General features: G+C 72.4%; 50 protein-coding genes and 4 pseudogenes (1 of these 54 cut by a window edge). 35 read left to right on the forward strand and 19 right to left on the reverse strand.

The window, feature by feature from the left end:
* Positions 1-366: 366 nt before the first annotated feature.
* Positions 367-630, forward strand: a pseudogene (locus AB0J04_RS23065) (Tn3 family transposase); the annotation flags it as partial.
* 237 nt (positions 631-867) lie between these two features.
* On the opposite strand, the gene AB0J04_RS23070 reads toward AB0J04_RS23065, so the two are convergent.
* Together AB0J04_RS23070 and AB0J04_RS23075 are read right to left on the reverse strand one after the other, a co-directional pair.
* Entirely contained in the window at positions 868-1,467 is a 600-nt protein-coding gene (locus tag AB0J04_RS23070) for a cysteine hydrolase (protein WP_363170426.1), read from the reverse strand.
* 98 nt (positions 1,468-1,565) lie between these two features.
* On the reverse strand, positions 1,566-2,810 hold the full coding sequence (locus tag AB0J04_RS23075) for an MFS transporter (RefSeq protein WP_363170427.1): 1,245 nt from the start codon (positions 2,808-2,810) through the stop codon (positions 1,566-1,568).
* 140 nt (positions 2,811-2,950) lie between these two features.
* On the opposite strand from AB0J04_RS23075, the gene AB0J04_RS23080 reads away from it, so the two are divergent.
* Positions 2,951-3,886 carry a LysR family transcriptional regulator gene (locus tag AB0J04_RS23080; protein ID WP_363170428.1) on the forward strand — a complete coding sequence of 312 codons (936 nt, stop codon included), beginning with the start codon at positions 2,951-2,953 and terminating at the stop codon, positions 3,884-3,886.
* A 43-nt stretch (positions 3,887-3,929) separates the two neighbouring features.
* Here AB0J04_RS23080 and AB0J04_RS23085 read toward each other — a convergent pair.
* The 3 genes and pseudogenes from AB0J04_RS23085 to fabG form a co-directional block, all read right to left on the reverse strand.
* Positions 3,930-4,181, reverse strand: a pseudogene (locus AB0J04_RS23085) (site-specific integrase); the annotation flags it as partial.
* A 26-nt stretch (positions 4,182-4,207) separates the two neighbouring features.
* On the reverse strand, positions 4,208-4,450 hold the full coding sequence (locus tag AB0J04_RS23090; RefSeq protein WP_363170429.1) for a hypothetical protein: 243 nt from the start codon (positions 4,448-4,450) through the stop codon (positions 4,208-4,210).
* A 68-nt stretch (positions 4,451-4,518) separates the two neighbouring features.
* The gene (gene fabG / locus AB0J04_RS23095) at positions 4,519-5,265 is read right to left on the reverse strand and encodes a 3-oxoacyl-ACP reductase FabG (RefSeq protein WP_363170430.1); all 747 of its coding nucleotides are present in this window, start codon (positions 5,263-5,265) and stop codon (positions 4,519-4,521) included.
* Positions 5,266-5,345: 80 nt separating this feature from the next.
* Between fabG and AB0J04_RS23100 the strand changes: the two genes are divergently transcribed.
* From AB0J04_RS23100 to AB0J04_RS23110, 3 genes are all read left to right on the forward strand, one after another.
* The gene (locus AB0J04_RS23100; RefSeq protein WP_363170431.1) at positions 5,346-6,494 is read left to right on the forward strand and encodes an acyl-CoA dehydrogenase family protein; all 1,149 of its coding nucleotides are present in this window, start codon (positions 5,346-5,348) and stop codon (positions 6,492-6,494) included.
* Positions 6,495-6,708: 214 nt separating this feature from the next.
* The gene (locus tag AB0J04_RS23105; protein WP_363170477.1) at positions 6,709-6,957 is read left to right on the forward strand and encodes a hypothetical protein; all 249 of its coding nucleotides are present in this window, start codon (positions 6,709-6,711) and stop codon (positions 6,955-6,957) included.
* 13 nt (positions 6,958-6,970) lie between these two features.
* Positions 6,971-8,158: an SPFH domain-containing protein gene (locus tag AB0J04_RS23110; RefSeq protein ID WP_363170432.1), complete on the forward strand. Its 1,188-nt coding sequence runs from the start codon at positions 6,971-6,973 to the stop codon at positions 8,156-8,158.
* 16 nt (positions 8,159-8,174) lie between these two features.
* Here the strand turns inward: AB0J04_RS23110 and AB0J04_RS23115 are convergent, their stop codons facing one another.
* The 3 genes from AB0J04_RS23115 to AB0J04_RS23125 all read right to left on the reverse strand — a co-directional run bounded on the left by AB0J04_RS23115 (position 8,175) and on the right by AB0J04_RS23125 (position 10,279).
* Positions 8,175-8,954 (reverse strand): carbohydrate ABC transporter permease, encoded by a 780-nt coding sequence (locus tag AB0J04_RS23115; RefSeq protein ID WP_363170478.1) that lies wholly within the window; start codon positions 8,952-8,954, stop codon positions 8,175-8,177.
* Positions 8,955-9,004: 50 nt separating this feature from the next.
* Positions 9,005-9,820, reverse strand: a complete 816-nt coding sequence (locus AB0J04_RS23120; protein ID WP_363170433.1) for a sugar ABC transporter permease — start codon at positions 9,818-9,820, stop codon at positions 9,005-9,007.
* A 243-nt stretch (positions 9,821-10,063) separates the two neighbouring features.
* Positions 10,064-10,279 carry a hypothetical protein gene (locus AB0J04_RS23125; RefSeq protein ID WP_363170434.1) on the reverse strand — a complete coding sequence of 72 codons (216 nt, stop codon included), beginning with the start codon at positions 10,277-10,279 and terminating at the stop codon, positions 10,064-10,066.
* Between AB0J04_RS23125 and AB0J04_RS23130 the strand changes: the two are divergent.
* Positions 10,260-10,571: pseudogene (locus AB0J04_RS23130) on the forward strand (ArsR family transcriptional regulator); the annotation flags it as partial. The gene AB0J04_RS23125 and the pseudogene AB0J04_RS23130 overlap by 20 nt on opposite strands.
* Positions 10,568-11,920, forward strand: a complete 1,353-nt coding sequence (locus tag AB0J04_RS23135) for a 6-phospho-beta-glucosidase (RefSeq protein WP_363170435.1) — start codon at positions 10,568-10,570, stop codon at positions 11,918-11,920. The pseudogene AB0J04_RS23130 and the gene AB0J04_RS23135, both read left to right, overlap by 4 nt.
* Here AB0J04_RS23135 and AB0J04_RS23140 read toward each other — a convergent pair.
* The gene (locus tag AB0J04_RS23140; RefSeq protein WP_363170436.1) at positions 11,905-12,420 is read right to left on the reverse strand and encodes a DUF2889 domain-containing protein; all 516 of its coding nucleotides are present in this window, start codon (positions 12,418-12,420) and stop codon (positions 11,905-11,907) included. The two genes, AB0J04_RS23135 and AB0J04_RS23140, sit on opposite strands and share 16 nt — an antisense overlap.
* A gap of 286 nt (positions 12,421-12,706) precedes the next feature.
* Between AB0J04_RS23140 and AB0J04_RS23145 the strand changes: the two genes are divergently transcribed.
* Positions 12,707-13,510 (forward strand): FCD domain-containing protein, encoded by an 804-nt coding sequence (locus AB0J04_RS23145; protein ID WP_363170437.1) that lies wholly within the window; start codon positions 12,707-12,709, stop codon positions 13,508-13,510.
* 144 nt (positions 13,511-13,654) lie between these two features.
* Positions 13,655-13,996: a hypothetical protein gene (locus AB0J04_RS23150; protein ID WP_363170438.1), complete on the forward strand. Its 342-nt coding sequence runs from the start codon at positions 13,655-13,657 to the stop codon at positions 13,994-13,996.
* A gap of 372 nt (positions 13,997-14,368) precedes the next feature.
* Here AB0J04_RS23150 and AB0J04_RS23155 read toward each other — a convergent pair whose 3' ends face one another.
* Positions 14,369-14,953: an acyl-CoA dehydrogenase family protein gene (locus tag AB0J04_RS23155; RefSeq protein ID WP_363170439.1), complete on the reverse strand. Its 585-nt coding sequence runs from the start codon at positions 14,951-14,953 to the stop codon at positions 14,369-14,371.
* Between the two features lie 145 nt (positions 14,954-15,098).
* Here AB0J04_RS23155 and AB0J04_RS23160 point away from each other — a divergent pair, with 145 nt between their 5' ends.
* Together AB0J04_RS23160 and AB0J04_RS23165 are read left to right on the forward strand one after the other, a co-directional pair.
* Entirely contained in the window at positions 15,099-17,477 is a 2,379-nt protein-coding gene (locus AB0J04_RS23160; protein ID WP_363170440.1) for a SpoIIE family protein phosphatase, read from the forward strand.
* Positions 17,478-17,547: 70 nt separating this feature from the next.
* Entirely contained in the window at positions 17,548-18,033 is a 486-nt protein-coding gene (locus AB0J04_RS23165) for an SRPBCC domain-containing protein (protein ID WP_363170441.1), read from the forward strand.
* A 121-nt stretch (positions 18,034-18,154) separates the two neighbouring features.
* On the opposite strand, the pseudogene AB0J04_RS23170 reads toward AB0J04_RS23165, so the two are convergent.
* Positions 18,155-18,508: pseudogene (locus AB0J04_RS23170) on the reverse strand (PAS domain-containing protein); the annotation flags it as partial.
* A 139-nt stretch (positions 18,509-18,647) separates the two neighbouring features.
* Here AB0J04_RS23170 and AB0J04_RS23175 point away from each other — a divergent pair.
* The 18 genes from AB0J04_RS23175 (at position 18,648) to AB0J04_RS23260 (ending at position 42,232) form a co-directional block, all read left to right on the forward strand.
* Positions 18,648-20,729 carry a SpoIIE family protein phosphatase gene (locus tag AB0J04_RS23175; RefSeq protein WP_363170442.1) on the forward strand — a complete coding sequence of 694 codons (2,082 nt, stop codon included), beginning with the start codon at positions 18,648-18,650 and terminating at the stop codon, positions 20,727-20,729.
* 222 nt (positions 20,730-20,951) lie between these two features.
* Positions 20,952-22,055, forward strand: coding sequence for a hypothetical protein (locus AB0J04_RS23180; protein ID WP_363170479.1), 1,104 nt, complete (start codon positions 20,952-20,954; stop codon positions 22,053-22,055).
* Between the two features lie 140 nt (positions 22,056-22,195).
* Complete coding sequence (locus AB0J04_RS23185) at positions 22,196-24,040, forward strand: phage tail sheath C-terminal domain-containing protein (protein ID WP_363170443.1); 1,845 nt, start codon at positions 22,196-22,198, stop codon at positions 24,038-24,040.
* Positions 24,041-24,051: 11 nt separating this feature from the next.
* A complete protein-coding gene (locus tag AB0J04_RS23190) occupies positions 24,052-24,573 on the forward strand; it encodes a phage tail protein (protein ID WP_319345079.1) in 522 nt (173 codons plus the stop codon).
* Positions 24,574-24,577: 4 nt separating this feature from the next.
* Entirely contained in the window at positions 24,578-25,285 is a 708-nt protein-coding gene (locus AB0J04_RS23195; protein ID WP_363170444.1) for a hypothetical protein, read from the forward strand.
* Positions 25,282-27,768, forward strand: coding sequence for a hypothetical protein (locus tag AB0J04_RS23200; protein ID WP_363170445.1), 2,487 nt, complete (start codon positions 25,282-25,284; stop codon positions 27,766-27,768). Before AB0J04_RS23195 ends, AB0J04_RS23200 begins: the two co-directional genes overlap by 4 nt.
* Positions 27,765-28,955 (forward strand): DUF4255 domain-containing protein, encoded by a 1,191-nt coding sequence (locus tag AB0J04_RS23205; RefSeq protein ID WP_363170446.1) that lies wholly within the window; start codon positions 27,765-27,767, stop codon positions 28,953-28,955. Before AB0J04_RS23200 ends, AB0J04_RS23205 begins: the two co-directional genes overlap by 4 nt.
* Positions 28,952-29,197 (forward strand): hypothetical protein, encoded by a 246-nt coding sequence (locus tag AB0J04_RS23210; protein WP_363170447.1) that lies wholly within the window; start codon positions 28,952-28,954, stop codon positions 29,195-29,197. Before AB0J04_RS23205 ends, AB0J04_RS23210 begins: the two co-directional genes overlap by 4 nt.
* Positions 29,194-29,838 carry a hypothetical protein gene (locus tag AB0J04_RS23215; protein ID WP_363170448.1) on the forward strand — a complete coding sequence of 215 codons (645 nt, stop codon included), beginning with the start codon at positions 29,194-29,196 and terminating at the stop codon, positions 29,836-29,838. The genes AB0J04_RS23210 and AB0J04_RS23215 overlap by 4 nt, the downstream gene beginning before the upstream one ends.
* Before the next feature lie 68 nt (positions 29,839-29,906).
* Positions 29,907-30,230, forward strand: a complete 324-nt coding sequence (locus AB0J04_RS23220) for a LysM domain-containing protein (protein WP_363170449.1) — start codon at positions 29,907-29,909, stop codon at positions 30,228-30,230.
* Positions 30,230-31,348 carry a hypothetical protein gene (locus AB0J04_RS23225; RefSeq protein ID WP_363170450.1) on the forward strand — a complete coding sequence of 373 codons (1,119 nt, stop codon included), beginning with the start codon at positions 30,230-30,232 and terminating at the stop codon, positions 31,346-31,348. The genes AB0J04_RS23220 and AB0J04_RS23225 overlap by 1 nt, the downstream gene beginning before the upstream one ends.
* Positions 31,345-31,908: a phage baseplate assembly protein V gene (locus AB0J04_RS23230; RefSeq protein ID WP_363170451.1), complete on the forward strand. Its 564-nt coding sequence runs from the start codon at positions 31,345-31,347 to the stop codon at positions 31,906-31,908. The genes AB0J04_RS23225 and AB0J04_RS23230 overlap by 4 nt, the downstream gene beginning before the upstream one ends.
* Before the next feature lie 19 nt (positions 31,909-31,927).
* A complete protein-coding gene (locus AB0J04_RS23235) occupies positions 31,928-32,278 on the forward strand; it encodes a hypothetical protein (RefSeq protein ID WP_363170452.1) in 351 nt (116 codons plus the stop codon).
* 5 nt (positions 32,279-32,283) lie between these two features.
* Positions 32,284-32,649 (forward strand): GPW/gp25 family protein, encoded by a 366-nt coding sequence (locus AB0J04_RS23240; RefSeq protein ID WP_363170453.1) that lies wholly within the window; start codon positions 32,284-32,286, stop codon positions 32,647-32,649.
* The gene (locus tag AB0J04_RS23245) at positions 32,646-35,459 is read left to right on the forward strand and encodes a putative baseplate assembly protein (protein WP_363170454.1); all 2,814 of its coding nucleotides are present in this window, start codon (positions 32,646-32,648) and stop codon (positions 35,457-35,459) included. The genes AB0J04_RS23240 and AB0J04_RS23245 overlap by 4 nt, the downstream gene beginning before the upstream one ends.
* Entirely contained in the window at positions 35,456-38,689 is a 3,234-nt protein-coding gene (locus AB0J04_RS23250) for a putative baseplate assembly protein (protein ID WP_363170455.1), read from the forward strand. Before AB0J04_RS23245 ends, AB0J04_RS23250 begins: the two co-directional genes overlap by 4 nt.
* Complete coding sequence (locus tag AB0J04_RS23255; RefSeq protein WP_363170456.1) at positions 38,686-40,827, forward strand: hypothetical protein; 2,142 nt, start codon at positions 38,686-38,688, stop codon at positions 40,825-40,827. Before AB0J04_RS23250 ends, AB0J04_RS23255 begins: the two co-directional genes overlap by 4 nt.
* A gap of 55 nt (positions 40,828-40,882) precedes the next feature.
* Positions 40,883-42,232, forward strand: coding sequence for a DUF6519 domain-containing protein (locus AB0J04_RS23260; RefSeq protein ID WP_363170457.1), 1,350 nt, complete (start codon positions 40,883-40,885; stop codon positions 42,230-42,232).
* A gap of 13 nt (positions 42,233-42,245) precedes the next feature.
* On the opposite strand, the gene AB0J04_RS23265 is transcribed toward AB0J04_RS23260, so the two are convergent.
* From AB0J04_RS23265 to AB0J04_RS23275, 3 genes are read right to left on the reverse strand one after another with little or no spacing between them, the layout of a single operon-like run.
* Complete coding sequence (locus tag AB0J04_RS23265; protein ID WP_363170458.1) at positions 42,246-42,896, reverse strand: hypothetical protein; 651 nt, start codon at positions 42,894-42,896, stop codon at positions 42,246-42,248.
* 3 nt (positions 42,897-42,899) lie between these two features.
* A complete protein-coding gene (locus AB0J04_RS23270) occupies positions 42,900-43,373 on the reverse strand; it encodes a hypothetical protein (RefSeq protein ID WP_363170459.1) in 474 nt (157 codons plus the stop codon).
* A gap of 21 nt (positions 43,374-43,394) precedes the next feature.
* On the reverse strand, positions 43,395-44,147 hold the full coding sequence (locus AB0J04_RS23275; protein WP_363170460.1) for a peptidoglycan-binding protein: 753 nt from the start codon (positions 44,145-44,147) through the stop codon (positions 43,395-43,397).
* Positions 44,148-44,337: 190 nt separating this feature from the next.
* Here AB0J04_RS23275 and AB0J04_RS23280 point away from each other — a divergent pair, with 190 nt between their 5' ends.
* Positions 44,338-44,859: a peptidoglycan DD-metalloendopeptidase family protein gene (locus AB0J04_RS23280; protein ID WP_363170461.1), complete on the forward strand. Its 522-nt coding sequence runs from the start codon at positions 44,338-44,340 to the stop codon at positions 44,857-44,859.
* Here the strand turns inward: AB0J04_RS23280 and AB0J04_RS23285 are convergent.
* Together AB0J04_RS23285 and AB0J04_RS23290 are read right to left on the reverse strand one after the other, a co-directional pair.
* Positions 44,828-45,478: a TetR/AcrR family transcriptional regulator gene (locus tag AB0J04_RS23285; RefSeq protein WP_363170462.1), complete on the reverse strand. Its 651-nt coding sequence runs from the start codon at positions 45,476-45,478 to the stop codon at positions 44,828-44,830. The two genes, AB0J04_RS23280 and AB0J04_RS23285, sit on opposite strands and share 32 nt — an antisense overlap.
* Before the next feature lie 34 nt (positions 45,479-45,512).
* Positions 45,513-47,564 carry a discoidin domain-containing protein gene (locus tag AB0J04_RS23290; protein ID WP_363170463.1) on the reverse strand — a complete coding sequence of 684 codons (2,052 nt, stop codon included), beginning with the start codon at positions 47,562-47,564 and terminating at the stop codon, positions 45,513-45,515.
* A gap of 280 nt (positions 47,565-47,844) precedes the next feature.
* Here AB0J04_RS23290 and AB0J04_RS23295 point away from each other — a divergent pair, with 280 nt between their 5' ends.
* Together AB0J04_RS23295 and AB0J04_RS23300 are read left to right on the forward strand one after the other, a co-directional pair.
* A complete protein-coding gene (locus AB0J04_RS23295) occupies positions 47,845-49,845 on the forward strand; it encodes an FAD-dependent oxidoreductase (RefSeq protein WP_363170464.1) in 2,001 nt (666 codons plus the stop codon).
* Positions 49,846-49,939: 94 nt separating this feature from the next.
* Positions 49,940-50,902: a TIGR01777 family oxidoreductase gene (locus AB0J04_RS23300; RefSeq protein WP_363170465.1), complete on the forward strand. Its 963-nt coding sequence runs from the start codon at positions 49,940-49,942 to the stop codon at positions 50,900-50,902.
* Between the two features lie 276 nt (positions 50,903-51,178).
* Here the strand turns inward: AB0J04_RS23300 and AB0J04_RS23305 are convergent, their stop codons facing one another.
* Entirely contained in the window at positions 51,179-51,895 is a 717-nt protein-coding gene (locus tag AB0J04_RS23305; protein WP_363170466.1) for an alpha/beta hydrolase, read from the reverse strand.
* Between the two features lie 36 nt (positions 51,896-51,931).
* Complete coding sequence (locus AB0J04_RS23310) at positions 51,932-52,900, reverse strand: alpha/beta hydrolase (RefSeq protein ID WP_363170467.1); 969 nt, start codon at positions 52,898-52,900, stop codon at positions 51,932-51,934.
* A gap of 161 nt (positions 52,901-53,061) precedes the next feature.
* Between AB0J04_RS23310 and AB0J04_RS23315 the strand changes: the two genes are divergently transcribed.
* Positions 53,062-53,955: an alpha/beta hydrolase gene (locus tag AB0J04_RS23315; protein WP_363170468.1), complete on the forward strand. Its 894-nt coding sequence runs from the start codon at positions 53,062-53,064 to the stop codon at positions 53,953-53,955.
* Positions 53,956-54,014: 59 nt separating this feature from the next.
* On the opposite strand, the gene AB0J04_RS23320 is transcribed toward AB0J04_RS23315, so the two are convergent.
* Positions 54,015-54,308: a DUF6355 family natural product biosynthesis protein gene (locus AB0J04_RS23320; protein ID WP_363170469.1), complete on the reverse strand. Its 294-nt coding sequence runs from the start codon at positions 54,306-54,308 to the stop codon at positions 54,015-54,017.
* A gap of 297 nt (positions 54,309-54,605) precedes the next feature.
* On the opposite strand from AB0J04_RS23320, the gene AB0J04_RS23325 reads away from it, so the two are divergent.
* Together AB0J04_RS23325 and AB0J04_RS23330 are read left to right on the forward strand one after the other, a co-directional pair.
* Positions 54,606-55,136, forward strand: a complete 531-nt coding sequence (locus tag AB0J04_RS23325; RefSeq protein ID WP_363170470.1) for a hypothetical protein — start codon at positions 54,606-54,608, stop codon at positions 55,134-55,136.
* A gap of 212 nt (positions 55,137-55,348) precedes the next feature.
* Positions 55,349-56,551 carry the 5' portion of a hypothetical protein gene (locus tag AB0J04_RS23330; RefSeq protein ID WP_363170471.1) on the forward strand. It continues 369 nt past the right edge of the window, so the window shows 1,203 of its 1,572 coding nt (coding positions 1-1,203); it begins with the start codon at positions 55,349-55,351; the stop codon falls past the right edge of the window.

Here is a 56,551-nt window from a genome sequence, read left to right on the forward strand (position 1 = left end):
CGGTGTGCCGGCCGGAAGTCCTCGTACTGGACGTACTTGGGCTTTCGGCCGGTGCGGCGAGAGTGCGTGCCGGGCGTCGCGACGGGGCGAACGTTACCTGCCGCGGCACTAGCTCGGCGCGGAGCTGGGGGACGAGCATGAAGCGCGGGGTGTGGTACTTCGGCGCGACTTGCCGCCGCGGGTGCGGCAGGTGCTTCCGGCGGGCACCACAGTTATTCGCCCTGCCCGGCCATTGGACGGTGGATGACTTAAGTGCTGTCCGCCTGCTGGAGCCCTCCCCCACATCTCCGCCCCCACCATTCAGTGGACGGGGGGGATCGCGGCATGCGGCCACCCTTCGTCACGCAACCAGCTGGTTCAGGTCACCGCTACCAGGACGGCATGGAGGATCAGCTCGGCGCGCCGGGCCTGGTCCTCAACGCCGTCGTCCTGTTCAACACCAGGTACATGGACACTGCGGTAAACCAGCTGCGGGCGGACGGCTTCGATGTCCGCGACGAGGACGTCGCCCGGCTTTCCCCGTTCGTGCGGCAGCACATCGACATGCTGGGCCGGTATTCGTTCAAGTTGCCCGACCTGCCCGGCGGGATGCGCCCGCTGCGCAACCCGCACGCGGCCGAAGAGGCGTGAACCCGGTGAGGGTGACATTCACCGCCGGGGCTATCCCGGCGGTGACGTTTGCACTGGTCACCGGCTCGTAGGGTGCCAGGAGCCGTAACGCAGCCTGAGGTCGCGGCGGCTATGGGTTGCGGCGGGTGCGGTAGGCGGCGGTGAAGCTCCAGGCTGCCGGGTCGGCACTGGGGGTGTGGGCGGCCGCCACACCGGGTGGGTGCGGCGGCCGTGGGTGGGATCGGCTTCTGGTTCGAGTCAGTCAGCCCGGAGCAAGGTGTGCAGCTCGGTGGTGTCAATGATGTGGGCCCGTGAGGGAAAGACATGGTGGAGCAGGACGTTGTGGACTTCGGTGTCTGGGTCGGCGACGCCGTCGGACAGGACGTAGAGCTGGTAGTCGCGGTCGGCCGCGTCGATGACGGTGGACAGGACGACTCCGCTGGTACTGATGCCGGAGACGACCAGAGTGGTGATGCCGCGCTCGCGTAGCTGCTGGTCGAGGTCGGTGGTGGACATGCCGCCGTAGCGGACCTTGCGCACGATGATGTCGCCGTCCTGGGGAGCCAGGCGCTCGTGGACGGCAGTGGCAAGGTCCTCGTGGTGCATGACGTGGTGTTGGGCCAGCGGGGCGAAGGACTTGTTGGAGGCCGGCATCGCGTCCCAGTCGGCCTCGGTGAAGCCGACGCGTACGTAGGCGATGGTGCCGCCATGTGCGCGAACGTCGGCGATGGCCCCTTCCACGCGACCGAGCAGGGCGTTGCGCTCCTCGCCTTCGGGCACAAGGGCCAGAATCGCGGGCTGGTAGTCCATGACGAGAAGCGCGGTGTGCGTGGGGTCAAGTGCGGGCGCGGTGCTCACGCGAGTGTTCTCCTTGCTGGTGGTGTACCTGGTCGACGCGGACGCGCACCGGCGGACCGGCTGCGGCCTGCGGGTTTCAGTCGGCGAGTTGCGGTGCCTCATGAGTGGCTGCGGGCCACTTCCGGCTCGTGCTGCGACGTCTGGTCCTGTCGGGGAAGCAGCAGCGGGGTGGTCAGGATGAGCAGTCCTGCGACCGTGAGAGCGGTGCGCGGGCTGGTGACGTCGGCGAGCAGCCCGGCGAGCGCGGTGAGGACGGCGATGGACGCCTGCTGCCCAATCGACCAGGCCGACAGGGTGCGGGCGACGAGATGCTTGGGGGTGTGTTCGAGCCGGTAGGTGGCGAGCACCGGGCTGTACAGGCTCATGTTGATGATGATTGCCAGCTCGACGGCCATCACGGTGACGAGGCCGACGATGCCGGGACTGACAAAGGCCAGGCCGATCAGCCAGATGGCGCGCAGGGTGCCGACGGTCCGGAAGACCCGGTGCCGGCCGTAGCGGGCCACGACACGGCGGGCCAGCCGGGAGCCGATGAGTCCGCCGAGACAGGGGGCGGCGAAGGCGAGGGCGTACTGCCAGGGTGGAAACCCGAGTTGGCGAAGCAGGAGCACAGCCAGCAGCGGCTCGGTGGCCATGATCAGACCGGCGACGAGCATTTGGTTGAGGTAGAGAGGCCGCAGACCGGGGTGGCCCATGATGTGTCGCCAGCCGTCAAGCAGTGCGCCCGCCCGGAGCGGGCTCTTGTCGGTCGTTCGCGGTGCTTCTTCCTGGTCGCGGATCGCGGTGATGCCCAGCGCGGAGAGCAGGTAGCTGAGCGCGTCGGCCACCACGGTGGTGACCGGCCCGAACAGGCCGATCGCCGCCCCGCCGAGCGGTGGTCCGACCGCGATGGAGCTCCAGTTCGTGGACTCGAACCGCGCGTTGGCGACGAGCAGGTCGTCCGGCCGCACGAGGGCCTTGAGGTAAGCGCCGCTGGCCGCGTTGAAGGCGATCTTGGCTGCGGCGACCACGGCCGAGACCACGAGCAGTTGGACGAAACTGAGCCGTCCGAAGGCGTAGGCGACGGGGATCGTCGCCATGGCCGCAAACCGGGCCAGGTCCATCATGATCATGACCGGGCGCTTGCGCCGGAACTCCACCCACGGCGCGAGCGGCACCGCGATCAGCGCGCCCATCGCAGGCCCCACTGCGGACAGCGCGGACACCTCGGCGGGTCCGGCATGCAACACCAGCACGGCGATCAGCGGCAACGCCCCGAACCCCAGCCCGGACCCGTACGCGCTCACTGCGTATGACGCCCACAGCCAGCCGAACCGCCGACCCAACCGTCTCCTGCCCACCATGCTCAGCGCACTCCCCTTGAAATCCCATCTGAACAAACTGACGTTGACTGATGAGAGGTAAGCGGGCAGGACAATGGCAGGTCAAACAACTGACCTGCCAGTAATCCACAACCAGTAGTTGTTCACTAAGGTGGGTCGGCGTGGACCTCGAAGCAGTACGTACCTTTGTCGCCGTCGCGGAAGCGGGCCAGTTCCAGAAAGCCGCCACCGACCTGTCGATCACCCAGCAGGCCGTCTCCAAACGCATCGCCACACTGGAGCACAACCTCGGTGTGCGGTTGTTCACCCGTGCCCCACGCGGCGCCGAGCTCACCATCGACGGGCAGGCGTTCCTGCCCCACGCGCGCGAGTTGCTGCGCGTCGCCGAGCGCGCGGGTGCGTCCGTGCGCCCGGGCCGCCGTCCGCTGCGCGTCGACGTGATCGCCTCGCGCAGCGCTCAGTCGGGCCTGATGCGCGACTTCCACCGCGTACACCCCGACATCGAGCTCGACGTGATGATGCTGTTCGACATCGAGACGGCCGTCACCGCCATTCGCTCCGGTGCGATCGACGCGTCCTTCCGCGCCGTCGCTGCGCCCGGCCGGCCCCTTCCCGAGGACATCGCCTCCGTCCGGGTGCTCGACGAGCCGCTCCAGTTCCTCACCGGCCCCGCCCACGCGCTGGCGGGCGCCCGGTCGGTGACCGTCGCCCGGCTCACCGGGCACCGTATCTGGATGCCCGGCATCGCCCCCGGTACCGAGTGGGGTGCCTACTACGACGACCTCGTCGCCGAGTTCGGCCTCACCATCGAAGTGACCGGCCCCAACTTCGGCTCCGACGCACTCCTCGACACCATCGCCGACACCCCAGCCCTGGCCACTTTCATGGGCGAACACACCCGCCTCATCTGGCCCACCGATCACGGTCTGCGCCGGATCCCGGTGACCGACCCGACGCCCGTCTACCCGCACTCACTCCTCTGGCACCGCGACAACCCCCACCCAGCGCTGGCCGCCCTCCGCACCCACCTCGCCACCACGACGGCCGGCCCCGACGCCGCCGGGACCTGGACACCGAGCTGGGCGATTCCTCGCTGAACGGCTCCCCGCCCGTGCGGCCAGCCCCGCCCAGCGCAGGCGGTTAACGGCGGGCGTCGCCGGGGGCGAGCAGGCTGGTCAGCTCGGCGATCGCCTCCGGGGAGGGCTTGAAGTAGCGGCGGACGTTCTCCGGCTTCTTGTGCCGGGACTTCGCCATCAGCATCAACAGCGAGGCACCCTGCTCGCCGAGATGGGTCAGGGCGGAGTGGCGGTACTCGTGCAGGTCCCAGCCCGTACCCGGCCCGCGCAGGGCAGTGTGCTCGTCGAGCAGGGCGCGGGCCTGCCGGTCTCCGTACCCGGGCAGTTGGCCGACCGGCCCTCTCACTGGTCGCGCCGTTGTGCGCTGGTGACGGCGAACACGGCTGCGGTGAGCGCCCACACCGCGCCATTGGGGTAGCACTGGCCGAGGAGCACGTCGTCGACGGCGGTCGGCGGGATGCCGGTGCGGTCCAGGACCGCGCGGACGACGGTGGCCGCGAGCCGGGCGGCCGTGACGTCCCGGAAGACTCCGCCGTAGCCTCCGACCGGGGTACGTATCGGTTCGCAGATGACCGCGTCACGCATCCGTCATGCCTTTCGTCAGCGAGTACAGGGGACGGGAGGAGCCGGGAGGCGGGAGAAGGGGCGGGGGCTCACATGTACCGGCCGCCGGTCACCTCGACGACGGCTCCGGTGATGTAGCTCGCCAGGTCGGAGGCGAGGAAGAGGACCGCCTGGGCGACCTCGGCGGGTTCGCCCGCGCGGCCCATGGGGATCTCGGCGAGCTTGGCGTCCCAGGCGGCCTGCGGCATGGCCTCGGTCATCGCGGTGCGGATCAGGCCGGGCTGCACGGCGTTGACGCGGACGCCCGCCTTCGCGAGCTCCTTGGCGGACGCCTTGGGCAGGCCGACGAGTCCGGCCTTGGCCGCGCTGTAGTTCGTCTGCCCGAAGTTGCCGACCTTGCCGGCGATCGAGGAGATGTTGACGATGCTGCCGCCGCGGCCGTGCTCGCGCATCGCCTCGGCGGCGTGCCGGGTGCCGTTCCAGGCGCCGGTCAGGTGGACGTCGACCACCGCGCGGAAGTCGTCCAGGGCCATCTTGCGCAGGGTCGCGTCCCTGGTGATCCCGGCGCTGTTGACCATGACCCCGACCGGTCCGAAGGCGTCGGCGCAGTGGGCGACGCGGGCGGCGACCTGGTCGCCGTCGGTGACGTCGCAGTGCAGCGAGGTGGCGGGCGTGCCGTTTCCGGTGAGCCGGGCGGCCGCCTCGGCCGCGGCGTCCTCGTCGACGTCGCCGATGACGACGCGGGCGCCCTCGCCGCCGAGCACGGCGGCGATCTCGTAGCCGATGCCTCGTGCGGCGCCGGTGATCACCGCGTTCCGACCGTCCAGCAGTCCCATGTCAGCCCGCCCTGGCTCGACGCCATTCCTCTTAAATAGATAACCTATTATGCTGAAACAATCAATACAGCGATCCTGCTGTGCGAGCGGGACCGGACGAGGAGTGGGCGCAGGTGGACATCAGCCATCCCCCAAAGACCGAGGCGTTCCGCACCGAGGTCAAGGAGTTCCTCGCCGAGGCGCTGCCGCCGGACCGGCCGGGCATCGGCGCCCTCGACGAGGAGGCGGCCTGGGCGTTCGCCCGGGACTGGCCCCGCCGGCTCGCCGAGCGCCGCTACCTCTCCCTCGCCTGGCCCGAGGAGTACGGCGGCCGCGGACTGTCCAAGCTGCACCAGGTCGTGCTGATGGAGGAGCTCGCGCTGGCCGGGGTGCCGTTCGGGCTGCCGCAGGACACCTTCGGCGTGAAGATGCTGGCGAACACGCTGCTGCGCTGGGGCACGGAGGAGCAGAAGCGCCGCTTCCTGCCCCGCATCCTCAGCGGCGAGGACACCTGGCGCCAGGGATACTCGGAGCCGGACGCGGGCTCGGACCTGGCCTCCCTGAAGACCCGCGCCGCCCTGGACGGCGAGGAGTGGGTGATCGACGGACAGAAGGTGTGGACCTCCGGCGCCCACCACAGCGACTGGATCTTCGTCCTCGCCCGCACGAACCGCGAGGCGGCCGGGCACCGCGGCATCTCCTTCCTCCTCGTCCCGCTCGACCAGCCCGGGGTGGATGTGCGGCCGTTCCGCATGATGAGCGGGCAACTGCACTTCAACGAGGTGTTCTTCGACGGCGCCCGCACCCGCGCCGAGCTCGTCGTAGGCGGCGTCGACAACGGCTGGACGGTCGCTCAGAGCCTGCTCGGCGTGGAGCGCGGGGAGGAGGCGGCGACCAACCCGATCCTGTTCCGGGCCGAGGTCGAGCGGCTCGTCGAACTGGCCCGCCGGTACGGCAAGGACCGGGATCCGGTCGTGCGGCAGCGGATCGCCTGGTGCTGGTCCAAGGTCGAGATCATGCGCTATCTCGGCTACCGGACCCTCACCGGCTGGCTCAAGGGCGCCGACCCCGGCCCCGAGTCCTCGATCGCCAAGCTGTACTGGAGCGAGTACCACACCGAGGTCACCGACCTGGCGATGGACATCATGGGCCTGCACAGCCAGGTGCCGGCCGGCCGCAGCTGCGGACCTACCGCACCGACGACCCCGGCGCCGCCAACTCCTCCGCGTCCTGGTCGACGACCTACCTGATCGCCCTCCCGGCACGCTCTACGCGGGGACCTCCCAGATACAGCGGAACATCCTCGCGGAGAAGGTGCTGGGGCTGCCGCGCGAGCCGCGGGCGACGGCGGATTAGCAACGGTCCGACCTGTGCCGTTCCAAGGAATGGCCAAGCCCCTGGGCCCCAGCCCCGGGCAGGTCTATCGTCGGCGCCGTGTGCCAGAGCGCGGGAGAGCGGCCGATGATGCCGCAGGACGAGGCCGTGATCGGCTGCACGGGGACGGTACTCGTCGGAACCCGCGGCGCCGCGGGCCCCGGCGAGATCCTGGTGCGGGTCCGGGGCGGCTCCGAGACCTTTCTCGCCTGGTCGGAGGATCCGCTGCCGACGGGGACGACGGTGCTGGTGATCGCGTCGCGCGGCTGTCGCGCGGTCGACGTCGTCGAGTGGGCGGATCCGTTGGACGCGCTCGGCGACCTCGCCGACGCAGACTGAGGAGTACAGAGAGATGTTCGGTTACCGCGTTCCCGCTCCCGACGAGGCGATGCTGATCTCGGGAGGCAGGCGGGGACTGGGGGGCGCGCCGTTCCGAGTGGTCACGGGGCACGGAAAGTTCGTGCTCCCGATCTTCCGAAAGACCCGTTTCCTGACCCTGTCGATGTGCGAGTCCGAGGTCACCGAGACCTGTGTGACCCGGCAGGGCATCGCGCTGCACGTCCGCGCCGTCATCGCCTTCAAGGTCGGCAACGACCACGAGAGCATCATCAACGCGGGCCAGCGCTTCCTCTCCGACCAGGACCAGATGGCGGTGCTGACCGGCCGGATCTTCGCGGGCCACCTGCGGTCGATCATCGGCTCCATGACGGTCGAGGAGATCGTCACCGAGCGGCAGAAGCTCGCCGCGGAGGTCCTGGACACCTCCAAGACCGAGATGGCGAAGATCGGCCTGATCGTGGACTCACTCCAGATCCAGTCGATCGACGACGGCGACACCGGCTACATCGACGCGATGTCGGCGCCGCACAAGGCGGCCATCCAGCGACAGGCCCAGATCGCCCAGGCACAGGCCACCCAGGCGGCGGCGGAGGCGCAGCAGGAGGCGGACCGCAAGCAGGCCGAGTACGCCCGGCAGACCGCGATCGTCAAGGCGGAGTACTCGGCCGAGGTGAACCGCGCCGAGGCCCAGGCCGCGCAGGCCGGACCGCTGGCCCAGGCGCACGCCCAGCAGGAGGTGCTCGCCGCCCAGACCGAACTGGCGCTGCGCCAGGCCAAGCTGCGTCAGCAGCAGCTGGTCGCCGAGATCGTGAAGCCCGCGGAGGCCGAGGCCGAGCGGATCAGGGTGCTCGCCGCCGCCGACGCCCAGCGCATGAAGATCCAGGCCGAGGCGGCAGCCTCCTACGACCGGGTCGCGCTCGACCGGATGCTGATCGACCAGCTCCCGCAGATCGTGAAGGAGGCCGCCGGCGGCCTCGCCGGGGCCAACGTCAATGTCCTCAACGGCGCGGACGGTCTCGGCGAGATAGCCGCCGGTCTGGTGTCCCAGGGCCTGACGATCCTCGACTCGGTCCGCCAGAACCTGAACGGCGACTCCACCGACGGCCGCGGCCGCCTTGAGGAGAACGGCGGCAGCGGCGTGCTCGAACTGCGCCCGGGCCGCGAGAAGAAGTCCGACGACGGCCCCGTGGACGTCGACTAGCCGGCCGGTCAGCCGGTCAGCGCAGGGCTCCCTTCGTGGCGTCGGCGATGAACCCGCGGGCGAAGAAGGTGAACACCAGCACCAGCGGGATGACCGACAGGAGCACACCGGCCATCACCATGCTGTAGTCGGTGGAGTGACCGGCGTACAGCTGGGCCAGGGCGACCTGGAGGGTGAGCCGGTCGGGGTTGACCAGCATCACCAGCGGCAGGATGTAGTCGTTCCAGGCGGCGATGAAGGTGTAGATGCCGAGGAACGCCAGCGCCGGGCGGACGCACGGCAGCACCACGTGCCAGTACAGGCGGAAGAACCCGGCGCCCTCGATCCGGGCCGCGTCCAGCAGCTCGTCGGGGACGCTGGTGGTGGTGTACTGGCGCATCCAGAAGATGCCGAAGGCATTGGCCGCGGCGGGCACGTTCAGCGCCTTGAGCGTGCCCAGCCAGCCCAGTTGGACCATGATCTCGTACTGCGGGATGATCGCCAGCTGGGTCGGCAGGATGTACATCGACAGCAGGACGCCGAACAGGATCTTCTTGCCGGGGAAGTCGTACTTGGCGAAGGCGAAGGCGGCCAGGGAGTCGAAGAACAGCACGAGCAGGGTCGTGCAGACCGCCACGATCACCGTGTTGAACAGCGACCCGAAGAAATCCATCTTGTCGAACAGGTGCTGGACGTTGGTGACCAGGTTGTCGCCGAACCACAGCTTCGGCGGGTAGCTGTAGATGTCCTGCGAGGTGTTCGTCGCCATGACGACGATCCAGTAGAACGGGAACACCGAGATGACGACGCCGGTCATCAGGACGATATGGACGCTGAGACCCCGGGCGCGCTTGCGGTTGAGGCTGTTCACGACCGTCGCTCCTTACGCTGCACCAGGCGCCAGTTGACGACGACGATGAGCAGGATCAGCAGGAAGAAGGCCCAGACGATCGCGGCCCCGTAGCCGAAGTCGTTGTTGTCGAAGGCCTGGTGGTAGAAGTACAGCAACGTGGTCAGACCGGCCTGGCCGGGACCGCCGGAGTTGGGGTTGGTGGAGGCGTCGCTGCCGAACAGCACCTGCGGTTCGGTGAAGCTCTGCAGGCCGGTGACGGTGGAGATCACCACGGTGAACAGGATGATGGGCCGCAGCAGCGGGATCGTGATGGAGAAGAAGATCCGGACGGGGCCGGCGCCGTCCATCCGGGCGGCCTCGTAGAGCTCCGAGGGGATCGCCTGGAGCCCGGCCAGGTAGATGATCGCGTTGTAGCCGGTCCACTGCCAGGTCATCAGCGCGGCGATCACCAGCTTGATCGTCCACTCGTTGCTCATCCACGGCACCGCCGAGAGGTGCATCGACCTCAGGATGGCGTTGATCAGGCCGAAGTTGTTGCTGAAGATCGCGCCGAAGAAGATCGCGATGGCCACCAGCGAGGTGATGCTGGGGATGAACAGGGCCACCCGGTAGAAGGCCGTGAGCCGCTTGGTGGAGTTCACCAGCACCGCGAGCACCAGCGCCAGGACGAGCATCGGCACCGTGGACAGCACCCAGATGACGAGGGTGTTGCGGATGGACAGCCAGAACACCGGGTCGTCCCAGAGGAAGCGGAACTGCTGGAACCCGACGAACTGCATGTCCCCGATGCCGTCCCACTTCTGGAACGCCAGGTACACGGTGTAGAGCACCGGGAACAGCATGAAGACCGAGAAGAGCACGTAGTAGGGCGAGATGGCCAGGTACTGCGGCCAGTACCTGGTGGCGCGCCGCCGTGGCCCGGCCGGGCCCCGGCCGACACCGGCCGGATCCGGCGACCGGGCCGGCCCGAACCGCCGCGAGGGCGGTCCGGGGCCGGTCGGCCGACGGGTCCGGGGTCGGATCCGGAGGACGGTCCGGTGGCGGCCGGGCCGGCTACCGGGCTTGACGACATGTCACTTCACTCCCTGCCGCTGGGCGATCTGCTTGGCCTGGCTGACGGCGTCCTTCCAGGCCGTGTCGGGGTCCTTGCCCTTGGCCTCGATGCTGGTGAGCTCGCTGTAGAAGGGAGCCGAGACCGCCGCGTCGGCCGGGGCCTCGTAGTCGGTGGGGATCTTCTCGGCGGCCGGGCCGAAGATCTCGATGGTCTTCTCGCTGGTCGGCTTCCTCACCGAGGACAACCTGCGGCAGATCCACGCCGACCGGCTGTTCCTCGGCACCAGCGGGGTCCGCCCCGACGGGCAGGTGCTGGACACCACCGCCGTCGAGGTGCCCGTCAAGCGGGCGATGATCGCCGCGAGCGCCCAGGTGGTGCTGGTGGCGGACACCGGCAAGTTCCCGGGCACCGGCATGGCCCGGGTGTGCGGTCCGGAGGAGCTGGACGTCGTGGTGACCAACGCCCCCGGGGACGCGAAGACCTGTGATCGACTGCGCGAGGCGGGAGTTGAGGTGGTCGAAGTATGAGACTCACGATCCTGGGCGGCGGCGGCTTCCGGGTCCCGCTGGTCTACCGGGCGCTGCTGGGCGACCGCGGCGCGGGCCGCGTCACCGAGGTGACCCTGTACGACCTCGACGCCTCCCGGCTGACGACCATCCACAAGGTCCTCGCCGACCAGGCCGCCGGGCACCCCGACGCCCCCGCCGTCACCGTGACCACGGACCTGGACGAGGCGGTCACCGGCGCCGACTTCGTGTTCTCCGCCATCCGCGTCGGCGGGCTCGGCGGACGCGCCGCCGACGAACGGATCGCCCTGGAGGAAGGCGTCCTGGGCCAGGAGACGGTCGGCGCGGGCGGCATCTCCTACGGGCTGCGCACGGTCCCGGTGGCGGTGGAGATCGCCCGCCGGGTCGCCGCCCTGGCGCCCGACGCCTGGGTCATCAACTTCACCAACCCCGCCGGCATGGTCACCCAGGCGATGACGGCCCACCTCGGCGACCGCGTGATCGGCATCTGCGACTCCCCGGTGGGTCTCGGCCGCCGGGCGGCCGGCGCGATCGGCGCCGACCCGGCTCGCATCCGTCTGGACTACGTCGGGCTCAACCACCTGGGCTGGCTGTGCGGCCTGTACGCCGACGGCCGGGACCTGCTGCCGTCACTGTTCGCGGACGAGGCGGCCCTGACCTCCTTCGAGGAGGGCAAGCTCTTCGGCGCCGACCTGCTGCGCACCCTCGGCGCGCTGCCGAACGAGTACCTGCACTACTACTACTTCAACCGCGAGTCGGTCGGCTCCGCACTGGCCGCCGAACAGACCCGGGGCGCCTTCCTGCACTCCCAGCAGCAGCACTTCTACGACTCCATGGGCACGGCCCACGACTCACCACGGGCCGCCTGGAACGCCTGGGACGCCACCCGGCTGGAGCGCGAGATCACCTACATGGCCGAGAACCGGGACGCCGTCGGCATGGGCGAACGCGACTCCTACGACCTGGAGTCCGGCGGCTACGAGCAGGTGGCCCTCGCCCTGATGCGGGCCATCGCCCTCGACGAGCGCGCCTCGTTGATCCTGAACGTCCGCAACCGCGGCCGGATCACCGTCCTCGAGGACGACGACGTCGTCGAGGTCCCCTGCCATGTGGACGCCAACGGCGCCCGGCCCATCGCCGGGGCCCCGCTGCCCGATCACGGCAAGGGCCTGGTGTGCGCGGTCAAGGCCGTCGAGCACGCCGTCATCCACGCCGCCGACACCGGCGAGCGCGCCCATGCGGTCAAGGCGCTGACCATCCACCCGCTGATCGACTCGTACGCCGTCGCGAAGCGCCTGCTCGACGCCTACCGGCGGCACTTCCCCGAACTCGGCTACCTGAGCCGCTGACCTTCCGCCGAGACGTCCTTCGGGTTCTCGAAGGCGTCGAGCGGCGGGACCGGGCGCGGGCCGGACCCCGGACGCCAGCCCAGGTCCGGTTTGCGCAGGCCCACCCCTTCCGGCGCCCAGATGTGGCAGCTGTTCAGCACCCCGGCCGTGGCGCGGGGGCCGTTCGCGGGCTCGCCCGCGTCACGACGTCGGGCGTTGGCCGACATGGCGGACTGCACCACGGCGGGCCCGAGCACCCGGGCCAGCTCGTAGCGGTGGGAGCAGCCCGAGACGCCACGGAAGCGCTCCTGCACCGCCCGGTTGTACCCGGCGGCCACGCTGAGCCCGACCAGGCCGTCGAAGGCCGGTGCGATGAGCGGGCACTCGGCGTGCGGGTAGGTCCGCATCTCCGCTTCGGCGGCCGTGATCACCATGTCCGTGCGCCGGACGCGCACGGTGAGCGCCATCCGGTGGACCGCATCGGCAGGCCCCCGCGCCCACGGCCGCTCGTCGCAGTCCATGCGTTGTGCCGCTCGGGCCGGTTCAGGGTGAGCAGCATGACCCCGTCGTCGGTGAGTTCGGTGCGTATCACCGGGGTCGGGTTCTCGGTCATCGAGGTCACTCCCACCAGCCTAATAGGTAGATGAATCACCTGTATACCAGAAGTCTCACCGAAGCCCCGCAGGAGTTCCACCGAAGTCCCGCCGAAGCCCCGCCGAAGCCCCGTCAAGGGAAGATCCACCCATCCCTTGACCTGGTACTCTCGATGCACTAAGACGATTCATTTTACTATTTGAGGAGCCCATCGTGGCCGAGGCAGCCCGCGCCAGCAAAACGGCGACCGTGCCCGTCCCCGCCCGCAGCCGCGTCGGCCGCCAGGTCCGGGTGCCGAAGACCGCCGAACTGGTCGCCGCGCACCTGCGCCGCCAGATCGTCCGGGGCGAGCTGCAGCCGGGCGACGCGCTGCCGCCGGAGTCGGGCCTGATGGAGCAGTTCGGGATCTCCCGGCCGACCCTGCGCGAGGCGTTCCGGGTGCTGGAGTCCGAGTCCCTGATCACGGTCCGCCGCGGGGCCCACGGCGGCGCCCGGGTGAGCGCGCCCGACGCGGAGGTCGCCGCCCGCTTCGCCGGCCTGATCCTCGAGTACCGCGGCGCCACGCTGGGCGACCTCTACCGCGCGGCGGCCATGATCGAGCCGCCCTGCGCCCGGCAGCTCGCCATGAAGAACACACCGGAGGACATCAAGCGGCTGCGTGACGCGGTGGCCGCCGAGAAGACCGTCCTGGACGACCCGCTCGCACTGGTCGAGGCCCAGGACACCTTCCACGCGCTGCTGGTCGAGCTCACCGGCAACCAGACGCTGACCCTGCTGTGCAGCATGGTGCGCACCATCATCGACCGCGCCAACGCCTCGCACACCGCGGCCGCCACGGACGCCGAGACACAGAAGGCACAGGCCCTCAAGGGGCACCGGGCGCATGTGCGGCTCATCGGCCTGATCGAGTCCGGCAAGGCGGACGAGGCGGAGAAGCTGTGGCGGCGGCACATCTCCAGCGCCGACGACGTCGTGAACGCGGCCGACCCCAAGACGGTGCTCGAACTCCTCGACTGACCCGGCCCCGACGCCGTCCGCCGCCACCCCCTTGCTTCCGAGAAACAGTTAGATAATTACAGGAGGCGTACCGATTAGCTCTGGGGTCCGGAGGCGACGGGCACGGCCGAACAGCGCAAGCGCATCTTCGACTGCGACCAGCACATGTACGAGGAGCGGGACTCCTTCACCCGCTACCTCCCGAAGGAGTTCCTCGGTGCCGCAGTCGCGCCGGTGACGCTGCCGGACGGGCGGGAGGTGATTCTCGCCGGGGACCGGATCGTCGTGTGCCTGGAGCCGGAGTTCGGCCAGGTGTACCGCCCCGGTTCGCTGAAGGAGATGCTCAAGGCGATGGGCTCGGGCAACCCCGAGGAGACGTACCAGTTCGAGCCGATGCACGAGGCGTACCAGAACCGGGACGCCCGGCTGCGGGTCATGGACGAGCAGGGGCTGGACCAGACGATCATGTACCCGGGCGGCTGGGCCTGGTCGCCGAGGAGTATGTGAAGGGCGTCGAGCCGCTCTACGCCAACTACCACTCGTTCAACCGGTACATGAACGAGGTGTGGGGCTTCGACCACCAGAGTCGCATCTACGCCCCCGCCCTGCTCTCGCTGCGCGATCTGCCCAGCGCGGTCAAGGAGTTGGAGTACGTCCTGGAGCAGGGCGCCCGCTTCATCCTGCTGCCCACCGGGCCGGTCTACGGCCGCTCGCCGGGCGACCCGTACTTCGACCCGTTCTGGAAACTGGTCAACGAGGCCAAGGCCAGCGTCTGTTACCACATCAGCGAGTTCTACTACAACTCGCAGGTGGCGCCCTCGTGGGGCTTCGACCCCCACCCCATCCACTTCCGGATGTCGGCGTGGCAGGGCAGAACACCTATGGCCAGCGGCCCATCGAGGAGACGCTCTCCGCGCTCATCTTCGACAACCTCTTCGGCCGTTTCCCCGACATCAACGTCCTGGTCTCCGAGTCGGGCAGCCCGCCGCCGGTGCACCACGCCTTCTGGCCGCGGACCAGGAAGTGGTCGCCGTGGTCCTCGGCGGTGGTGCGCAGCGCGGCGGCGTCGGACCCGCTGTCCGGCTCGCTCAGGCCGACGGCGAGCCGGTGGCGGCCGGTCATGACGTGCTCGCGGATGAAGTCGCGCTGCGCCTCGCTGCCCCACCGGAACACCGTGATGCCGGGGATGAGCACCCCGATGCAGCACATGGCGACGTCGAAGCTGGCCCGCCCCAACTCTTCGGCGATCAGGACGAGTTCGAGCGGCCCGCCGCCGTCGCCGCCCTCCTCCTCGGCGAACGGGAGGGAGAACCGGCCCAGTTCGGCCATCCCCCGGAACAGCTCGGGCGGCACGACGCCCTCCTCGTCCCACCGCTTGGCCTTCTCGGCCGGGCACACGTCGGCGACGAACTGCCGTGCCGTCGCGCGCATCAGGTCCTGCTCGTCGGTCAGCCCGAAATCCACGGCCACTCCTCGCACCACCAGTAGGCAATTCATCTATCTAATTATTCTATGTTAGCGGATAGGGTTCTGGGGAACCCGAAGGAACCCGAAGGAGCCCGAGGCGCCCGAGGAGTGCGTATGCGCCGGTCGGCGTACCGTCGTAACTGTGGACGTCGCTGCGGACCGACTCGTGTCCTGCGCCACGCGTGAGGTCCGACTCCGCGCGGACCAGCTGATCCATGACGTGGAGCAGGCCCTGCGGCGCGACGTGCCCGCCATCTGGGAGGACCCGGACGTCGCCCGCCTGATGGCGGAGAGCGTCGCCGAGCACATCCTCGTCGCGCTGGCCGGCCTGGAGGCCGGCGTGGAGCCGAGCCTGCTCTCGACGTCCGCCATCGACCTGGAACGCACCCGTCGGGTGGCCAGGCGCGGATCGCCGCTGAGCGTGATGCTGCGGTCGTTCCGGCTCGGGCAGGCCGTCGTCCTCGACCGGCTGCTGGCCGAGCTGCCCAAGCTCACGGACGACGCAGAGCTGCTCAGCACGGCGACCCGCCGGCTGGTCGCGACGGCCACCGGATACGTCGACCGGCTGTCGGAGCAGGGCGTGGCGACCTACCAGGAGGAACGGGACCGGCGGCTGCGGTGGCGGCTGTCGATGGTCAACGACGCGAGCATGCGCATCGGCACCACCCTCGACATCGTCCGCACCACCCAGGAGCTGGCCGACCTCGCCACCGAGTACTTCGCCGACCTCGTCACCGTCGACCTGCTCGACTCCGCGCTCCGCGGACACGACCCGCAGGCGCAGGGCCCCTTGATGCTGTGCCGGGTCGCCCAGCGGGCGGCGGAGGGCGTCCCGGAGCCGGCGATCCGGCCGCAGCAGCTGCACACCTGGCCGAACGGCACCCCGCCGGCCCGCGCCCTGCTCACCGGGCGGCCGGTCCAGCACCGCTCGGGCCCGGCCGGCGCCGCCCACGCGACGCTGGCGGTGCCGCTGCGCGCCCGCGACTCCGCCCTGGGCGTCGCCCAGTTCGTCCGCCACCGCGATGCCGGCGCCTTCGACGACGAGGACCTGCTCCTCGCCCAGGAGATCGTCGCGCGGGCGGCGGTGGCCGTCGACAACGCCCGCCGCTACACCCACGCCCGCAGCGCCGCCCTCACCCTCCAGCGGAGCCTGCTCCCCCGGCACACCGCGCGGCAGTCGGCCGTCGACATCGCCTCCCGCTATCTGCCCGCCGGCGGGCAGGCCGGCGTGGGCGGCGACTGGTACGACGTCATCCCGCTCTCCGGGGCGCGGGTCGCCCTGGTGGTGGGCGATGTGGTCGGTCACGGCATCCACGCCGCGGCCACCATGGGCCGGCTGCGGACCGCGGTACGCACCCTGGCCGACATCGACCTGCCGCCCGACGAACTCCTGACGCACCTGGACGACGTGGTCCTGCGACTGTCCGCCGAGGCCACCACCGACCCGGACCCAGCCCCGGAGACCGGCACCGGCACCGGCACCGGCGGGGACGCGACCGGCCGGGACGGGACATTCGTGGCGGAGGCCGGGCAGGAGGGCGGCGAGGAGATCGGCGCGACCTGCCTGTACGCCGTCTACGACCCCGTCTCCGGCCGCTGCACCCTCGCGCGCGCGGGGCACGTGGCGCCCGTCGTGGTGGCCGTCGACGGAACCGCCGACCTCCTAGACCCGTCGTCCGCAGGTCACCCGTTCGTGAAGATCAATCGGACATGCTCGACCGGCGTCAAACAGAGCCGCACACCTGGGCATCGCACGGTGCCCGGGTTTCGGTCAGCCCCAGTCGGACCCGGTCGTCGATCATGGTTTCGGCAGTCACGAACGAGTGACCTGCGAAGTCCGGGCCTAGATCTCCCCGCCGGCCCCCCGCTCGGCCTAGGCGGCCTGCCGTTCGAGGCGGTGGAGATCGACCTGCCCGAGGGCAGCGTCCTCGCCCTCTACACCGACGGCCTGATCGAGGCCCGCGACCACGACGTCGAGACGGGCCTCGCCCTGCTCCGGCAGACCCTCGCCCGGCCCGCTCCCTCGCTGGAGGCGACCTGCGACGCCGTGCTCGACGCCCTGCTGCCGACGCGTCCGGACGACGACGTCGCCCTGCTCCTGGCCCGCACCCACATCCTCGGCGGCGATCACGTCGCCAGCTGGGAGCTGGACGCCGATCCGGCCGCCGTGGCCCGGGCCCGGTCCGACGTCTCCCGGCAGCTCGGCGTCTGGGGACTCGACGAGCTCTCCTTCACCACCGAGCTGGTGGTCAGCGAGCTGGTCACCAACGCCGTCCGCTACGGCCGGCCGCCCATCGTGTTGCGCCTGATCCACGACCGTTCTCTCCTGTGCGAGGTCTCCGACGCCAGCAGCACCACCCCGCACCTGCGCCGGGCCCGCGTGTTCGACGAGGGCGGCCGCGGCCTGCTGCTGGTCGCCCAGCTCGCCGAACACTGGGGCACGCGCCACGCCCGCAACGGCAAGACGGTCTGGGCCGAACTGGGCGACTCCGCCGGTCTGCCGGCCTGGGACGTCGGATGACCAAGGAAGAGAACAAGGAAGAGAACAAGGAAAAGGAAGAACACGCAGCAGGACAGGAAGGACCGGACACATGAGTGTGACCAGCGTGGACAAGGACTTCGACAGCCTCTCCCTCACCGTGACCGCCGAGTTCCCGGCCGGGGCCGAGCAGGTGTGGCAGCTGTGGGCGGACCCCCGTCGGCTGGAGCGCTGGTGGGGGCCGCCGACCTACCCGGCGACCGTCGAGAAGCACCAGCTGACCCCGGGCGGCGAGGTCGCCTACTTCATGACGGGCCCCGAGGGCGACGAGCACCACGGCTGGTGGCACGTCACCTCGGTCGCCCCGCCGGCCTCCCTGGAGTTCACCGACGGCTTCGCCGACGACAAGGGAAACCCGAGCCCCGGCATGCCGACCACCACCGTGCGCGTGCGGCTGACCCCGCACGGGGACGACACCCGCATGGAGCTCCGGTCCGGTTTCGGCACCCGGGAGCAGATGGAACAGCTCATGACCATGGGCATGGAGGAAGGCCTCAAGCAGGCGGTCGGCCAGATGGACGAGCTCCTCAGCGAGTGACATGGACACCTGCGCGGACGAAGGCCGGGTCAGGGCATCTCCTGCTCGGCCCAGATGATCTTCCCGTCGGCCGTGTACCGGGCTCCCCGCCGATGGGCGAGCTGGGCCACTCGTCGTCGCCGATCCGGAAGGACGCGGAGGCCCGCAGGTCGACCTCGACGGTACGGCCGTCGCGGTGCCGCAGGGCGATGGCACCGCTCCACCCCCTGCCCGCCCGGCAGCGCTCGGCGACGGCGGCCACCCGGGCCGGGTCCCGGGCCGTCGCCGTCAGGCCGGCGGCGGAGCGGCCGACCACCTCCGCCGCCGGGGGGCCGAGCAGCGCCTGCGCGCCTCGGGTCCAGCCGACGACGACGCCGTCCGCGGACACGATCGCCGCCGCGTCGGTGGACGCGTCGAGGAGATCGCGCGCGCCCGCGGGGGCCTCGGCCTCGCCTTCGGCCTCGGGGGCCTCTCGCGCAGAATCCGCAGAATCCATGGGTGCCGTCCTCTGCACGACCATGGTCCTGCTTGTCCGCCCGATGCGCACGGCGCCGCCGGGCCGCCCTCGCCGGAGCACCCCGCTACCGGACTGGCCGGGCGAGGCGCAGCATGGAGGTGCTGGAGGAGGATCCGCGATGACAGCCGAACCCATCCGGTCCGAGGGCGACCCGTACCGCCCCGGGGCGCCCCCGCCCACCGGTCTGCTGGACATGCTGAGCGTGGCGGCGATGGTCGTCGACGCCGACGGACGCATCGTGTTCTGGACCCCGCAGGCCGAGGAACTGTTCGGGTACACCGCGCAGGAGGCCCTCGGGAAGTACGCGGCGCGGCTGTTCATCCACCCCGAGCACCTGAAGTCGGTGGTGCGGCTGTTCACCGAGGTGCTGGAGACGGGCCGGAGCTGGGCCGGCGCCTTCCCCATCCGGCACAAGGACGGCAGCAGCCGGCTGATGGAGTTCCGCAACATGCGGCTCCAGGACGACCTCGGGGGCGTCTACGCGCTGGGCATCGCCGCCGACCACGGTCTGCTCCAGCGGGTGGAGACCGATCTGGCGCTGTGCGAGCGGCTGATCAACCAGTCCCCGATCGGGCTGGCCCTGCTGGACCCCGAACTGCGCTACATCCTGGTCAACCCGGCGCTGGAGCGCATCGACGGCATCCATGCCGAGGACCACGTCGGCCGTCTCCTCAGGGAGACCCTGCCGCTGCCCGACGTGGACACCATCGAGTCGGCGCTGCGCCAGGTGCTCACCACCGGCACTCCGCTGCTCGACCAGTACCACGTGGGCCGGCCGCAGACCGACCCCGAGCACGAGCACGCCTGGTCCCTGTCCTTCTACCGGCTGGAGGATCCCGGCGGGCGGATCCTGGGCGCGGCCGCCTCGGTCGTCGACGTCACGGAACGCCACCGCGCGGCCGCCGAGGCCGACCGGGCCCGGCGCCGCCTGGCCCTCATCGCCGAGGCCTCCACCAAGGTCGGCACCACGCTGGAGGTGGAGCGGACCGCGCACGAACTGGCCGAGATCGCCGTCCCCCAGCTCGCCGACGTGGTCGCCGTGGACGTCCTCGACTCCGCCCTGGCCTGCCGCCGCTCCCGCCGACCGGACAACGGCCCGGAGCTGTTCCGCGCCCTCGCGCTCAAGGCCAGCCACCCCACCGTGGCGCTGCGCGCCGCCGACCCGCCCGGCGACCTCGCGGCCTACGACGGGGACCGGCTGGTCACCCTGTGCGTGCACACCGGACGGCCGGTCCTGGTGCGGCACGTCGGCGACCAGGACCTGCCCCGCATCGCCCGGGACGCCGAGGCCGGCTCGCTGCTGGCCCGCGCCGGGGTGCACTCGTATCTCGCCGTGCCGTTGATCGCGCACGGCGAGGTGCTCGGCGCCCTCGACCTCAAGCGCACCCGCAACCCGCTGCCGTTCGACGAGGACGACGTCATCCTCGCCAGTGAGCTGGCCGGCCGGGCCGCCGTGGCCATCGACAACGCGCGCTGGTTCCAGAGCGTGCGCAACACCGCGCTCACCCTCCAGCGCAGTCTGCTGCCCGACCACGCCCCGCGTCAGACCGGTCTGGAGCTCGCCTCCCGCTACCAGCCCGCCCAGGCCACCAGCGAGGTCGGCGGCGACTGGTACGACGTCATCCCGCTGAACGACGACAAGACCGCGCTGGTCGTCGGCGACGTCATGGGCAACGGCATCGACGCCGCCGCCACCATGGGCCGACTGCGCACCGCCACCTGCGCCTACGCGGACCTCGACCTCGACCCGGGCGCCGTGCTCCAGCATCTCGACAAGATCACCTGCGATCTGGAGCACTACATCGTCACCTGCCTGTACGCCGTGTACGACCCCCACGCCGGACAGTGCCGCATCGCCAACGCGGGCCACATGCCGCCCGCGCTGGCCCGCCCGGGCCGGGCCCCCACGCTGCTCGAACTCCCCGCCGGAGCCCCGCTGGGCGTCGGCGGCGTCGCCTTCGAGACCACCACGACCGAGTTCTCCCCCGGCGACCTGCTGGTCCTCTACACGGACGGCCTTGTCGAGACGCGCCACCACCCGATCGACGACCGGCTGGCGGTCCTCCTCAACTTCCTGGACGAACCCGACCGTCCCCTCGAAGAGATCTGCGACCTGCTGCTGTACGGCCTGCGCCACCCGGACGACCACGACGACGTCGCCCTGCTGGTCGCCCGAGCGCTGGCGACCGACGCCGGGTGACCGAGCCGGACGACCGAACCGGACGACCGAGCCGGGTGGCCGCGACACCCTCGTACGTCTGAGGTTCAAGTGGGCGCGGTGGGGCGGTTCACTGACGGCTCGACCGACCGACACACGAGGATCGGGGGATCCCAGTTGCACGCGCCCTACGCGTCCCACACGTCCCACGCGTCCCACACGTCCGGACGAAGCCTCGTCGCGGCGGTGCTGCGGTGGTGCCTCCTGGCGGCGGTCCTGGTCGGCGCGGCGGCGGCTCCCGCCCGCGCCTCCGGGCCGCCGGCCGCGCCACGCGACGCGCCGGCCGCGGTCACCGCGGTCGAGGTGCCACCCGGGGTGACCGCGGGTGTCGCGGTCTTCGACCGGCAGACCGGGACCTTCACCGAACAGCTGAATCCGCGGCTGCGGTTCCGGTCCGCGTCGGTGGTCAAGCTGCTGATCGCGCTCGACCACCTGTGGAACCGGGGCCCCGACCACACCCTGCCCGCGGACGACCGGGCCCGCCTCGACGCGATGCTGCGCGCCAGCGACGACGCGAGCGCCTCCTTCTACTGGGCACAGAACGGCGGCGGCGCGATCGTCGACCGGATGGTCGCCCGACTCGGCCTCGCCGACACCGCGGGGCCCCCGGCGGGCTACCCCGGGTACTGGGGTTACACGGCGCTGTCGGCGGCCGACACCGTACGGATCTACCGCCACCTCCTGGACAGCGCTCCCGCCCCGGTCCGCACCCTCGTCATGGGCGACCTGCGGCAGTCCGCGCGGTGCGGCACGGACGGCTTCGACCAGCGCTTCGGCATCCCGGCGTCGTTCGAGCGCCCGTGGGCGGTGAAGCAGGGCTGGTCGGGCTTCGGCGACTCCGGCAACTGTTCCGACCTGACCGCCCCGACGGCCACGACCGCCGCGGACGTGGATCTGACGCAGCGGGCGCTGCACACCACCGGGACGGTCGGCACCGGGGACCGCTCGATCGTCGCCGTGTTCACCCTGCATCCGACGAGCACCTCGTTCGGCGCCGCGTACACCGCCCTCGGGCGGCTGGTCCGGTCGCTGAACGTGCCCGGGGGCGTGCGTCCGGCCGGTACCTGGTTCGGCACCTGGGGATCGGACGTGCGGGTCCGGGCCGACACGAACACCTCCTCGACCGTGCTCACCAGGCTCCCGGCGGGGGTGGAGGTACTCGTCCGCTGCCAGAAACAGGGCAGGCGGGTGGAGGTGCCGCCGTACGTCAACGACTGGTGGGCCTATCTGCCGCTGTACGGCGGATACCTCACCAACATCTACGTCCGGTCACCGGAGAACCGGTTGCCGGACGTCCCTCTCTGCTGACCCGAGGTCCTCTCCTCACCCGATCGACGCAGCCCGTGGCCGCCCAGAGCGCAGTGTGACGATATGTGCGTATACGGTGAAAACGGATCACGACCAGCGTCCCTCCAGGTCGGCGCGTCCAGGAGGAGAAAGGGGCCGGCATGCCGGTGAACGTCACCTACCCGGGCGTCTACATCGACGAGGTCAAGAGTGCCGTCCGGACGATCACGGGGGTGCCGACCTCGGTGGCCGCCTTCGTCGGCTACGCACCCCGCGGCCCGGCCGACCGGCCCGTGCACATCACGGGCTGGGCCGACTACGAGGCCGTCTTCGGCGGACTGCAGACGAACTGCCCGATGAGCTACGCGGTCTACCAGTTCTATCTGAACGGGGGCAGCGAGGCGGAGATCGTCCGGGTGGTGAAGACCGGCGAGCCGACCGTCGAACTGCCGCTCGCGAGCGGCACACCGCCCCAACAAGCCGCCAAGCCGTCGTCCCCGACCTCTCCCGCTCCCGCACCGGCTACGGACAGCGGGGGAGGCGAGTCCGCCTCCGGTACCTCGGGGGACGCCTCCGCCGCCGCCGACGACAAGAAGAAGAAGGGCGGGGGTGATGCGAGCGCGAAGACCTCGGCTTCGACTTCGACCTCGACCTCGACCTCGGCTTCCACCTCGGCCTCCAGCCCTTCGAACGGGGGCTCCGCCGGCACCCCGACCCTCGTCGCCGCCTCTCCGGGACGCTGGGGGCTGAGCCTCCGCGCGCGGGTCGACCACGAAACGCAGCCCATCCCGGACGAGAAGGACCGCAAGGTCTTCAACCTGACGGTCCGTGACATGGAGACCGGCGCCGAGGAGAGATACCTCAACGTCAGCGTCGAGGAGGGCAGCCCGCGCAGCCTGGAGCACCTCCTGAAGTCCTCACAGCTGGTGCGCCTCAATTCCCCTCTCTCCACGGTGCCGAAGCCCAACGATTCCCCGGACGAAGGCGATCCGTTCAAAACCAAGCCGAAAGACGGCAAGACGTACCACTACCCACCGACCGACGACGGAACCGGTGCGGACTCCGAGCCCAGCTCGGACGACTACATCGGTGACGCGGCCAAGAAGACAGGTCTGCACCAGCTGTTGAAGACGGACATCTTCAACATCCTCTGTCTCCCCGACGCCGAGCGAATGGGCGACACGGCCGCAGGCGCGCTACGCCCCATGGCGCTGAAACTGTGCCGGGACCGGCGGGCCGTCCTCCTCGTCGATCCGCCGCTCAGCTGGACCGACCAGCAGCAGGGCGGCACCGGCAACTCCGGCGTCCTGGACGCTGTCATCGCCAAACTGGGCGAAGTCCAGAAAGACGAGTCCGACAAGAACGCCGCGCTGTACTACCCCCGTGTCCTCGCGCCCGACCCTCTGCTAGGAGGCGCGCCCCGGCCGTTTCCGCCCTCCGGGGTCATGGCCGGCGTGCTGGCCAGGACCGATGTCCAGCGGGGTGTCTGGAAGGCGCCGGCCGGTACGGACGCCTCGTTGACCGGGGTCAGCGATCTCGAAGTCCCGCTCACCGACCTGGAGATCGGCCGGCTGAACCCGCTCGGCGTGAACTGCCTGCGGCGGCTGCCGGCCGCCGGTCCGGTGGCCTGGGGAGCCCGCACCCTGCGCGGGGCCGACCGGCTCGCGGACGAGTGGAAGTACCTCCCGGTCCGCCGGCTGGCCCTCTTCATCGAGGAGAGCCTGTTCCGGGGCACGCAGTGGGTGGTGTTCGAGCCGAACGACGAGCCGCTGTGGGCGTCGGTCCGGCTGAACGTCGGCGCGTTCATGAACTCGATGTTCCGCGCGGGCGCGTTCCAGGGCCGGACTCCGACGGAGGCCTACCTGGTCAAGTGCGACAAGGACACCAACCCGCAGAACGACATCGACCGCGGGATCGTGAACATCCACGTGGGCTTCGCCCCGCTGAAGCCCGCGGAGTTCGTGATCGTGCACATCCAGCAGCTCGCCGGACAGATCCAGGTCTAGGAGGACTACCGATGCCGGAAGTCACGCGCCGGGACCCCTTCAAGAACTTCCGCTTCCGGGTGAAGTTCAGCGGGGAGACCGCCTACATCGCCGGAATCAGCAAGGTCAGCGGCCTCAAACGCACGACCGAGGTCATCCGGCACCGCGACGGCGGCGACCCGGGCACCAGCCGCAAGCTCCCCGGCCGCACCGAGTACGAGGCCATCACCCTGGAGCGCGGCTGCACCATCGACACCGCCTTCGAGGAATGGGCCAACAGGGTCTGGAGCCTCAAGAACTCGGCGGGCGGACTGGAGACCTCCCTCAAGGACTTCCGCCGGGACCTCATCATCGACGTGTTCGACGAGGGCGGCCAGCAGGTGCTGTCCTACTCCGTCCACGAGGCCTGGGTCTCGGAGTACCAGGGGCTTCCCGAACTCGACGCCGGGTCCAACGCCGTCGCCTTCGAGCACATCAAGGTGGAGCATCACGGCTGGGTGCGGGAGCACACCAACCCGCCGCAGGAGCCGCAGTTCAGCGACACCGCCGGGTGACCGCGTGCCGCCACGACTGACGGAGGCGAACGTCCTCGAGGTGTGGGAGGGCGGGCTCGGCGGCACACCGGCGGCCCGCTCCCTCCTGCTCGCCTCGGTGGCGGCCCCGGCCGGTTCGGAGGTCGCGGATCTGCCGCTGAGCGCCGTCAACGCCCTTCTGCTGAGCCTGCGTTGCGAGGCGTTCGGCGAGGCGCTGCCCTGCACGGCCGACTGCCCGGCGTGCGGCGACAGCCTCGACGTCACGGTGACGGCCGGGGAGTTGCGGCCCTCGGCGACGGCCGTTCCCGCCACGGGGACGCTGACTGCGTCCGGGATGACGGTCACGTACCGCGCTCTCACCGGCCGGGACGTCCACGCCGTCGACCCCGCCTCGCCCCGGGCCCGCCGCAGCCTGCTGCGGCGGTGCGTCGTGGACGTCAGTCCACCTGTCGACGACCTGCCCGACGAGGTTCTCGAACAGGTGGCGCTACGGCTCCCGGAACTCGATCCGGGAGCCGACACCGTGCTGGTCCTCGACTGCCCGCAGTGCGAGCACCGTTGGGAGGCCGCGCTCGACATCGCCGAGCACCTCTGGGTCGAAGTGTCCGGCTACGCACGGAGGTTGCTGCACGAGGTCCACTCCCTGGCGCAGGCCTACGGCTGGTCGGAGGCCGACGTGCTGTCGATCGGTCCGGCGCGGCGGCGGTTCTATCTGGAGGCGAGCGCCGGATGAACGACTTCGTGGACCGGGTTCTGCGCGCACCGGGCCCCCGGCTCAGGCCGCTCACCCCGAACGTCTTCGACCCGGCCGCACCACGCCCACCGAGCGCGCACGCTCCGCTGCGGGCACCGGATGCCCCCGAGCTGTCCCTGCCACCGGGCGAGGTCGGTGCACCTGAGGGTTCGACGGTGTCCGCGCCGCCGCTCCCGCAGAATCCGCAGCATTCCGGCGCGGGCCCCGTGGACGACGTCCAGGAGCCGCCGACGGTCGCCGCACCGCCGCGCACCGAGCAGCCACAGCGTTCGGACGCGGGCTCCGTGAGCGACGTCCGCGAGCAACCGACGATCGCCGCACCGCCACACACCCAACGCCCACAGCCTCCGGACGCCGACCCCATGCACGACGTCCGCAAGCAGCCGGCACTCGCCACACCGCCACCCGGCCACCGACCACAACCCTCGGGCGCAGCCCCAGCGCACGACACCCCCGAGCAGCCGGCACTCGCCACACCGCCACCCGGCCACCGACCACAGCCCTCGGGCGCCGGTCGCGTGGGCGACGTCCGTGGTGGGTCGGTCCGTCCGACGCCGTCGGTCGAGCAGCGTGCGACTGCGGGCGGGCCGTATCCCGGGGAGTCCTCGCTGTTCCCGGCTGACCGGTCCCATCAGGCCGCCGACGGCGACGCCGTCTCCGCATCGCCGCGCGCGGACGCTCTTTCGGACGGTGACCGTCCCGCTCTGGTCGGTCCGGGTGCCGTCGCGGACGGCCGCGTCCCCACCGCCCCACCCCGTCCGGGCCGGCCCGACCGCCCTGCCGCGCCGGGCCGTCCTCAACCGTCGGTCGACGAGCGTGCGGGGGCGGACGGACCGGACCGCAGGGACTCCTCGCCGTTCCCGGTCGACCGGTCCCACCGGGCCACCGACAGCGCCCTCTACGCGGCACCGCCGCCCGGCCGTCAGCCCGGGGCTCGGTCACGTGCGGGCGTCCTCCCCGGCGGTGACGGACCCGCCGGCCCGGCCGAGGAGAGCCGCGCCACCACAGCCGACGAGGGCACCGCCGCGCCTGACCCGAGCCGCGTCGCCGACCCGGTCGGCGCTCCGGCGGCCGTGTGGACCGGTTCGAGCCCCGACAGCGAGCGGACTCGTCCGCCCCGCAGCGAACCGGAAGCGCCCGGTGCGACACCGGTGGCGTCGCGTCCTGGTCCGGTCACGCCCTCGCCGCCCCCCACGGACTCCGGTGCTGCACCCCAGGCACCGGGCACGCGGCCGAAGGCTCGGGGCGCACGAGCGAAGGCCCCGCGCGCGCACCCGGAAGCCCGGAGCCCACGTGCAGAGGCTCGGCTCACGCCGCCGCAGGATCCGCCGACGCCGAGGGCCGCCTCGCGGCAGCGGGCCAAGCCCGAATCCACGCCACCGGCCGCACCGGCAACCCCACATGCCCCGCAGGACACGGTCGCCCCGCGCCATCAGACCTCACCGCAGGACCTGACCGACCCACGCTCCCCGGCCACGCCGCGCGGCGCGGCCGCCTCACACGCCCAGGCCTCGCCCCAGGAACCGGGGCCGCCGCAAGACACGACCACCTCGCGCCCGTCGGCCGCACCGCACAACGCGGTCGCCCCGCACGACCCGGCCGCCGCGCAAGTCCCCACCTCACCTCATGGCGCGATGGCCGCACCTGCCCCGGCCGCCTCACACTCCCCGGCCTCCCCGGCCTCCCCGCAAGGCTCAGCCTCGCCGCACGACGCCGCCGGACGGCAAGACACGGCAACCCCGCAGTACCAGGTCGCCCCGCACAAGCCGCAACGCGCCCCGCACGCCCCGGTCGTCCCGCATGAGCTCCGGCTCGACGCGCCCGCTCGGTCCGGCTCCCCGCGCACGTCACCGGGCAGCCCGGACGCTCGGCCGGAGGCGCAGAACACGTCCGCGGGAGCTTCCCGCGTACCGCCGGAGGCGCAGAGCGCGCCGCCACAGGAACGCGCCGTATCGCCCGGGCACCGCCACCGGACGTCCCGTTCGGGCCCGGCCGCGCCGCCCGGCCCCGCGCCGACCAGCCCTCCGCACACGTCACAGCCCACCCCGGCCGCTCCACCACGCAAGGCGCAGGACACCTCGCCGCCGAGCCCGGTCGCGGCGCACCAGGACGTCGATGCCGCCTCCGGCTCACCCCGTGCGAGCCGGAGTGCGTCGCCACCGCCCGACGGCCCGGCGACCCGCGTCGGCACCCTCGGTGGAGCCGACGCTGTCACGCGGCCGGCGCGGTCCGAAGCAGCGGCCGTCGCCGCCGCGCCACCGCCCTCCGGGGCCACCGCGTCCCACGCCGTCTCCGGGCCGCCCCGGCCGGACGACTCCCCCGCGGCGACCGTCGTGCAGGTCACCATCGACCGGCTGGTCGTCCGCACCGCGGGCGCCCGGGCGGCCGCGGCCGTCGTCGACGCTGCGGCTCCGCGGCGGTCGGGGATGAGTCTCGAGGAATATCTCGGGAGGCGGCCGTGAGCGACGCGTTGGCCGTGGCCGCGGTGACGGAGACGTTGCGGGCCGCGTTGCAGGAGGCCGTCCGGCGCACAGTGCCCGAGGGGGTGGTGACGGTGCGTCATCCCGGGGGCATGGACAAGGACGACCCGCACGCGCCGGCGCTCAACCTCTTCCTCTACCGCACCACCGTCGACGCCGCCTGGCGGAACACCGACCCCCTGGGCGCGCACCCCGGTGAGACCCGCCACCCGGCGCTTCCCCTCGTCCTGCACTACCTGTTCACCGGGTACGCGCCCCCGGACACGGACTCCACGCTCCCCGAGCGGCTGCTGGGCGCGGCGATGGCCGCGCTGCACGATCGTCCCGTGCTCGGCGCCGACGCCCTCAAGGCCGCCGCCGGCTTCAGTGATCTGCATCTGCAGCCGGAGTCGGTGAAGGTGACCCCGGCGGTGGTGCCGGCCGACGAGATGTGGCGGCTGTGGACGGCGCTCGGTCACGGCTACCGGCTGTCGGTGCCGTACGAGGCCCGGGTCGTGCTCATCGACAGTTCCGTGCCGGGCCGGACGCCCCTGCCGGTGCTGCGGCGCGGGACGGCCGGTTCCGGTCCGGAGGCCGCGCCGACGGCGGCGGAGCCGTGGCCAGTGCTCCAGGCCGTGCTGCCCGCGATCGCGTCGCCGGGCGCCGATGTCGTGCTCGTCGGCAGCGGGCTGCGGGTGGGAGCGGCGAGCGTCCGGCTGACGCATCCGCTGCTCGGCGGGCCGGTCGTGCTGCCGGCCCGTGCCGACGGAGCCGCCGCCGTCCGGGTCACCCTGGACGAGAAGCTCGGCGCGGGCCACTGGTCCTTGGTCGTCGTCCTCACGGCTCCCGACGGCAGCGAGCGGACCACCGCGCCCGGCAGTCTCCGGGTCGCGCCGCGCATCGCCGGCACGCTGCCGCTGACCGCCCCGCGCGACGGCAAGGGGGCGGTGGCGCTGTCGGTGGACTGCGCTCCCGCGGTGCACCCCGGTCAGCGCGTCGAACTGCTGGTGGCGGACGTGCCGGTGCCCGCCGAGCCCTTCGCGCGGACGACGCGCAAACTGCGGTTCCGGCTGGCGGCCGGTCTGCCGGGGCGGTATCCGCTGCGGCTGCGCGTCGACGGCGTGGACAGCCCGCTGGCCGAGGCGGGCGCCGACGGGTTCGACGCCGACACAGCGGTGGTGATCTCATGACGGCGGCACCGAGGCGCGTCGAACTGCGCATCCGCAGGCTGGAGTTGGACTCGTCCGAGGCCGGCGGTGTGTCCCGGGCGGCGCTCTGCGCGGCCGTCGAGGCGGAGCTTTCTCTGCTGCTCGGCCCAGCCCCCGCAGCCCCCGCGACTCCCACGCCCGCCGACTCCGACGTCACCGTCCTCGCCCGGCGCATCGCCCGCGCCGTGCACCGGGAACTGCGTGTCGGCGAGGGGGCGTCATGACCAGGCCGGCGCCGCGGCGGGGCGGCTTCGTCTTCCTCGATCCCGAGCAGGGGCGGGTGCTGAGGGTCGTGCCCTTCCAGTACAACCCCGACAGCATCACCCGCACGCTCCAGCCGCGGGGCATCGGGGCCGACGCCGGTGACCGGCTGGAGGCGCTGCGGTTGCAGGGACCGCCCCGGGAGACGTTCCGGATCGACGCCGAGTTCGACGCCACGGACCTGACGGCGGCCCCGGCGGGCGGTCCGGCGCCGCCCACCGGTTCCGGGCTGTTCGGGATGCTGTCCGCGCTGGAGACGGCGGTCGCGCCCACGGCCGCGCAGTTGACCCAGCAGAACGACCTGGCGGCCAAGGGCATCCTGGAGATCGCTCCCGTCCAGGGCCCGCTGCCCGTGCTGGTGCTCGGGGCGCACCGGGTGCTGCCCGTGCGGATGCTGGACCTCGACGTGGCGGAGGAGGCCTTCGACGCGGAGCTGAATCCGATCCGAGCGCGGGTGACGCTGACGGTGCGCGTCCTGACCGTCGACGACGTCGGCTTCGGCCACCGGGCCGGCGGGCTCTATCTCCAGTACCAGCAGGGCCGGGAGCGCTTCGCGGCGCTCGTCGGATACGGCGGCGCGGCGGTGGGCTACGCGGGGGGTTGAGCCACCGGCCAGGACCCGCCGGGACCGGTCAGGACCAGCCAGGACAAGGCAAGGAGGAGATCAGGCGCATGTTCGAGCCCAGCAGCAGGTATCACGCCGTTCCCACGACGACCCGCACCCTCCCGGACGGGCGGACCGTCACGCATCTGCGACGCCGGTTCCTGCCGCAGCCCGAGGAGCTGATGGCCGTCGGCGAGCACGTCGTCGCGGCCGGGGACCGGCTCGACCGGATCGCGGCCCGCTGGCACGGCGATCCCGAGCAGTCGTGGCGGATCGCCGACGCCAACCGGGCCATGTGTCCCGACGACCTGACGGCCACCGCCGGACGGCGACTGCGGATCACCCTGCCGGCCGAGGCGTCGGCGGCGGCCGGCGGCGAGCCCGCGCGGTGATGACGCACCATCTGCACCTCATGCTGCTCGTCGGGGACACCGTGCCGGCTCCCGCCCCGGCGACGCTGGTCGACGCCCTGCACGGGGTGCGGATCACCTCCGCGAGCGGGCGGACAGGCGGCTTCCAGCTGACGTTCGCGGTCAGTGCCGGGTCGCCCGTCGCCGGGGCGGTCATGCCGGGCGGGGCGCTGTACGCGAAGAAGCGGGTGGTGGTCGCCGTGGTCCTGGCCGGCCGGTGCCATGTGCTGATGGACGGTGTGGTCACCCATCAGGAGATGCACGCGGGCCGCGGTCCCGGCTCGTCGTTCCTCGTCGTGACCGGCGAGGACCTGACCGTGCTGATGGACCTGAAGCACGTCCGGCGCGCCTACCCGGGGCTGCCGCCGCAGTTGCGGGCGACCGTCGTGTGCGCGGCGTACGCGCAGTACGGGATCGCACCGCGGGCGGTCGCCCCGGTCCTCACGGACCAGCCGAATCCGGTGATCGACATCCCGGTGCAGTCGGCGACGGATCTGGCGTATCTGCGGGCGATGGCCGCGGACGTCGGGCATGTCTTCCACCTCGAACCGGGCCCCGCCCCCGGTGCCAGCACCGCCTACTGGGGGCCGCAGAACCGCGACGGGGCGCTCCAGCCGGCCCTCACCACGGGCTGTGGCGCGGCCGACAACGTAGAGGAACTGACCTTCTCCTTCGACGGGTTGGCCGCCTCCGGTTACGCCACGCACCGGATGGAGCCGCCGTCCACGAGCGCCTCCGAGGTGACCGCGCCCGAGCCGGGCGTGCTGCGCCGGAGTCTGGCGGCGAGTGGGGCGGAGGCCCTGCGCACGGGTGCGCTCACCGGGCAGACCGGCCGCTCCCTGACCAGGACCCTGCTGGCCGGGCTGGGCCGCGAGGTCGCCGTCGACGCCGTCACCGGGCGTGGCACCGTCGACGTCCTGCGGTACGGCCATGTCCTCGGCGCCCACGGTCTGGTGGGCGTGCGCGGGGCGGGCCGGGCGTACGACGGGCGCTACTTCGTGGCGGCCGTGACCCACGACCTCACCCGGGACACCTACCGACAGCACTTCACGCTGGTCCGCGACGGGCTCGGCGCCGACACCCAGGCGGTGACCGCATGACGACGACAGCACGGACGACAGCGGCGCAGACGGCGACAGCGGGGGTGAACCAGTGGCTCGGTCTGTACGAGGGGGTCGTCGTGTCCGCCGTCGATCCGACCGGGGTCGGCAGGCTGCTCGTCCGGGTCCCCGAGGTGCTGGGCGACGACGCCCCGGTGTGGGCCGCGCCGCTGACCCCGCTGGCCGGCTCCGACTGCGGCATGTACGTGGTGCCGCCGCCGGACTCCGGGGTGTGGGTGCGGTTCCTGGACGGGGACCCCGAGCGAGCGGTGTGGGTCGGGTTCCGCCGGGGCGGATCGGGGGACGTGCCGTCGGCCGCCAAGTCGACGCCGCCGGGCGTTCCGCAGATCGTGCTGGCCACGCCCACCGGGAACGCCCTGGTCCTCAGCGACCTGCCGGGGCCCACCGGCGGGATCAAGCTGCAACTGCACGGCGAGAACGGTCCGTTCATCAAGATCAACGAGACGTCGATCGAGATCTCCTGCGGCCCCGGACTCGCCACGATCCAACTCGTCGGACCCCAGGTCACCGTCAACAACGGTGCGCTGACGGTGTTGTGAGGAGAGGGGTGAGGAGACCATGCCCGGACTGCTGCTCCACTACGGCGCGCTGATGATGTGCGCGCACCCGCCCGGTCTCGTGACCGTCCCCGCGCCGGTCCAGCAGCGGGTCCTGGTCGGGCCCCAGCCCGTGCTCACGAGCGCCGACATGTTCCTCGTCGCCGGTTGCACCTTCCCCGCGATGAGCATGGGGGCGCCGCCGTGCACGAGCGTCACCTGGCTCCAGGTCTCCGCCAGGGTGCGGGTGAACGGTCTGCCCGTGCTGCTCCAGCCGACGCCGGTCGGCGTGGCCCCGGCGATGGGGGTGGGCACGCCGCCGCCGAACCCGCCGATGGTGATGGCCATGCAGTTCCGGGTGCGGGGGATGTGAGGGCGATGGACATCGACTTCCCCTACCGGGTGGACGCGCGTGGCCGCACCGCGGAGACCGGCCACGCCGACCATGTCCGGGACCTGGTGGAACAGGTCCTCTTCACCAGCCCGGGAGAACGGGTGAACCGGCCCGACTTCGGCTGCAACCTCCTCGACATGGTCTTCGCCGGGAACAGCCCGGAGCTCGCCGCGACCCTGGAGATGACCGCCCAGGCGGCGCTTCAGCGCTGGCTCGGCGACGTGCTCGCGCTGGAGTCCGTCACGGTCGCCTCGGAGGAGACGACGCTGCGGGTGCGGGTCGCCTACGCCCTGACGGCGACCGGCGAGCGCCACGCCGTCACGGTCACGGGCGGGGGAATCCGCTCATGACCGTGCTGAGCGACGCGGACGACGGCCTGCGCGACCGGGGACCGGCCCGGCTCCACGAGGTGCGGGCGGAGCCGGACCGGCGCACGCTGACCGTCACCTTCCACGGCGTGCTCCCACCGGGCGTGGACCGCACCCGTTTCGTCATCGAGGGCGGCCGGCGGGTCGTCGGCATCCGCGTCCTGCGGGTCGGCCCCGCCGACGGGCCGGAACCGGGCGACGGCAGCACGAGACAGCTCCGGCTGACCCTGGACCGGCCGGGCGACGACTCGACGTACCGGCTGCGGGTGCTGGGGCGGGGCTTCCACGGCGGTCACGACCACGCGGACTTCACCTTCCACGGCACCGCCCGCCGGTCCCCGCGCCCCGCGCCGCGGACCGGCGCCCCGGCGGTGTCGCCCGTCCTGCCCGCACCGGCCGTCGACTACCTGGCCAAGGACTACGCCAGCTTCCGCCGACTGCTCCTGGAGCGGCTCTCGCTCACCCTGCCGCGGTGGACCGAGCGGCACGCCCCCGATCTCTGGCTCACCCTGGTGGAGCTGCTGGCCCATGTCGGGGACCGGCTCAGTTACCAGCAGGACGCCGTGGCCACCGAGGCGTACCTGGACACGGCGCGACTGCGCACCTCGGTGCGGCGCCACGCCCGCCTGGTCGACTATCCGATGCACGACGGCTGCGCGGCCCGCACGGTGGTCTGTGTGGAGACGTCCGCCGAACTGACCCTGAACACCGACGGCCTGGCGTTCTCGGCGCTGCCGCACGACGAACCGGCCCGGCCGCCGGGCAGGCCGCACAGCCCGGTGATCACACCGGAGGCCCTCGTCTCGGCCCCGTACCCGGCCTACCAGCCGCTGGAGCGACGCGAGCTGCGGCTGCGCCCCGCGCACAACGGCATGCCGCTGTGGGCCTGGGGGCGGGACGAGTTCGCGCTGCCCGTCGGCACGACCCGGGCCGCGCTCCTCGACGGCGACGGCACCGACCGCGTGCTGGACCTCAGGATCGGCGACCTGCTCGTCCTTGAGGAGCTGCGCGGCCCCGGCGACGAGGCCCCCGACCCGGGCCACCGGCAGGCCGTCCGGCTCACCCGCGCGATCCGGGACCGCGACGCCGACGACGGCAGACCGGTCGTGAAGATCGCCTGGGCGGACGAGGACGCCCTCGCCTTCCCGCTGTGCGTGCGCAATCCGCTCGGGCCCGACGGGCGGCCGGGCGCGAGCGTCGTGGCCCGCGGCAACGCGCTCCTCGTCGAACACGGCCTGGAGATCACCTGGTTCCCCGGCGAGGAGTCGTACGAGCCCGTCCCGGCGCCCGGGGCGGACGCCGCCGGGCCGGGCCGGGCCCGGCCGGTGACGCTGCGCGGGAGGCCCGTCACCTGGTCCCCGCCGCACCCGCGGCCGGCCGATCTGGCGGCGGCGCAGGCCCGGCGGCTGCGGAGCCTGGCCACCAGGGCCCGAGACGGCCTGCGCGATCTGCACCACGGGGTGGCCGAGCTGCCGCCGGAGAGCCGGGAGCTGCTGACGGCCCTGTTCGGCGCGTCCTTCCTGGACGACATCGCCGGGCTCGCCGACGACGCCGACCGGCACGGCGCGGTCGCCCGTTTCCTCTCCGTCTTCGACGCGTTCTTCGAACCCCGGCTGCGCCGCCTGGAGACGCTCGCCGACCGCGCCCGGGCCGGCTACGTGCTGGACCCCGCGGACGCGCAGTGGGAGATCGAGCAGACCTGGGGCAAGCGCGCCGCGGCCGGACTCCACCCCGCCGAGCCGGCCCTGCACGGCCCGGCGAGCACCGCGCTGCGCCCCGACCCCCGCGAGGCGCTGCCCGCGCTGTACCTCACGGAGAACCCGCAGGACCCGGAGCAGGGTCCGTGCTGGACCCCTCGCCGGGACCTCCTGGGCAGCGGCCCCCGGGACCGGCATCTGGTGGCCGAGGCCGACGACGAGGGCCTGCTCACCCTGCGCTTCGGCGACGGCCGGTGCGGCCGGACGCCGCGGGCGGGAGCCGAGCTGCACGCCGTCTACCGGGTGGGCAACGGCCGTTCGGGCAACGCGGGCAGCGAGGCCGTCAACCGGATCGCCCACCGCGAGATCCGGGACCTGTCCGGCATCACACGGGTGCGCAACCCGGTGCCGGTGACCGGCGGCACCGATCCGGAGCCGCTGTCCCAGGTGCGGCTGGCCGCCCCGCACGCCCCGTTGCGCACGCTGCTGCGCGCCGTCACCGCCGAGGACTACGCCACCCTGGCCACCGGCCGTCCCGGAGTGCAGCGCGCCGCCGCAGCGCTGCGCTGGAACGGCAGCTGGTACGAGGCCGACGTGTCGCTGGACCCGGCCGGCGCCGCGGTGCCGTCGTCGGCGCTCCTGGAGGAGGTGCGGGCCGCGCTGCACCGCTACCGGCGGATCGGCCACGACGTCGTCACCCGGCCGGCGCTGCTGGTGCCGCTCGACGTGGAGCTGTACGTGCTGGTCGACCCGCACTACGTCGCCGCCGATGTGCGGCAGGCGCTGCTGCGCCGCTTCCTGCCGGGCCGCCGGAAGGACGGTGGGCGGGGCTTCTTCGATCCGGCGGCGCTGACCTTCGGCACCCCGGTACGGGCCAGTGCGCTGGTGGCGCTGTGCATGGACGTGCCCGGGGTGCGGCACGCCGAGGTGACCGTGCTGCGCAGGATCCACGGCCTGCGCGGGGAGCGCGAGGGGCCGGACGTGCCGCCCTCCGGGGAGCTCAGGATGCGTCCGCTGGAGGTTCCACGGCTCGACGGCGACGTCACCCGTCAGGAGAACGGGTGGCTGACCCTGCGACTGCGAGGTGGACGATGAGCGACTGCACCGCCGACCCGCGAGGTCCGGCGCCGGTGTGGAACCGTCCCGGGCTGCCCGCGCTGTCCTATCGGGTGGGCGCGCACCGGCAGTTCCTGGCGGCGATGCTGGCCCGGCTGCCCGCGGTCGGCGACCGGGCGCCGCTGGGGGCGCTGACGGCCCGGGAGCCGGACGATCCCTCGATCGCCCTGCTGGACGCCTGGGCCGTGGTCGCCGACGTGCTGACCTTCTATCAGGAGCGGATCGCGAACGAGGGGTTCCTGCGCACCGCGGCGGAGCACGAGTCCCTGGTCCGGCTCGGCCGGCTGGTCGGGCACCGGCCACGCCCGGCGCTCGCCGCCTCGGCGCACCTCGCCTACACGGTGGACCCGGGGACGTCCTGCGTCGTACCGGCCGGTTCGCAGGTCAAGAGCGAGCCCGAGCCCGGCGCGCTGCCCGTGGTGTTCGAGACCGTCCAGGACCTGGCCGCGCGGGCGGAGTGGAACCGGCTGCCGGTGCGCACCACCCGGCCGGCCGAGCTCACGGCCCGTGCCGCGACCGGCGTGCGGTCCCTCGACGTCGAAGGGGTGCTGCCCGCCCTGCGCCCCGGGGACCGGCTGCTGTTCGCCTATCCCGACGCCCGGCTGAACCTGGTGCGCGTGGTGGAGAGCGCGGAGCCCGATCCCGTGCGGGGGCGGACCACCGTGCTGCTGAGGGTGCCGGATCCGCCCCGGCAGCTGCGCCACGCGGTGGACGCGCTGCGGGAGGACGTGGAGGACGCCGCGCGCCGGGCCCCGTCCGAGGGCTCCTCCGGGGGCCCGTTCGAGGAGCTGCTGGCGTTTCTGCGGGAGGTCCGGGAGCGCGCCGAGGGGCTGCGTGACCCGGACGCGTTCGCGGCCCGGCTCGACCGGAAGCTGAAGCGGCTGCGCGAACGGCTCGCCGGACTCGGCGACGACCCGGCCGTCGACGCCCTGACCGAGCGGGCCGCCGTACGGCTGGCGACCGTCCAGGACGCCGTACGGCGGCTCGCGGAGCCGCCCGAGCGGGCCGCGCCGGCCGGTGGGACGGAGCTGCAGCGCGACCTCGCCGACCCGGCGGGGCGGGTGCTGCACTCGGTCGACCCGCTGCTGGCCGCGCTCGGCCGGGCCGAGCCGCCGCGCCGGACCCCGCCCGCGGTCGCCGAGTCGCTGGGCGCCGGCTCCGACGCCCTGCCCCGGCTCCTGGCGGGCAACCGGCACGGCATCGCCGCGTCCTACTACGAGGCGCTGTCCGCCGTCGCGCCCCCGGTCACCGCGCCGCACGTCTACCACTTCCGGGTCACCGCGACCCCGCTCGGCGCCTCGATCCCGGACGACGCCCGCGTCAAGCGGCTGTTGCGCGGGTCGCCGCCCCGGGCGCAGGGCGAAGGCCCGCTCGCGGGCGACGTCCTGCTCCTGGACGCGGTGCACGAGGAGATCCAGCCGGGCAGCTGGATCGCGCTCGGCACGGCGGGCGGCTCGCGCCCGCGTGTCGTCCAGGTCACCGAGGTCGGCCAGCTGTCCGTCGCGGGCGACGTGGACGCCGTGCGGGTGACGCGGCTGCGGCTGGCGGAGCCGTGGACCGAGGACTGCGAGGACATGGCCGTGCGACGGGCCACCACCGTGTGGGCCGCGGGCGCGCCGCTCGTCCTCGCCCCCTCGCCCGATCCGACGGACGTGTCGGGCGAGACCGTCCCGCTGGACGGCACCTTCGAGGGACTGACCGCCGGCCGGCTGATCGTCGTCTCCGGGGAACGCACGGACGTCCTGCCCGAGGAAGGCGCCCGGGACGGCGGCGAGGGCCGGCGGGGGGTCCCGGGTGCGGAACTCGCCGTCCTGGCGGGCGTGCGCCACGCCTTCGACGCCACGTCCTTCGACGACCGGGTGCGCACCACGCTGCGGCTGGCCTCCCCGCTCGCGCACCGCTACCGGCGGGACACCGTCGTCGTGCACGGCAACGTCGTCGAGGCGACCGCGGCCGAGACCGTCACCGAGGTCCTCGGCAGCGGGGACGCCGGCCGGGCGGGCCAGGTGCTGCCGCTGCGGCGCGGCCCGCTCGGCTGGCTGCCGTCGGTGAGCGTCGACGGCGGCGAGGAGGCGCTCACCGTCCGGGTCGACGACGTGGTGTGGCGACGGACCGCGGACCTCGGCGAGGAAGGGCCGACCGCCCAGGTGTTCCGGCTGCGCACGGGCCCCGGCGGCGGCGCGGCGGTGGAGTTCGGCGACGGCCGGCACGGCGCCCGCCCGCCCACCGGCGCCGAGAACGTCACCGCCCGCTACCGCGTCGGCGGCGGACGCGCGGGCAATGTCGCGGCCGGGCGGATCAGCCAGGCCGTCAGCAGACCCCTCGGAGTCGGCGGGGTCACCAACCCGCTGCCCGCGACCGGCGGGGCGGACGCCGACGGCCCGGCCCGGCTGCGGCAGGCGATCCCGCTGCGGCTGGCCGCCTTCGACCGGCTGGTGTCGGTGCAGGACCACCAGGCCTTCGCCCGCGCCTTCGCGGGCGTGGGCCAGGCCGTCGCCCGCCGCTGCCTGGACGGCGGCCGCCCGGTCCTGCACCTCACCGTCGTCGCCGCCGACGACGCCCCGCTGGACGCCTCCTCGCCGCTGCTCGCCGCATTGCGCGCCGCGCTGCACCGGTACGGCGACCCGGCGCTGCCGGTGCGGGTCGACCCCTGTGAGCGGGTACGGCTGGTGGTGATGCTGGGCGTCCGGACCGCCGACGGCCATCTCCCGGAGAAGGTCGAGCAGCGGGTGCGCGAGGCGCTGGCCGCCCGGCTGGGCCACGCGGGGGCGTACCTGGGCCGTGCCGTGTACCAGAGCGCGGTCGTCGCCGCCGCGCAGGCGGTCGAGGGCGTCGACTTCGTGGACCTGGACGCCTTCGGCGGGTTCGCGGAGGGTTCCGACCCGGCCGACGTCGTCCGGTTCGTCCGGTATCCGTCGGCCGCGCACCGGGTCCCGGCGCTGCCGGCCGGCCTGCGCGCGGTGCGCGACCGCTCGCCGTCCCGCCCCGCCGCCGATGCCGCGGGGAGCCGCCCGTCGGAGGCGACGGCCGTCGTCGACCTCTCGCAGGCGCCCACGGTCCTGCTCTCCGCCACGCCCGCCGCCCCGGGCCCGACCGGGCCCGCCCCGGCGGCGGCCCCGGCGCCGCCCCGGCTGGTGCTGCGCCCCGCCCAACTGGTCCTGCTGGACCCGGCCGTGCCCGGAACCCTGATCCTGCGGAGGATTCCATGACCCCGGACGAGCTGTACGCGCTGCTGCCCGCCGTGCACCGCAGACGCGACGCGGAACAGGGCGGTCCGCTGCGCGCGCTGCTGACGGTCGTCGCCGAAGAGGCCGCGGTCGTGCGGGAGGACATCGAGCGGCTCTACGACAACTGGTTCATCGAGACCTGCGACGACTGGGTGGTGCCCTACCTCGGCGACCTCGTCGGCTACGAGATCCTGCCCCAGATCGCCGCAGCCCTGTCCGACGACGACGCGCGCGCCGGCGGCCTGCCGGCCGCCGGCGTACCCCGCCGGGACGTCGCCGACGCCATTGTCAACCGCCGGCGCAAGGGCACCCTGGCGCTGCTGGAGGACCTCGCGACGGCGGTGGCCGGGTGGCCCGCCCGGGTGGTGGAGTACCGTCGGCTGCTGTCCGTCACCCAGCCCGTGCGCCGCTACACCTCCGACGGGGCCGACGCGCGCCGCCGACTGGCGGGCGGCACGCTGGCGAACGTGCGGGACGCCGGTGCGCTGGCCCGGCTCGGCGGCCCGTTCGACGAACTGGCGCGCACGGTCGAGGTGCCGCGCGCCGACTCGACCCGGCGCGTCGGCCGCTACGGGGTCCAGTCCGTCGGCCTGCACCTGTGGCGGCTGCGCACCTACTCGGTGACCCGGGCCCCGGCCTACTGCCTGGACCGCGAACGGGCCTGCTACACGTTCAACGTGCTCGGCGTGGACACGCCGCTGTTCACCGCCCCGGTGCCGGAACCGTCGAGCTTCCACATCGCGGACGAGACGAACGTCCCGGAGCCCATCGGCCGGCGGGCCCTGGCCGACCGGCTCTACGACTACTACGGGCCCCGCAAGAGCCTGTGCGTGTGGGCCGGCCCCGACCCGGCCGACGACGCGGTGCGCCTGGACCGGATCGTCGTCGCGGACCTCTGCGACTGGCGGTTCCGGCCCCAGAGCGGGGAGGTCGCCGTCGACCCGGTGCTGGGCCGCCTCATGCTCGCGCCGGGCGCCGCTCCCGCGCGCGGCGTCCGGGTGACGTACCACCACGCGTTCTCCGGCGACCTCGGGGGCGGCGAGTACCCCCGCCCGGAGCCCGCGCCGGACGGTCCCGCCGAGCGCTACCGGGTGGGCCCCGACGAGGACCACCACAGCATCGCCGACGCGATCGGCCGCTGGCGCGCGGAGAAGCGGGGGCACGAGCACAAGGCCGAGGCGATCGTGGAGATCACCGCGGGCGAGGTGTACGAGGATCTGACGGACATCCGCCTCGACCCGGGAGACCGGCTCACCGTGCGGGCCGCGGACGGCGTCCGCCCCGTCGTCCGGCTGACCGGCCGACGCGGCGAGGACCGGCGGGCCCTGACCATCACCGGTTCGTGGAGCGGGCGCCGCGCCGAGGCGACGGCGCGGCTGGTCCTCGACGGGCTGCTGGTGACCGGCGGCGGGGTGCGGGTGCGGGGCGGGCTGGGCCGGCTCGTCGTGCGGCACTGCACGTTCGTGCCGGGCTGGGAGCTCGAGTCGCGGGGCACGCCCCTGGCCCCCGGGGAGCCCAGCCTGGACATCGCCGACAGCCCGGTGCGCACCGAGATCCGGCACAGCGTCCTCGGCGCGATCACGGTGACCGCGCGGCACGGGGCGCGCGAGCCCAACCGGCTGGAGGTGTACGACAGCGTGCTGGACGCGACCCTCGACGAGGCGACGGCGCTCGGCGACCGGGACGGCGGCCCCGCCGAGGTCCTCCTCACGGCCCGGCGCACCACCGTGATCGGCCGCGTGCGCGCCCGGGCGGTGGAGTTGATGGAGAACTGTCTGCTGGCCGGCGAGGTGTGGATCGACCGGGAGGACCACGGCTCCGTACGGTTTTGCTGGCTGCCTCCCGAGGGCCGCCGGACGCCGTCCCGCTTCCACTGCGAACCCGAGCACTCGGGCGTCGCGGCGGCGGAACTGCGCTTCGCGGACACCCGGTACGGCGCGCCCGAGTACGTCCGGCTGGCCGACGACTGCGCCGCGGCGATCCGCCGCGGGGGCGACAACGGGACGGAACCCGGCGCGCTGCACCACCTGTTCCAGCCGCAGCGGGAGGACAATCTCCGCACCCGGCTGGCCGAGTACACACCGGCCGGATGCGACCCGGGGCTCTTCTTCGTCACCTGAGCCACCACCCACGTCGACGTCCACCTTCGGCCAAGGCAAGGCAGGAAGCACCCCCATGCACGGCGACTTCTCCCGCGTCATCTTCGATCCCGCGCGGCGGTTCTCCGCCGTGCTGTCCCAGCAGGGCCGGGTCCAGCTCGATGCCGACCTCAACGAGCAGACGGCGATCCTCCTGCACTACGTGCGCACGCTGGCCAAGGACCTGATGGGGCCCGCCGCCTACCCGCCCGAGTCCGACGGCCTCGGCGGCTTCGGGGTGGACGGCTTCGACGGCGACACGTTCACCGTGGCCCCGGGCCGTATGTACGTCGACGGCATCCTGTGCGAGTGCGACGGCACCGACTACTGGGACCAGCCCGACGGCCACCTCGACCCCGACCGGGAGAGCGACCGGCTGCCTTCGGGGCCGTTCCTGGTGTATCTGCGGGTGTGGGAGCGCCTGGTCACCGCGTGGGAGGCGCCCTGGATCCGGGAGGTGGCGCTCGGCCCGAACGGCCCGGACACCACCGCGCGCAGCCGCGTGGTCTGGCAGGTGTGCGTGCTGCCGCTGGAGTCCGACTCGCCCGTGCCCGACATGCGCAGCGCCTCGCGTTTCCTGCGGGATCGGGTCCGCGGCGTGTTCGAGCCCCGCGGTCTGCTCTCCGCGACGACCGGACCGGCGCCGCACGAGCAGCCGCACGACGAGCCGGCCCCGTCCGCCGGGTACCGGGGTCCCGAGAACCAGCTGTACCGGGTGGAGGTGCACCAGGGCGGCGCCGAGGGCAGCGCGACGTACAAGTGGTCCCGGGAGAACGGCTCCGTGATGCTGCCCGTCCGGTCGGTGGACCGTGGCTCGGTCGAGCTGGAGACGCTGGGCCGTGACGACAAGCTGGGCGTGGACACGGGCGACGTGGTGGAGCTGCTCGACGACGCCTCGGTGTGCCGCGGGGCGTCGGACGCGTACGACGAGGAGGCGGGACGGCTGTACAGGGTCACGAAGGTGGACTACGCGGGCCTCCGCGTCGAGCTGGACCGCTCTCCCTACGACGGCCCGACGCCGCGCCGCCGCCCGTTCCTGCGCCGCTGGGACCACGGGAGAAGCGGGCCGGAGGGCGAGCCCACGGGCGCCGAGGCCGGCCTGCCGGTGATGGAGGGCCGCTGGCTGCCCCTGGAGGACGGCGTACAGGTCCAGTTCCACCCCGGTGCGGGCGAACCCCGCCGGTACCGCCGGGGCGACTACTGGCTCATCCCGGCCCGGGTCCTCACCGGCGACGTCGAATGGCCCCGCAGCCGGCAGGGCGAGCCCCTGCGCCGACGCCCGCACGGCGTCCCGTACCACTACGCCCCGCTCGCCTATGTCGAGCCGCGCCGCGGGGACGACTTCCGGCTGGTGGATCTGCGGGTGCCGCTGTCGCACCGACGGTAGGGCGGTGGCCGGGTCAGCGGCCGGTGACAGCGAAGATGAACACCATCCACGCGACGAAGAGCAGGATGACGACGGCGATCACGATCGCGGGCGTGTTGCGGGCCGAGACGTCGGCGCCGGTCGTCAGGTTGCGCAGCCGCCTGACCCGCAGCGTGCCGCGTCGGGTGCGACCCGTTGCGCGCACCCGGTCCCCGTCGTTGACGGCGCCCTCGAACAGGTCGCCGCGCATCTCGACGGGGACCAGCCCGACCGGGCGGCCCTCGCGATTGCGCATCTCCAGCCGGAAATTGCACACGACCGTCGTGCCGACGTCACCGTCGCTCCCGCTCACCTCGGTGCGCATCCGCACCTGCCGCGCGATGCCGTAGACGGTGCCGCTGCCGTCGAGGGTGCCGACGGGGACGGGCCTGGGTTCCTCGGGCCGGTGCTCCTCGCGCCGGTGCTCCTCGGGCCGGGAAGGGCGTCTGTCGGGGCGGCGGGGGACGTGGGCGGTGGGCCGGGACACCTCCTGGGTGTGGAGGTGGATCCGGCGCCGCCACGGCCGTCGCGGGCGCGGGTCCTCGTCCTCGCCGTACGCGGGAAGCCAGGTTCCGCAGCGACGGCACCGCTGTGCGTCGGGCGGCGCCTCGGCGCCGCACCGCTCGCACATCCAGGCGCCGTCCACGGTCTAGTCGACCCGGTAGTTGACGAGGTAGACCGAGCCCTCGACCGGCGACGAGGCCATCTTGGCGATGGGGCCCTGGCCGAGTTCCGTCTCCTCGATGCGGATCGAGCCGAGCAGGTCGTCGCCGGAGAGGTCGTGGTCCCACAGCGAGAGGTTCTGGACGCCGTCGACCGACACGGTCACGCCCAGCGGCTGCGTCTGTCCGGACCCCACCGAGCCCGCCGAGCCGTTGCCCGGCCAGATCGCCTGGCCGACGTCTCCCTGGGTGCTCGTGGTGATGTACAGGTCGTCAGGATCGTTGCGGGAGGCGTCGATCGCCGCGACGGCCGCGGGAATCGACTGCGCGATGTCGTGCAGCGTGCTCCCGCCCACGGGGATCGTGCCGGCGAGTGCGGCGATCGCCTCGTTCGTCGTGGAGTCGGTGCCGGTCGCCGCGTGGACGCAGTAGACGTCGAGGATGGTGGCGGTCGCTGACATGGTGTTCCTCCTGCTCGGTGTTCAGCCCGGCTGTTCCATGAGCCGGCGCCAGGTCTTGTTGCCGACGATGCCGTCCGGTGTCAGACCGTTGTTCGCCTGGAACCAGCGCGCGGCCTCGTCGCTGCGGGGTCCGAAGTTCCCGTCGACCTCCAGGGGAGGGCTCCAGCCGAGGTCGTTCAGCCGCTGTTGGATGTTCCTGACCCCGGGCGCCACGGTGCCCTTGCGGGCGAAGGGCTGGTCGGCCGCCTCCCGTTCGGCGCGGCTCGGGTGGTCGGCCAGCCACTGCGCCACGTCGCCCGGCAGCTCGCCCGGGCCGTGCGTCTGTCCGGGCCGCCACCCCTCGACCTGCTGGATCGCGGAGGCGAGGGCGGTGAGCCGGCCCTCGTCCAGGTCGGCCGGCCGGGTGTCGGTTCCCACACCCAGGGCGTCGGCGACCCGCTGCGCGTACGCGTGCGGGTCGTTGGAGCCATGTCCGGCCGGGGCGTAGGCCAGCATCACCTCGAGGACCGTCTTGTCGCCGCGTCGGGAAAGATATCGCCGGACGGCCTCGAATCCGGTCTCCTCGCTGGGGAAGACGGCGAAGATGTCGTTGTGCTTTCCCGGATAGGCGCCGTAACTCTCCGCCTCGCCCGAGCGCACGATGTTCCCGGGGTTTCGGTTGTTCCAGGAAGCGGTGCCTCCCGTGCGCATCGCTTCCTCGTAGAAGACGTGGTCGACGCCGAGGATGCCGATGACATCGCCGGGTTCCATGTCGGACGCGTCGTTCCAGGTCATGGCAGCCTCCGAGGAAAGGCAGTCCCCGGCACCATCATGACTCCGTTCCCGGGCCCACGCCACACGGGAAATCTGGTTTCACATTCCACCGACGCCGTTCCCGAATCACCGCCCCCCGAACGGTGATTGCATCCACCATCGACCTCTTGGAGCCGGACACTGGAAAGAGGAGAAAAAGGGAGGAGGAACGATGTCCGCATTCACCATCGACGTGTCCAACCCGTTCCCCGCCGGGTTCACGAGCGCCATGGGCGGCCCCGGCGAGGGCGGCCACCAGTCCGAGAACTGGTACATCCAGTACGGCATGGACCTCGGCGCGGGCGCGGGCACTCCGGTCCGCGCCGCGTTCGACGCCCACATCACCAAGTACAGCCCGCACGACCCCGGGGCCGACACCGGCAAGGTCTACGGGGCCCAGTTGTTCATGCGCGCCCCCAACGACGAGATGGGCGGCTTCTACACGCACGTCACCAACGTCCCGCAGGGTCTGACCGTCGGCTCACAGGTGTCCCGTGGGGATGTGCTGGGCGAGGTGTACGAGGTGGCCGGCACCTCGTCACATCTGCATCTGGCGCTGGTCGAGATCATCGGCGGTGCGCCCGGCGGCGAGTACCAGGGCGTGAACCTCTACGAGATGTTCCTGAACACGGCGAACACCGCGGCGGTCACATCGGTCACCTTCAACCAGGACGGTTCGCCGCCTTCCCTGTGACGTCGGCTGTGGCGTCGGCCGGTGCGTCGGCCATCACCAGCCCGGCGATGTGCGCGGTGACCGTGTCCAGGATGTCGGTCCAGGCCGCCGCGTCGCCGAGCACCAGGTAGTTGAGGGTCAGCCCGTCGGTCATGGCGGCCAGGTAGCGGGCCAGCACGGAGACGGGCACCCGCAGCCGCAGGTCCATGCCGTCCCGGAGCTGCTCGATGAGTTCCGCGTAGGCGTCGCCGTACTTCTCGTACTGCCGGCGTGCCAGATGCTCGAACCCCGGCTCGCGCAGGGCGTACTGGGTGAGTTCGTAGGTCAGCATGTGCTCGTCCGGGTGGGCCCGGACGTGGTCCCAGTACGCCTGGAAGCCGGCCCGGACCGTCTCCTCGAGGGTCGCCCTGGGCCGCAGCGCCTCCTTCACCATGGTCACGGAGTGGTCGGTGATGGTCGTGATGACGGACTCGACCAGCGCCTGCTTGGAGTCGAAGCAGTAGTGGAAGACGCTCAGGGACACGCCCGCCTCGGTGGCGATGGACCGGGTCGTCGTCTTGGTGACGCCGTCCCGGGCCATCGCCCTGATCGCCGCTTCCGTCAGCTGTCGGCGCCGCTCGGCCGACGGCATGCGTGCCATGGGTGTGTCCTTCGCGCTCGTCCCCCGGCGGCCGTCAACTGCTGTGGACGCCCACCTCGTAGAGCGAGTATCCCCAGTCGGTGCCGCGGTCCAGACCGTGCACCCGGACATAGCGGGCCGGCGTGCCGGTGAAGGAGGCCGTGTCCAGGCCGCCGTCCCCGGCCGTGGTGGACCACGCGGTCTGCCAGGTCGTGCCGTCGGTGGAGAGCTCCACCCGGTACGACTTGCCGTAGGCGCGCTCCCAGTCGAGCGTGACCCGCTTGACGAGTTGGGTGGCGCCCAGGTCGACGCTCAGCCACTGGTCGTCGCTCCAGTCGCTGGCCCAGCGGGTGCCGGTGTCGCCGTCGACGGCCCGGCCCGGCGCGTAGCTGGTGAACGGGTTCGACTCCGACGAACCGGCCGTGGCCGAGGCGCCCTTGGCCAGATTCACCCCGGCCCGGTGCTGCTCCGAGGCGCCCCAGGTGCCGAGGTAGGACTCGGCGCCGCGGAAGAGGTCGTCCACTGCGTCCCGGCCGCCGACGAGCCGGATGTCCTCGATCCAGTCCGGGATCATGCCGACGTGGGCGGCGCCGTCGGTGTTGAAGTCGAAGGTGCGTGAGCCGGTCGTCTGCCGGTCGATGACCGACCCGCCGTCGACGCTCTTGAAGGGGTACGTCACCTTGTTCGCGGCGTCCGCGCCGCGCGGGGCGGGATGGTCGCCGATGCCGTTGAAGTCGGTGCCGTAGCCGTAGCCGACGCCGTACTCGTCCCGCAGCGCGTTCGTGCGCTCGGCCTCGGCGGCGAACTCCTCGGAGCCGTGCATGTACTGGGCGACGAAGCCGCCGAGGGAGTAGACCCGCTCGGTCCAGTCCAGGTCCATCCAGCTGTGCGAGGACAGGACGCCGGGGTAGGACGCGGCCTCGAAGATGTCGAGCACCCGGCCGGTGGCCTTGACGCTCATGTGGTCGATCTCCAGCATCATCTTGCGTTGCATCATGCCGCGCACGGCGTACTCGCCGAGCGAGGTCAGCCCGCGGGTGTTGCACTGCGCGTTCTCGTCGTACGACGGGACCTCGGTGCCCGCCGGCAGATCCGCCTCGGCCTCGGAGGCTGCGGTGCCGATGGGGTTGTCGGCCTGCGGCCCCGTGCATTTCTCCGTCTGCCAGAAGGTGCCGGTCGACAGGAACTGCCCGACGTTGATGGCCGTTCCGAGACCGCCCTCGTCGAAGCGGACGCCGCACAGCGCGTTGTCGAACTTGTGGCACAGGAACATGCTGCGCACGCCCAGCGCGTACAGCTCGTCCAGGCCCTTGTCGATGTCGGACTTGCTGCACTGCGCGATGTCGAAGATCTGCTTGCAGCCGAACGGCTCGGAGGTCTCCACGCCCAGCACGACCGCCAGCTTGCCCTGCTTGATGACCTCACGCGCCTGGGCGCTGTCGAGGACGATCCGGAACCAGCCCTTGCCGGTGCCGCCGTACTGCTTGTCGATGTAGGCCTGGAGGTCGTACGTCAGCTTCGCCTGGAGGCGGATCGACGTCATCTCGTCGCAACTGCGGTCCTTGAACGGGTAGATCGAGCAGATCATGCCGTTGGTGACGAGGTCGTTGACGAGCACCCGCTGCCCGCCGCGCCAGGCCCGCTCCACCCAGGCGTAGTAGTTGGCCTGGTGGGTCATAGAGTCGTAGGCCGGCCAGTCGGTGAAGGTCGGCCAGCCGACGGGGTCGTGCTGTCCGTCGCCGCCGTGGGTGATGTAGTCGAAGAGCGCGAGCGTGCCGTCGGGGTAGTGCTCGGGGCAGTCCTTGAGCGCGTCGGCGACGCCGGCCTCGGAGAACACCTTGCCGCAGATCAGCCGCCCGCCGAACGCCTCGTCGGAGAACAGGTGGTTGTGCGCGTCGACGAAACCGCGCACGTCCCCGGCGGAGTCGGTGCCGGTGAACGGCGCCCCGGTGACGTTGATCTGGGCGTCGGGGGTCGGCCGGGCCGTCGGCGTCCACCAGTCGGCGCCGGCGGCCGAACTCTGGGCCGGCCCCAGGATCGTGGCCAGTACGAGCAGGAGCAGCGAGACCACGGTGACATGGCGTCTGCGGTACGGGCGTGCGGTCATGGTCAGCCCACTCCCTCGGTCGACGGGAAGGCGCGGTCGACGAGGGCGTTTTGACTGCCCATGAGATTGTCATGACCGACGCAAGATAGTGGGACGAGAATGCGGACTGACGCCGTTCCGAGTCAAGAGTCCGGGACGCTTGACCTGATAAGTGCCGCGGCCGACGTAAACCCGTTGTCCGGCCCGCCGGTTGCACGAGGACAGTCGATGCGCTTACACGTTCAGGTGATGATCCCGCGGACCGGCCCGCCGCCCCCGGGCAGCGCCCTATCCAGGACACATGGACAATTCACCAGCTTCCGTAGACCTCGGCTGGCCCTCCCGCCGGCGGTTCACCGCGTCCGCGGCCGCGGCCACTGCCGTCGCCGCGCTCACGGCCGCCGCCCCGGCGGCCACGGCCCTCCCCCAGCAACCCCCCTGCCCGCCCAGGTCGACGGCCGACTGGGCGACCTGCCTGGCCGTGGCCCGGGCCCTGCTGGTGGTCGACGAGAACGACCGGCCGCTCGTGCCGGGGTACGCGAAGGTCCTCGACGGGGGTCTGCCCCGGGCGAGGACGGGCGCCGGGAAGAAGGTGCTCGTGATCGGCGCCGGGCCCGCCGGACTGGTGGCCGCCTGGCTGCTCAAACGGGCCGGGCACCGGGTCACGCTCGTGGAGGCCAACGGCAACCGGGTCGGCGGCCGGATCAAGACCTTCCGCACCGGCGGGCACGAGCACGCGCCGCAGGCCTTCGCCGATCCGCACCAGTACGCCGAGGCCGGCGCGATGCGGATCCCCGGCAGCCACCCGCTGGTGATGGGCCTGATCGGACGGCTGGGCGTCGAGAAACGCCGGTTCCACCTCGTGGACGTCGACGCCGACGGCAAGCCCGTCAACAACGCCTGGCTGCACGTCAACGGCATCCGGATGCGCCGCTCCGCGTACGCGACGTCGCCGCGGAGGATCAACCGGTCCTTCGGGGTGCCGGAGAAGTACCGGGACACCCCGTCCTCGACGATCCTGCGCGAGGCCCTGGATCCGGTGCGCGACGAGTTCAGCACCCGGGGCGCCGACGGCAAGCGGGTCGACAAACCGCTGCCGGAGCGGGTGCGGGGGTGGGCGCGGGTCGTGCAGCGGTTCGGCGACTGGTCGATGTACCGGTTCCTGACCGAGGAGGCGCGGCTCGACGAACGCACGATCGATCTCGTCGGCACACTGGAGAACCTCACCTCCCGGCTGCCGCTGTCGTTCATCCACAGCTTCATCAGCGCCTCGCTGATCAGCCCGGACACCGAGTTCTGGGAGCTGGTCGGCGGCACGGCCAAGCTCCCGGACGCGCTGCTCAAGGAGGTCGCGGACGTGCTGCGGCTCGACCGGCGCGCGACGCACATCGAGTACTGGGCGCCGGACCGGCCGGGCGACGACACCCCCTCGCACGTGAGCGCCGACGGGCCGCACGTGTGGATCGACACCGTCTCCGAGGGGCGCGGCGGCAAGGTGGTGCGCGAGGAGTTCACCGCCGACCTGGCGATCGTCACGGTGCCGTTCTCGGGGCTGCGGCAGGTGCAGGTCAGCCCGCTGATGTCGTACAAGAAGCGACGGGCCGTCGCGGAGCTGCACTACGACAGCGCGACCAAGGTGCTGCTGGAGTTCGGCCGCCGCTGGTGGGAGTTCACCGAGGCGGAGTGGAAACGTGAACTCGACTCCGTGCGGCCGGGGTTGTACGAGGAGTACCGGGAGGGGAAGGCACCGGCCGACGGGAGTCTGCTCGGCGCGCATCCGTCCGTGCCGCCCGGTCACATCCCGGCGGCGCAGCGGGTGCACTACGCGGCCAACCGGTGGGCCACCCGCGACCAGCCGGAGGCGGCGCACATCGTGGGCGGGGGCTCGGTCTCCGACAACTCCAACCGGTTCATGATCAACCCGTCCCACCCGATCGGCGACAGCAAGGGCGGTGTCGTCCTCGCCTCGTACAGCTGGGCCGACGACGCCTCCCGCTGGGACTCCCTCGACGAGGACGCCCGCTACCCGCACGCCCTGCGCGGGCTCCAGCAGGTCTACGGCCAGCGCGTCGAGGTGTTCTACACGGGCGCGGGCCGCACCCAGAGCTGGCTGCGCGACCCGTACGCCTACGGCGAGGCGTCCGTCCTGCTCCCGGGCCAGCACACGGAGCTGCTCAGCGCCATCCGCACCCCCGAGGGCCCGCTGCACTTCGCGGGCGACCACACCTCGGTCAAGCCGTCGTGGATCGAGGGCGCGCTGGAGTCGGGGGTGCGGTCGGCGCTGGAGGTCCACCTGGCGTGAACTCCGCGCCGGCGGACAACGGCTGAGCACACAGTGTTTTGAACACGTTCAAATAGGAGTAGGCTCCCTGACGGACGACGAGGGGAGCCTACGCGTGAAGTTCGTGTTGCCCGGGGGGACCGGGCAGGTGGGAAGGGTGCTGCGGCGGGCCTTGACGGCCGGCGGGCACGAGGTCGTGGTACTGACCCGGCGGCCGACCGGCCCGGGCGAGGTGGAGTGGGACGGCCGGACGCCCGGTCCCTGGGCGGCGGCGATCGACGGCAGTGACGTCGTCGTCAACCTGGCCGGCCGCAGCGTCAGCTGCCGCTACACGCCGGAGAACCTCAAGGCCATGATGGACTCCCGGGTGGACTCGGCCCGGGTCGTCGGCGAGGCGATCGCCGCCGCCGCGCGGCCGCCGCGGGTCTGGCTCCAGATGAGCACGGCGACGATCTACGCCCACCGGTTCGACGCCCCCAACGACGAGGCCACCGGCGTGATCGGCGGCGCCGAACCCGACGTCCCGGGCTACTGGGGCTACAGCGTCGACATCGCCACCGCGTGGGAGCGGGAGCAGGCGAAGGCCGACACCCCGGGCACCCGCAAGGTGGCACTGCGGTCCGCGATGGTGATGAGCCCCGACCGGGGCGGGGTGTTCGACGTGCTGCTGCGGCTGGTCCGGCTCGGGCTCGGCGGCCCGGTCGCGGGCGGCGGGCAGTACGTGTCCTGGATCCACGACCACGACTTCGTCCGCGCGGTCGAGTTCCTCGTCGAACGGGACGACCTGGCCGGACCGGTGAACCTGGCCGCCCCCGCCCCGCTCCCCCAGCGCGCGTTCATGCGCGCCCTGCGCGAGGCGTGGGGCGTCCCGGTGGGCCTGCCCGCGACGAAGTGGATGGCCGAGCTCGGCGCCTTCGCCCTGCGCTCGGACACCGAACTGCTCCTCAAGAGCCGCCGCGTCGTCCCGGGGCGGCTGCTCGACGCGGGCTTCGCCTTCGACCGGCCGGACTGGCCCGCGGCCGCCGCCGACCTGGCACAGCGGGTACGCGGCCGCAGCCGGCGGCGCGAGGTGATGTGACGCGATGTGACGTGACGTGACGTGCATGTCGTCGGTCACCGACAGGCCGCTGTCAGCGTTCCGGTGACACGACGAACGGCCGGTCGCCAAGGTGCGGCTGTGGGACGGCAGCGCGCGCCGGCTCGTCACCCGCCACGACGACCAGCGCGCCCTGTACGGCGACATGGACGACCCCCGCTCGCGCACTCCGCCACGAGGCCGCCATGTGGTGGCGCGCCACTGCCGTGCGGCCGTGGGCGAAGGCCCCGTCCGCACGGCGGTTCGCCGGGGTACGCGTCAGCTCGTCGCGCGCACCGCGTCGCGGATCAGGTCCGCGACCGCCTTCGGCCGGGACACGGCCACGGCGTGCGAGGCGCCCTCCAGCTCGACGATCGTCGCCCCGGCCCGCTGGGCGCCGAAGCGCTCGACCTCGGGGTTGATCGCCTCGTCCGCACCGGCGATCAGCGCCCAGGACGGCTTGGTCAGCCAGGCGGCCTCGGCGGCGGCCTCCCCGAACGCGGCGGCTGCCAGCGGGCGTTGGGCCGCGGCGAGGATCCTGGCGACGTCGGCGGGCACGTCGGCGGCGAACACCGACGGGAACGCGTCCTCGGCGATGGTCACCTCGACGGCCGGGTCGCCACCCGGCACCGGGTACGTCCACTCCTTGAGGTTGGCGACCAACGGCGAGAGCGGGAAACGGCCCTGCAGCTCGCCGAGGCTCTCGCCCTTCTCCAGGGCGTACGCGGCGACGTAGACGAGGCCGACGACGTTCTCCGTGACGCCGGCGACGGTGATGAGGGCGCCGCCGTAGGAGTGACCGACCAGGATGACGGGGCCGTCGATCTGGGCGGCGACCGAGGCGATGTACGCGGCGTCGGAGGCGAGGCCGCGCAGCGGGTTGGGCGGGGCGATGACGGGGATGCCCTGGCCCTGGAGCTCGGCTGTCACGCCGGACCAGCTGGCCGCGTCGGCGAAGGCGCCGTGGACCAGGACGACGGTGGGGGTGGTGGTCATGGTGCTGCTGTCTCCCGAGAGGTCACAGGTGCCGGATCAGACGTGCAGGGCGTCGCGCAGGGTGCCGACGGCCAGGGTGATGGCGGCCTCGGCGGCGTACGTCGGGCGCAGCGCGTTCAGCATCACGAAGTCGTGGATGATGCCCTGGAAGCGCACCGCGGTGACCGGGACGCCGGCCGCGCGCAGCTTGTTCGCGTAGGCCTCGCCCTCGTCGCGCAGCACATCGGCCTCGCCGGTGATGACCAGGGCCGGGGGCAGGCCGGTGAGCTGCTCGGTGGTGGCGCGCAGCGGGGACGCGGTGATCTGGGCCCGCTCGGCCTCGTCGGTCGTGTACTGGTCCCAGAACCACTGCATGCCGTCACGGCGCAGGAAGTAGCCCTCGGCGAACTGGTGGTAGGAGCCGGTGTCGAAGCTCGCGTCGGTGACCGGGTAGAACAGCACCTGCTGCACCAGCGGGACGCCGCCGCGCTCCTTGGCCATCAGGGTCAGGGCGGCGGTCATGTTGCCGCCGACCGAGTCACCGGCGACCGCCATACGGGTGGCGTCCAGCCCCTTCGTCGCGCCTTCCCGGACGACCCACTGCGCGACCGCGAAGTTCTGCTCGATGGCGACCGGGTAGCGGGCCTCGGGCGAGAGGTCGTACTCGGGGAAGACGACCGCGGCCTCGGCCCCGACGGCGAGTTCGCGCACCAGGCGGTCGTGGGTGTGGGCGTTGCCGAACACCCAGCCCGCGCCGTGGATGTAGAGGATCACCGGCAGCGTGCCCACGACCCCGGCCGGCTTGACGATCCGGGCGCGGACGCTGCCCGTCGGCCCGCCGTCGACGGTGATCCACTCCTCGTCGACCACGGGCTTGTCGATCTCGCCGGACTGCACCTCGTCCACGGCCTTGCGCCCCTCCGCCGGAGCCAGGTCGAAGAGGTACGGCGGGTTGGCGGTCGCCTCGGCGAACGCAGCGGCCTCGGGTTCCAGCACCGGCGTGACCGGCTCGACGACGTCGGACATGGCATCTCCTGCGGTTCTTCGATGTGCGCTGCCTTGCCCTGCCACCGTAGATCCGCCGCGCACCGGCGTCTTGTCCACCCGCGCACCGCCGCTGTTCTCCAAGTGCACAGGACAGCCCAAAACCTAGTTGCCCTAGCTTTGAACCTAGAAATACTAGGTAGATGAACTCACCGCTCTCGACACAGGCGACCCTGAAGGTGCCCGGCGCCACCCTTCACTACGAAACGCTCGGCAGCGGCCCGGTCCTGCTGCTCATCCCCGGCGGTGCCGGGGACGCCGGACTGTACGCGGGCATGGCCCCGGAACTGGCCGCCCGGTACACGGTCGTCTCCTACGACCCGCGCGGCCTGTCCCGCAGCCCGCTGGACGCCCCGGCGGACACCCCCGGCGCCGACCAAGCCGACGAGAACGACGAGAGCGACGAGAGCGACGAACAAGTGCGGGTGTGGAGCGACGACGCCCGCCGGCTGCTCGATCTGCTCTCCCCCGACGACGACGCGGTCGTCCTCGGGTGCAGTTCCGGGGCGGTCGTCGCGGTCGATCTGCTGGCCCGGCATCCGGAGCGGCTGCGCCGGGTCGTCGCGCACGAGCCGCCGCTGCTGGAACTGCTGGCGGATCCCGCCCCGCATCGCGCGCTGTTCGCCGAGGTGCGTGAGATCTTCCGCTCCGCAGGAGCCGGCCCCGCGATGGCCCGGCTCGGTGCGGGCCTGGCGGACGGAGCCGCGCGGCAGGCGCCCGCGCAGTCGCCGACCGAACTGCCGCCCGGCGTCCAGGAGATGGCCGTCCGGATGCACGCCAACCTCCCCGTCTTCCTGGGCCGGGTCCTTCGCCCGTTCTCCTCGACCCGGCCCGACCTCGCGGCGCTGCGGCCCGTGGCCCACAAGCTGGTGCCGGCCGCCGGGCGCGACTCCCGTCGCCAACTCCCCCTGTACGGACCGGCCGAGCGGCTCGCGGAGCTGCTCGGGTGCGACCTCGTCGAGTTCCCCGGCGGCCATCTCGGAGCCGTCGAGTCCCCGAAGGAGTTCGCCGACCGCCTGCTGAACGTCCTGGCCTGAGGAGGCGGGGCCCGGGACGGCTTCGTCCCGGGCCCCGAGCAGGCAGAGGTGACCGCTCGTCAGCAGGTGCGGTTGACGTAGTGGGCGCCCTGGATGCTGCTCGCGGCGCCCAGCCAGGTGGTACCGGGTCCGACGCACCGCTCGTAGTCGGGCGCCAGGGCGACCCTGACCTGGATGACCACCCGTGAGCCGTCGGACGTGCAGTGGTTGTAGTAGGCGTCGGAACTCGTCTCGTAGAACCCGCACGGGTCCGCGGCCGCGGGGCCCGCGGTCGCGGCGGTCACCGCGCCCAGAGAGGCGAGCACAAGGGCGACGGAACCGAGGGTGCCGAGCAACGAACGGCGAACACGCACAGCAGAACTCCTTGATCAGCGGGAATGCGTCACCGAAGCATCGTGGCCGTTCGCTCGTCGTTGATCGAATAGCGCGCCGGTTCACCCCGTGAATCGTTTCGCCGTTACGCCGATGGAGTGGATCTTCCCGGAACGGCGACTCGGCGGCGCGGGTCTCGGGCAGAGCGGAGCCCGTTCACCCGGGTGAGCGCCCCGAGTGGTGGCGGGGCATCGGCTGGCTGACGGTGGATCACGTCAGGCCGGGTCTTGTCAGCTGACGAGGTGTCGGCTGCCCGGCCGTGACGGAAGGACCATCAGATGCGTTCTGCTCGCATGATCCTGGCCACCGCGGCGGCGTCCGCCGCCCTCGTCGTCGGCGCCCCCGGCGTCTACGCGACCGCCGGTGACACGGACCACGACGACTCCTCCTACAGCAAGGAGGACAGCTCCTCGTCCAGCAAGGACGAGTCCTCCTCCGACAAGAAGGAGCACGGCAAGGAGGAGCACGGCAAGGAGGAGCACGACAAGCCGCACGGCGGGATGCACACCGGCGGCGGTCACCTCGCCTTCGTGAACGACAACAGCGACAGCGCGAAGGACCCCAAGTACGACCCGGAGACCTACAAGGACAAGGACACCGAGAAGGACAAGGACTCCTGGGGCGGCGACAAGGAGGAGTCCGGCAGCTGGAGCAAGGACGAGCACGACAAGCCCAGCGGCGGCATGCACACCGGCGGCGGCGCCCTCGCCTCGCCCTCGGCTACCGCGGCCGGACTCGGCGTCCTCGCCGTCGCCGGCACCGGCCTCTACGCCCTGCGCCGCAAGAAGACGGCGGGGGGTGTGGCCTGACCATGCCTGACGCGATAGCAGCCGCGGCCGCCACGCACTCCCCGCGTGGCGGCCCGGCCGGCTGCCCGCTCCGGCACTGATCAGGGCACACCGCTCAGTGCACAATGATCAGCGCGCCGGGAACCGATGCCGCCCCTGTCGACGTCCCCCTCCTCGCCCGTACACTGACAAATCGCAGATGTGCGCGAGCAGTTGATCCGGGGGGAGCCGCCATGTCGGGGGACCAGTACAGCAGATACGACCACACCTTCAACGTTCCACCCGTACCGCCCATGCCGCCCGCGCCGCCATCGGCCCCGGCGGACGGCGCTCGGGCCGTCGCGGTGGCCGTGCTCAACCTCAGCGGTCTGGGCCTGGGGTACGCGCTGCTGCGCCGCTGGGTCCTCATGGTCGCGTGCTGGGCCGCCACCGCCGTCCTGCTGCTCGTGGCGCTGCCGGCCGAACCGGACGGCGTCCCGGGCTTCGCGATCGTCCTGTACCTGCTGTTCCTCGCCGCGGCGGCGGCGCACGGTGCGCGGCTGGGCCTGCGCACCCCGCTGGCCGGGCTCCGGCGGGCGCCGCTCGCGCTCGGCCTCGGGCTGCTCCTGCTCGTCGTGCCGGCTGGCGGCGTCGTGCTGTACGACGGCGCGCGGGACGAAGCCACGCAGCAGATGCTGCTCGACCGGCTCGACGAGGCCGACCGGCTGGTGCAGACCGCCGGCGAGAAGCCCTTCGACACGGCCAAGGCCGACTACCGCGAGGCGCTGGCGACCTACGCGGACCTGACGGACGACCACCCCGACTCGCGGGCGGCCAAAAAGGTGCCCACACGGATGAAGACCTTCTACACGACGGTCGGCGCCCCCTACGCGCAGAACAACTACTGCCAGTCGACGGAGCCGCTGAAGTATCTGCGCACGGTCCCCAAGAGCCTGCCCGACACGGATCTCGGGTCGCTGAAGACCTGGCCCGACGACCGCCTCGCCACCTCGCTGTTCGAGTGCGCGTCGACGGCGCTCACGGCCGGCGCGCCCTCCTGGGCGACGCAGTTCGGGGAGCTGTTGACCACCTTCCCCGAGTCGCCGCAGGCCCAGAAGGCCGAACCGGCCGTGGCCGCAGCCGTCGTCACGGCGCAGAAGGACCTGAGCGGGACCGAGCCCTGCACGGCGGTCGAGAAGCTGAACACGCTCGGCTCGCAGATCGACGCGGTGCCCTCCGAGCAGGCAGCGGTCGGCGCCGCCCTCACCAAGGACGCCGAGCGGGCCAGGACCAGCGCGGACGCGGGCGCCTACAACTGCGGCGTGGACCAGTACCGGGACGGCGACTTCGAGTCGGCCCGGACGACGCTGGCCCAGTACGTCGTCGACCACAAGACCGCCAAGAACGCGGCCCTGGCCAGGAAGATCGCGATAGCGGCGGAGATCGCCCAGACGGTG

The organism is Streptomyces sp. NPDC050263 (assembly GCF_040655955.1).
Taxonomy (GTDB): Bacteria; Actinomycetota; Actinomycetes; order Streptomycetales; family Streptomycetaceae; genus Streptomyces.

Bases quoted from the DNA above. Each gene is read 5' to 3' on its own strand.
- AB0J04_RS23075 (WP_363170427.1), bottom strand. From the start codon at position 2,810: ATGGTGGGCAGGAGACGGTTGGGTCGGCGGTTCGGCTGGCTGTGGGCG.
- AB0J04_RS23090 (WP_363170429.1), bottom strand. From the start codon at position 4,450: ATGCGTGACGCGGTCATCTGCGAACCGATACGTACCCCGGTCGGAGGC.
- fabG (WP_363170430.1), bottom strand. From the start codon at position 5,265: ATGGGACTGCTGGACGGTCGGAACGCGGTGATCACCGGCGCCGCACGA.
- AB0J04_RS23105 (WP_363170477.1), top strand. From the start codon at position 6,709: ATGCCGCAGGACGAGGCCGTGATCGGCTGCACGGGGACGGTACTCGTC.
- AB0J04_RS23110 (WP_363170432.1), top strand. From the start codon at position 6,971: ATGTTCGGTTACCGCGTTCCCGCTCCCGACGAGGCGATGCTGATCTCG.
- AB0J04_RS23115 (WP_363170478.1), bottom strand. From the start codon at position 8,954: ATGACCGGCGTCGTCATCTCGGTGTTCCCGTTCTACTGGATCGTCGTC.
- AB0J04_RS23135 (WP_363170435.1), top strand. From the start codon at position 10,568: ATGAGACTCACGATCCTGGGCGGCGGCGGCTTCCGGGTCCCGCTGGTC.
- AB0J04_RS23140 (WP_363170436.1), bottom strand. From the start codon at position 12,420: ATGGACTGCGACGAGCGGCCGTGGGCGCGGGGGCCTGCCGATGCGGTC.
- AB0J04_RS23150 (WP_363170438.1), top strand. From the start codon at position 13,655: ATGTACGAGGAGCGGGACTCCTTCACCCGCTACCTCCCGAAGGAGTTC.
- AB0J04_RS23165 (WP_363170441.1), top strand. From the start codon at position 17,548: ATGAGTGTGACCAGCGTGGACAAGGACTTCGACAGCCTCTCCCTCACC.
- AB0J04_RS23175 (WP_363170442.1), top strand. From the start codon at position 18,648: ATGACAGCCGAACCCATCCGGTCCGAGGGCGACCCGTACCGCCCCGGG.
- AB0J04_RS23185 (WP_363170443.1), top strand. From the start codon at position 22,196: ATGCCGGTGAACGTCACCTACCCGGGCGTCTACATCGACGAGGTCAAG.
- AB0J04_RS23190 (WP_319345079.1), top strand. From the start codon at position 24,052: ATGCCGGAAGTCACGCGCCGGGACCCCTTCAAGAACTTCCGCTTCCGG.
- AB0J04_RS23200 (WP_363170445.1), top strand. From the start codon at position 25,282: ATGAACGACTTCGTGGACCGGGTTCTGCGCGCACCGGGCCCCCGGCTC.
- AB0J04_RS23210 (WP_363170447.1), top strand. From the start codon at position 28,952: ATGACGGCGGCACCGAGGCGCGTCGAACTGCGCATCCGCAGGCTGGAG.
- AB0J04_RS23215 (WP_363170448.1), top strand. From the start codon at position 29,194: ATGACCAGGCCGGCGCCGCGGCGGGGCGGCTTCGTCTTCCTCGATCCC.
- AB0J04_RS23220 (WP_363170449.1), top strand. From the start codon at position 29,907: ATGTTCGAGCCCAGCAGCAGGTATCACGCCGTTCCCACGACGACCCGC.
- AB0J04_RS23225 (WP_363170450.1), top strand. From the start codon at position 30,230: ATGACGCACCATCTGCACCTCATGCTGCTCGTCGGGGACACCGTGCCG.
- AB0J04_RS23230 (WP_363170451.1), top strand. From the start codon at position 31,345: ATGACGACGACAGCACGGACGACAGCGGCGCAGACGGCGACAGCGGGG.
- AB0J04_RS23235 (WP_363170452.1), top strand. From the start codon at position 31,928: ATGCCCGGACTGCTGCTCCACTACGGCGCGCTGATGATGTGCGCGCAC.
- AB0J04_RS23240 (WP_363170453.1), top strand. From the start codon at position 32,284: ATGGACATCGACTTCCCCTACCGGGTGGACGCGCGTGGCCGCACCGCG.
- AB0J04_RS23245 (WP_363170454.1), top strand. From the start codon at position 32,646: ATGACCGTGCTGAGCGACGCGGACGACGGCCTGCGCGACCGGGGACCG.
- AB0J04_RS23250 (WP_363170455.1), top strand. From the start codon at position 35,456: ATGAGCGACTGCACCGCCGACCCGCGAGGTCCGGCGCCGGTGTGGAAC.
- AB0J04_RS23255 (WP_363170456.1), top strand. From the start codon at position 38,686: ATGACCCCGGACGAGCTGTACGCGCTGCTGCCCGCCGTGCACCGCAGA.
- AB0J04_RS23260 (WP_363170457.1), top strand. From the start codon at position 40,883: ATGCACGGCGACTTCTCCCGCGTCATCTTCGATCCCGCGCGGCGGTTC.
- AB0J04_RS23270 (WP_363170459.1), bottom strand. From the start codon at position 43,373: ATGTCAGCGACCGCCACCATCCTCGACGTCTACTGCGTCCACGCGGCG.
- AB0J04_RS23275 (WP_363170460.1), bottom strand. From the start codon at position 44,147: ATGACCTGGAACGACGCGTCCGACATGGAACCCGGCGATGTCATCGGC.
- AB0J04_RS23280 (WP_363170461.1), top strand. From the start codon at position 44,338: ATGTCCGCATTCACCATCGACGTGTCCAACCCGTTCCCCGCCGGGTTC.
- AB0J04_RS23285 (WP_363170462.1), bottom strand. From the start codon at position 45,478: ATGGCACGCATGCCGTCGGCCGAGCGGCGCCGACAGCTGACGGAAGCG.
- AB0J04_RS23290 (WP_363170463.1), bottom strand. From the start codon at position 47,564: ATGACCGCACGCCCGTACCGCAGACGCCATGTCACCGTGGTCTCGCTG.
- AB0J04_RS23295 (WP_363170464.1), top strand. From the start codon at position 47,845: ATGGACAATTCACCAGCTTCCGTAGACCTCGGCTGGCCCTCCCGCCGG.
- AB0J04_RS23305 (WP_363170466.1), bottom strand. From the start codon at position 51,895: ATGACCACCACCCCCACCGTCGTCCTGGTCCACGGCGCCTTCGCCGAC.
- AB0J04_RS23310 (WP_363170467.1), bottom strand. From the start codon at position 52,900: ATGTCCGACGTCGTCGAGCCGGTCACGCCGGTGCTGGAACCCGAGGCC.
- AB0J04_RS23315 (WP_363170468.1), top strand. From the start codon at position 53,062: ATGAACTCACCGCTCTCGACACAGGCGACCCTGAAGGTGCCCGGCGCC.
- AB0J04_RS23325 (WP_363170470.1), top strand. From the start codon at position 54,606: ATGCGTTCTGCTCGCATGATCCTGGCCACCGCGGCGGCGTCCGCCGCC.